Genomic DNA, 56843 nt, shown 5'->3' on the forward strand with positions numbered 1-56843 from the left:
GTCTTCTTGACCTCCTTCTGGGCCTTGTCGAGGCGGCTGACGGCCGCGTTGTCGAGGCCGGGGACGGCGGCGCGGGCGGCGTGCTCGTGCAGCAGCCCGGTCGTGTAGATGGCCTCGTCGATCGCGCGGTGGTCGATCGGGGCGACGCGCGTGTAGCGGTTGGGCGCCATCTCGACCAGGCCGATGTCGGCGAGCTTCATCAGCGCCTCCCGGATCGGGGTGCGCGAGACGCCGAGCCACGAGGTGAGCTTGTCGTCGAGCAGGGTCTCGCCCGGCTCGAGCGTGCCGTCCAGGATGCCGTCGTAGAGACGGTTGTAGACGACGTCGCGCAGCAGCTGGCGCTCGACGGGGGCGGAGTCCTTCACGGGCAGCGGCATCAGGCGATCTTCCCTTCGGTGGCGGCGAACTCGTCGACCACGGTCGCGAGGCCGGTGCCCCAGTAGTCGTCGACGGCACGCGCGGCGCCTGCGGCGTCACCGTCGATGGCGGCCGTCACGAGCGACGTCAGCGCGGGGACGCCCGCGGCGAACGCGTCGCCGGACGGGGCGGCGACGAGGGCGCGGCGCACCTCCGGCAGGTGCCGCTTGAAGAGACGGGCGATGGTGCGGTTGTCGAGGCGGCGGACGAAGACGTCGATGAAGCCGTCCACGAGCACGTGGTCGCGCTCCAGGGCGGTCCCCTTCTCCGCGGCGGCCGCGCGCTCCGGGAGGCCGCGGAGCGTCTCCTTGTCGGCGTCGGTGAGGAGCGGCGTGGCGTCGCGGACGACTCCGCGCAGCAGGGTGCCGACCGTGTCGATCAGGCCGCGGAGGCGGACGGGGTCGATGGGGGTCACGCGGGTGCGCTTCTGCGGCATGATCTCGACCAGGCCCATGGTGGCGAGCTGGTTGAGGGCCTCGCGGACGGGGGTGCGGGAGACGCCCACCCACCGCTCGATCTCGGCGTCGTAGAGCTGTTCGCCGGGCGTGAGGTCTCCCTCGACGATCGCGTCGAGGAGACGGAGGAAGACTTCATCTCGGATGAGCCGTCTGGGGCTGACGGCCTCGGTTACGGGTACAGGCATACTTGAATATTACATCCGCTCAGCCTGGATACAATGCCGGGATTCAGAAGCGCTGGCCCAGTGCCTTCGCCTTGAGCGCGTCGAACTCGTTGGCGCTGATCACACCGCGGTCGAGCAGCTCCTTCGCCTGTGCGATGTCGCTCGACGGGCTGGAGGAGGCGACCGGGTGGAGGCCGTAGTCGTCGTCCTCCGGCACGGTCTGCCGTCGCTCGGCATTGCGCTCGGCCATCCCGCGACCGCGCGCGATCAGGTACACCAGCGCGGTGAGCCAGGGCAGGAACACCAGGAAGATGATCCAGAGCGCCTTCCACCAGCCGTTGAGCGTCTGGTCGCGGAAGAGGTCCGCCAGGATCCCGAACAGCACGAACAGATAGGCGACGAAGGCGAACGACCAGAAGATCAGCCAGAGCACATCCCAGAAATTGTTCATCCGTGACTCCCATCCCGTGGCGCTCACCGTAGCGGGCGGATCGGTCGGTGGCTAGACGCGGCGGGGCGCAGTGCCGGAGTTAGGCTGACCGCATGCCGCCGCCGCAGACGCCACCGCACCTCTGGCGGGGGCGCTCGGCCGGCGGGTGGATCGCGCTGATCGCCGGATTCGTCGTCGGCATCCCGCTGACCCTCGTGTCCGGCGTCGTGCTGCTCGCACTGGCGGTCGCGGCAGCGGTGGTGGCGCTCGTCGTGCGCCTGATCGGTCTGGCCGCGGCGTGGGTCTGGTTCGTCGTGCAGCGCTCGCGCCGCATCCCGTACCCGTTCCCCTCGCCTCCGCCCGTGCGCCGCCGGGCCCGACGCGTCGCGCTGAGCGGTCTCTATCTCTCCCTCGTCCCTCGCACGGTCGATGGGATCGCCCGACTGGCGGGCTGGCTGCTCGCGCCGCTCGCCCTCGGCGTGAGTGTCGCGGGCCTCGCGCTCCCGCGCTGGCGCGCCCGGCCGTACGTCGCCGTGTTCCGGTTGCCCGACCTGCTGCGGAAGGTCGTCGGCCTGGGGAGGCGGCGCGGCCTCCTGCGCGACGGGCACGACGCCCGGCTGCTCGGCTACGACGAGTTCCTCGCGGCCGCCTTCCCCCTGCTGCACGACTTCCTGCGGTGGTGGGCCGACCCGGCGGCGCCCGAACCCTACCGTCCGCCCGCGTCGCTCGGAGACGCGGCGACGGCGGCGGCGGAGGCGGCGCGGCTCGGCCTGCGTCTCGGGCCTCCCGTCGACCCTCTGGGTCAGCCCGGGCTCGCCGCCGGCGCGATGCGACGCCGCGCCGTGCGGTCGCTGCGGGAGGTCTTCCTCAGCCAGCGCGAGATCGACGACCTCTGCGATCCCGACCTCGACGACCGTGCCGACGTCGCGGTGATCCGCGTGATCCACCGCGCGGACGCGATGGGCCTGCGGCACTGGATCGTGCAGCTCCCGAGCACCAAGTCGTGGCACCCGCGGGCGGGCGCGGCGCCGAACGACCTCACCGCCGACCTCGTCATCGGCGCGGAGCGGCAGGCGACGATCACGCGCGCGGCGATCGCGACCATGCGCGCAGCGGGGATCGCGCGAGGGGAACCGGTGCTGCTCACCGGCTTCAGCCTCGGCGGGATGGTCGCCGCCCAGATCGCGCTCGCCGCGGCGGCCGACGGCTTCACGGTGACCCATCTCGTGGTCGGAGGGTCGCCTCTCGGGCGCTTCCCGCATCCTGCCGGCGTCCGAACGCTCGCGCTCGAGCACGTGCTCGACATCGTGCCGCGCATCGACGGTCGCGAGAACGCCGTCGACGCCGGTCCGGACGGCCTGCTCACAGTGAAGGCGGCGCCCCCGCTCTCCGTCGGGTTCCGCCTCGGCGCGCTGCACCAGTCCACCGCCTACGCCGACACGGCCGGGATCGTGGAGGCACGGCCACCGGACGAACGCGTCGCCGCCTTCCTCGCCGAGCTGGCGCCCTTCCTCGGTGCCGGACAGCACGTGGACGACCGGGCCGCCCAGCGCGCCGGCGACCTGCCGCCGCGCGCGTCCGTGCCGATCTACCTGCGCAACACGGTGGAGGAGGGGATCACCCGGCAGAGCCTGCGGCAGACGGTGCGACGCATCTCCGGGGTCATCGCCGTCGACGTCTACCAGTCGCGCTCAGGATTCGCGACGACGGTGATCTGGAACGCCGACATCCTCGCGACCGCGCTCGGCCCCTGGCTCTCGAACCGCAGTCGCGCCGCCGTCTACCGCGGCCTCCTCTCACTGCTCGGGCGGCGCGGTGCCGTCGGGGTCCACCTGCGGGTGCAGGCCAAGCGGACGCCGGGCATCACCTGGGAGGCGACGCTGCAGCGCATGGCCGACGGCCGCTGGCGCGAGACGATCGACATCACCGTCGACGACCGCGCCGACCCTGCGGAGGTCGCCCGGCTGTTCCCCGGCGGGACGCAGCCGGTGGTCCTGGTGCACCCGCCGCGGGCCTTCGGCTCCATCGCGGTCATGGCGCAGCCGGGCTGACCTCCCTACGATGGAGCCCACGCCGATCGAGGAGGACGCGGATGGGACGCGAGAGCTACTGGAGCACCGACCCGGACGACCTGTTGCGGGCCGGACCCGGCTTCCGCCTGTCGGAGCGCGACCCGGGCGGCAAGCCCGCGTTCGACGGCGACAAGCGCGACGGCGAGAAGGCGCTCGCCGAGGGCGCCGGGATCCTCGCGGACCTCCAGGAGCGGCTCTACGCGGCGGGCACCCAGGGCGACCAGCGACGGGTCCTGCTCGTGCTGCAGGCGATGGACACCGCGGGCAAGGGCGGCATCGTCTCCCACGTCGTCGGTGCGATGAACCCGGGCGGCGTCCGCTACACGGGTTTCAAGAAGCCGACGCCGGAGGAGCTCGCGCACGACTTCCTCTGGCGCATCGAGAAGGCGGCGCCCGCCGCCGGGCAGGTCGGCGTCTTCGACCGCTCCCACTACGAGGACGTGCTGATCGGCCGCGTGCGACAGCTCGCGCCGGCCGACGAGATCGAGCGGCGGTACCGCGCGATCAACGACTTCGAGCGCGAGCTGACCGAGACCGGAACGACCATCGTCAAGGTCATGCTGCACCTCGGCAAGGACGAGCAGAAGAAGCGCCTCGCGGACCGGCTCGACCGCGAGGACAAGCGCTGGAAGTTCACGACCAACGACGTCGACGAGCGGATGCTGTGGGACGACTACCAGGAGGCCTTTCAGCTCGTGTTCGAACGCACCTCCACCGACATCGCGCCCTGGTTCGTGGTGCCCGCCGACCGCAAGTGGTACGCCCGGATCGCCGTGCAGCACCTCCTGATCGACGCCCTGGAGCGGATGGAGCTCGGCTGGCCCGTGCCCTCCTACGACGTGGAGGAGCAGCGCAACCGGCTGGCGGCGACCTGAGGCCCGCGTCGCCGGTCTCAGGGGATCGGGATCGGGCTCGGGCGGGGGCCCGGCCTCAGCCGAAGGCCTCCACGATCGGGCGGAACTTCATCGTCGTCTCGGCGAGCTCGCGCTCGGGATCGGAGTCGGCGACGATGCCCGCGCCCGCGTAGGCGGTCAGATCGCCGTCGGGGGCGATCTGCGCGCAGCGGAGGGCGATCGCCCACTCGCCGTCGCCGTCGCCGCCGACCCAGCCGACCGGCCCGGCGTAGCGGCCGCGGTCGAAGGGCTCGAGCTCGCGGATGACCGCGAGGGCGTCCTGCCGCGGGGTGCCCGCGACGGCCGCCGTGGGGTGGAGGGCGTCGGCCAGATCGAGCGAGCTCGCGCCGTCGCTGAGGGTGCCTGCGACGTCGGTCGCCAGGTGCCAGAGGTTCGGGAGCTTGAGGGTGAAGGGGAGGTCGCTGGCGTCCAGGTCGGCGCTGTGCGGGCGCAGGGCCTCCAGCACGCTGGCGACCGCGAACCGGTGCTCCTCCTGGTCCTTGGTGCTGCTCGCCAGGGTGACCGCGGCGTCGTGGTCGGCGACCGCGTCCGCCCCGCGCGAGATCGTCCCGGCGAGGACGCGCGCCGTGACGGTGCCGTGGTGCACCCGCACCAGCGTCTCGGGGGAGGAGCCGACGAGACCGTCGACGGCGAACGTCCAGCACTCCGGGTAGCCGAGGGCCAGCTCGACGAGCGCGCGACGGAGGTCGGACTCGAGCGGCAGGTGCCCGGCGAGGTCGCGTGCGAGGACGGTCTTGGAGAGGTCGTGCTCCCGGATGCGCGCAACGGCGGCGGAGACCGCGGCGCGGTAGCCGTCCTTGCCGAGCGTGCCGGGGAGGAGGGCCAGCCGGTACTCGTCGCCGAGCGGGGTCCGCGGCGGAAGGGCGGCGGTGCCAGAGGTCGCGGTGGCGTCCACGCCGTTCGCGTCGACCGGCCGGATGCGGGTGATCCAGCTGCGGCCGTCGCGGCGGCCGAGGATGATCTCGGGGACGATCAGCGTGCTGGTCGCTGCGCTCTCGTCCGCGAACGCGAAGGTGCCGAAGGCGACCAGGCCGGTGCCGGGAGTGCGCACGGAGTCGGCGATCGTCGCGGCGGCGACGGTCTCGCGCCACGCGGCGGAGGCGTCGGCGATGCGGTCGGGGCCGGAGAACTCGAGCCGGAGCGCCTCGCCGATGCCGGCGATCCCCTCGCCCTTCCGCAGCCACAGGAGAGGGGTGCGGGCATCGATGTAGGGGATGAGCTGGCGTACGTCGTCGAGGGGTGTCGTCTCGACCGAGAGCGCCGTCACGTCCGTCGCCTGTCGCGTGGTCGCTGGTGCTGTCACCGCTACAGACTACGCCCGGCACGCTGGGCGTCCGATGCGCGCCCCCTGCGCATTGACCGCGCATTCGCCGCGCAGGCGCCGTCCATCCCGCCCCGGGAATGCACGGGATCACGGCGCAGCCTAAGCTGGTGGGGTGAGTAAGGCCGACCTCGACAAAAAGCCCGCCCAGGTCGCCGCCATGTTCGATGAGGTGTCGACCCACTACGACCGGACCAACACGGTCCTGTCGGTGGGCAACGCATCCCTCTGGCGTGTGGCGACGACGCGTGCCGTCGGACCGCGCGCCGGCGAACGGATCCTCGACGTCGCGGCCGGGACCGGCACGTCGAGCGCATCCCTCGCCCGCAACGGCGCAAGCGTCGTCGCCGCGGACTTCTCCGAGGGGATGATCGAGGTCGGGCGCCGCCGCCAGGCCGACAACCCCTACGTCACCTTCGTGCAGGCCGACGCGATGAAGCTGCCCTTCGACGACGACTCGTTCGACGCCGTCACGATCTCCTTCGGCCTCCGCAACATCGTCGACCCGCGCACGGCGCTCGCCGAGTTCTACCGCGTCACCAAGCCCGGCGGCCGCGTCGTGATCTGCGAGTTCTCCCACCCCCCGGTCGCGCTCATCCGCGCCGGATACAGCGCCTACCTCAAGTACGGCATGCCCGTGCTCGCCAAGCTCGCGAGCTCGAATCCGGCCGCCTACGAGTACCTCATGGACTCCATCCAGGCGTGGCCGGCCCAGCCGGAACTCGCCGGATGGCTGCGCGAGGCCGGCTACGAGTCGGTCGCCTGGCGCAACCTGACCGCCGGCATCGTGGCCCTGCACCGCGGCCGCAAGCCCCTGGAGGCGGCGCCCGCGAAGGCGGCGAAGCCGGTGGCTGCGGAGAAGCCTGCTGCTGCGGAGAAGCCTGCTGCTGCGGGGAAGCCTGCTGCACCGGAGAAGCCTGCCGCTGAGGCGGCGAAGCCAGCTGCCGCCGCGAAGCCAGCTGCCGCCGCGAAGCCGGCGACTGCCACTTCGAAGCCCGCTGCTGCCAAGCCCGCTGCTGCCAAGCCCGCTGCTGCCAAGCCCGCTGCCGCGAAGCCGGCCGACGCCGCCAAGCCCGCCGCTGCCAGGGCTGCCGCCGCGAAGCCCGCGTCCGCGTCCGCGCCCGCAAAGAAGGCCGCTCCGGCTGCGAAGAAGCCCGCGACCACCGCGAAGCCCGCGACCGCCGCGAAGCCTGTCGCCACCGCGAAGCCTGCCGGCGCCGCGAAGCCCGCGGCCACCGCGAAGCCTGCCGGCGCCGCGAAGCCCGCGACCACCGCGAAGCCCGCCGCCGCGGCGACGCCCGCCACCAAGAAGCCTGCTCCGGCGAAGCCGGCAGCCGACGGAACGTCCTCGACACCGTCCATCCCATCTGAGGGGGAGTAGTGCCACGAAGTGTTCCCGGAGTGCGCCGTCCTGCGTCGGTGTCCAGCCAGGTCGGCCTGACCGAGCGGATCTTCTCCCGCGGTGAGGATCGCGCCCTCGCGGCCGCCGTCGACGACGGGCTGGTGCAGATCGAGGACGGTCTGCGCGACCAGATGCAGTTCGCCGACGAGCTCGCGGACGTCACGGCCCGCTACCTGCTCGAGGCCGGCGGCAAGCGCGTGCGCCCGATGCTGACCCTGCTCGCGGCGCAGCTCGGCCGGGGGACCACGCCCCAGGTGCTGCAGGCCGCCCAGGCGGTCGAGATCACCCACCTCGCGTCGCTCTATCACGACGACGTCATGGACGACTCGCAGATGCGCCGCGGCGTCCCGAGCGCGCAGTTCGTCTGGGGCAACTCGGTCGCGGTGCTGACCGGCGACCTGCTCTTCGCCCGTGCGAGCAAGCTCGTCTCCGCCCTGGGCGAGCGTGCCATCCAGCTGCAGGCGGACACGTTCGAGCGGCTCTGCCTCGGCCAGCTGCACGAGACCATCGGGCCGCGCGACGGCGAGGACCCGATCGCCCACTACCTCACGGTGCTCGAGGACAAGACGGGCTCGCTGATCGCCGTCGCCGCTCAGATGGGCGTGGTCTTCTCGGGTGCGGACGAGAGCTACGAGCAGCCGGTCGTGACGTTCGGCGAGAAGATCGGCGTCGCGTTCCAGATCATCGACGACGTGATCGACCTCTCGGCCAAGGGCGTCGAGGAGACCGGCAAGACCCCGGGCAACGACCTGCGCGCCGGCGTCGCGACCCTCCCCGTGCTGCGCCTGCGCGAGCGCGCGGCGACCGACCCCTCCGCCGCCGAGCTGCTCGAGCGGCTCGAGCGCGACGTGATCGGCACCGCCGACGAAGGCCCCGTCACCCCGCAGGCGACCGCCGCGATCGCGGCCCTGCGCGAGCACGAGGTCACCCACCAGACCCTGGAGGAGGCCCACCGGTGGGCGCGCGAGGCCGTCGAGGCGCTCGCCCCCCTGCCCGACGGTCCCGTCAAGAAGGCGCTCGTCCGGTTCGCGGACACGATCGTCGAACGCTCCAGCTGAACACGAAGGATACGACGCATGACCAAACTCCGACTGGCCATCGTGGGCGCCGGGCCCGCCGGCATCTACGCCGCGGACATCCTGCTCAAAGCGGAACGCGGCTTCGACGTGTCCATCGACCTCTTCGAGCAGCTGCCCGCGCCGTACGGCCTGGTGCGCTACGGCGTCGCGCCTGACCACCCCCGCATCAAGGGCATCATCACGGCGCTGCGGGATGTGCTCGACCGCGGCGACATCCGCATCTTCGGCAACGTGAACTTCGGCACCGACATCACGCTGGACGACCTGAAGCGCCACTACAACGCCGTCATCTTCTCGACCGGCGCCATCCGCGACGCCGACCTCGACATCCCGGGCATCGACCTGAAGGGCTCGTACGGGGCCGCCGAGTTCGTGAGCTGGTTCGACGGCCACCCCGACGTGCCGCGCACGTGGCCGCTGGAAGCCGAGTCCGTCGCCGTCATCGGCAACGGCAACGTCGCGCTCGACGTGTCGCGCATCCTCGCGAAGCACGCCGAGGACCTGCTGCCCACCGAGATCCCGGACAACGTCTACGAGATCCTGCAGAACTCGCCCGTGACCGACGTGCACGTCTTCGGGCGCCGCGGCCCGGCGCAGGTGAAGTTCACCCCGCTGGAGCTGCGCGAGCTCGGCGAGCTGCGCGACGTCGACATGATCGTCTACGACGAGGACTTCGACTACGACGAGCAGTCGAAGGACGCCATCGCCAGCAACAAGCAGGTCATGGTGATCGACCGGGTGCTGCAGCAGTGGCGCCAGCGCGAGGTGGGCGCGGCCTCCCGTCGCCTGCACCTGCACTTCTACGCCAAGCCGCTCGAAGTGCTCTCGGACGAGGACGGCCGCGTGCGCGCCATCCGCTACGAGCGCACTGAGCCCGACGGCGAGGGCGGGGTGCGCGGCACCGGCGAGATCCGCGAGGTCGAGATCCAGGCGCTCTACCGCGCCGTCGGCTACTTCGGCTCCCCGCTGCCCGAGATCCCCTTCGACGCGAAGCACGGCGTCATCCCGAACCACGAGGGCCAGGTGCTGCGCGGCGACGACAACGAGCGCATGTACGGCGTCTACGCCACCGGGTGGATCAAGCGCGGCCCCGTCGGGCTCATCGGACACACCAAGTCGGACGCGATGGAGACGATCAAGCATGTGATCAACGATCAGGGCAATTGGTGGTCCCCCACCGACCCTGACGAGGAATCCGTGGATAACCTCCTGCGCGAGCGAGGTGTGGAGTACACCGACCTCGACGGCTGGCACAACCTCGACGAGCACGAGCAGGCCCTCGGCGCCGAGCGCGGACGCGCCCGCATCAAGGTCGTGCCGCGCGACGAGATGGTGCGCGTCTCCAATCGCACGTCGGTCTCGGCCTCCTCGGACGACTGAGCACCGGCGCCCGCGGTAGCGACTGCGGCGCCGCGGGACTTCTGCGGCGCGGCGACCGGGGGCAGTCGTCCCGGGACGGCGCAGTCGCACCGCGCACATGCCGGGTGTACCGGTCCGTCGCGCGACCTGGCACGCTGGGGGGATGACGCGAGAGCACGACTGGCAGCCGGACGTGCTCGGCGAGCCGTTCGAGCAGCTCACGCTCCCGCTCCGCCCTGACAACGAGGGCGAGGTCGTCGCGACCCTGGTGCGGTACGTCCCCGCTCCGCGGCTCGCCGATCTGCGCCCGCACCGCCCGGCCGCCGAGGCGGACGTGCTCTACGTGCACGGCTGGTCCGACTACTTCTTCCAGAAGGAGCTCGCGCAGTTCTGGCACGATCGCGGCGCGCGGTTCTTCGCCCTCGACCTGCGGAAGTACGGCCGCAGTCTGCGGGAGGGGCAGACTCCGGGATTCGTGGACGACCTGGCGACCTACGACGAGGACATCGAGGCTGCGCTCACGGTGCTGGGGCACGGTGAGGGGTCGACCTCCCACCGGAAGCTCATCCTGCTGGGCCACTCGACCGGCGGCCTGACGCTCAGCCTGTGGACGAACCGGCACCCGGGGCGCGCGCACGCGCTCGTGCTCAACAGCCCGTGGCTGGAGTTCCAGGCGGGCGGTCCGGGACGCGCCGCCCTCGCGCCGCTGATCGACCTCCACGCGCGGCTCGATCCCAAGGCGGCGCTGCCGAACGTCGACCTCGGCTACTACACGCGCTCCGTCTCGAAGACGATGGACGGCGAGTGGGACTACGACCTGGCCTGGCGCCCGGTGCGCGGCTTCACCGTCCACCCGGCATGGCTGACCGCGATCCTGGCCGGTCACGCCCGCGTCGCGGCCGGCCTGTCCCTGGACGTGCCGGTGCTCACGCTGCTGTCGGCGCGGTCGGCCCTGCTGCCGTACTGGACGCCCGAGATGATGAGCAGCGACATCGTGCTCGTCGTGCAGGACATCGCGAAGCGGGCGCTCGGACTCGCGCCGACCGTCACCGTCTCACGCATCGACGGCGCCCTGCACGACGTGTTCCTGTCGCGGGAGCAGCCGCGGGGCGTCGCCTACGCGGAGATGGAGCGCTGGATCCGGGGATACGTCAGCGGAAGTTGACGAACTGGAGGGCGACATCGAGGTCGGCGCCCTTGAGCAGCGCCATCGTGGCCTGCAGGTCGTCGCGGCTCTTCGAGGAGACGCGGAGCTCGTCGCCCTGGATCTGCGCCTTGACCGACTTCGGGGCCTCGTCGCGGATGAGCTTGGAGATCTTCTTCGCGGCGTCCTGCTCGATGCCGTTCTTGAGCCCGATCTCGATCCGGAACTCCTTGCCCGAGGCGTACGCGTCGCCGGCGTCGAGCGACTTGAGGGTGATGCCGCGCTTGATCATCTTGGACTCGACGACCTCGAGGACGGCCTTCACGCGCTCCTCGGTGTTGGCCTTGAGCAGGATCTTCTCGCCGCTCCACTCGACCGAGGCGCCGACGTTCTTGAAGTCGTAGCGCTGCTCGACCTCCTTGCGCGCCTGGTTGACGGCGTTGTCCGCCTCCATCTTGTCGACCTTGCTGACGACGTCGAACGTGGAGTCTGCCACGATAACCATCCGATCTTTCGAGAGTTGCTGACCAGCCCGTCCAGTCTACGAGCTAGAGCTGCCCGGTGACCCAGATCACGAACAGGCTGGTGCCGGCGACGAGCGTCGACAGGGTGAGGCCGAGCAGCAGGGGTCGCCAGCCGGCGCGGCGGATGGCGGCGAGGTCGGTGGAGAGGCCGATGCCGGCGAGGGCGACCGAGACGAGGAAGACGCTCGCGGTCACGAGCCCGTCGTGCACGCCGGCGGGGATCGGAATGAACGTGTTCGCGATGGCGACCAGCAGGAAGCCGACCAGGAACCACGGCACCAGCCCCAGCGCGCGGCGGGCGGTCATCGGCGCGCCCGCGCTCGTCCGGCGGTTCTCGGCGATGGCGAGCCCGATGCTGATCGGGATGATCATCAGCGTCCGCACGAGCTTGACCACCACCGCGAATCCGAGCGCCGAGGTCGCGAAGAGGCTCGCGGCCGCGACGACCGAGCTGGTGTCGTTGACCGCGGTCCCGGCGAACAGGCCGAAGGTGTGGGGGTCCATCCCGAGCGCGTGGCCCAGGTAAGGGAAGACGACGACCGCGATGGCGTTGAAGAGGAAGATCGTCGAGACCGCGTAGGCGATCTCGGCGCTGGTCGCGCCGATGATGGGCGAGACCGCGGCGATGGCGGAGGCGCCGCAGATGCCGGTGCCGACGCCGATCAGGGTGCGCTCCCTGGTCGGGATGCGCAGCGCGCGGCCGATCAGCCACGCCGCGAGCAGGCACACGACGAGCGAGCTCAGCATGACCGGGAGGGACTGCACCCCGACGACGAGGATGCTGGAGAGGGAGAGCTGCACGCCGAGCAGCACCACGGCCAGCTGCAGCACGAACTTGCCGGAGTAGCCGACGCCCGGCGCGAACCGTCCCGTCGGCTTGCGGATGACCGCCACGACGACGCCGATCAGCAGCGCGGGGAGCGCGCTCCCCAGCGCCGGCACGAGCCGTGCGATGCCCGTCGCGACGAGGGCGATCACCACCGTGATGCCCACGCCGGGTGCGACGTCGACCCCGCGGGTGACGAGACGGGCCGGGAGGGTGCGCACGGGGGAGATGTTCATTCCACCGAGCATCTCCCGGCCGGCCCCGCCTCGGCTACCGACGCGCGGTTGTGGCGCTGCAACCGCCGGTTGTGACCGGACGGCCGGGCGCCACGGTGTCAGCCCTGGCGGCCCTTGAAGCGCGGGTTGAGCTTGTTGATGACGAACACTTTCCCGCGGCGCCGGACGACCTGCGCGCCGGGCTGGTCCTTCAGCGACTTGAGGGATGAGCGGACCTTCATGGCGACCTCCTATTGAGAATGGTTATCGTTAACTATACGCTCGACCCACGGGGGAGAGGATGAGGAGACCAGCCGTGCCACAGATCGACGTGATCGCCGTCGTCGGCCCGCGCGCCCCCGAGCGCGTGCGCTGCGCCAAACGGCTCGCCGAGCGCAGCGGACGCGCCTTCATCCCCGCGACCCGGCTCGCGCCGGCGGTCGACCCGATCGAGGAGGCGCTGGACCTCGTGCCGTGGACGACGCCGTCGGGAGGCGCGGTCGTCGAGTTCCCCGCCGCTACCTCTGTCATCGACCTCATCGGCGCCCTCACCGACCCGTTCGCTCCGACCCGGCTGCTCGCCGTCGTCTGCGTCGTCGACGCCGAGCACCTGGCCGCCGACCTCGCCGACGAGGAGTACGTCACCCGGGCCGTCGGCGGAGGGGAGGTCGAGCACACGGCGCGAGCGTGGCTGACGGTCACCCAGCTGGAGCACGCGACCACGATCGTCCTCGCCAACGCGGATCGCGTGCCCGCCGCGCAGCGCGACGCGCTCCTCGGCCTCCTGGGCGTGATCGCACCCTCCGCGCGCCTCCACCCGGCGGACGCGGATTCGCCCGTCGCCGTCCCTCTCGACACCGGTGTGATGGGAGCGGCGCAGGGGAGGGCCGGGTGGACCCGGGCGCTGAGCGGGGACGCGATCCGCCCCGTCGGCGGAGGCGTGTCGGCGTTCCGCTACGAGAACCTGCGGCCGCTGCACCCGTGGCGACTGCACCTGCTGCTCGACGACCGGTTCGCGTCCGGCGAGTTCGGGATGATCGTGCGGTCGGCCGGGTTCTGCCGGCTCGCCAGCCGGCCCGGCGTCGTCGCGCAGTGGGAGCAGGTCGGCGGGATGTTCGACCTGGTGCCCGTCGCGGACGCCGTCCGGCCGGACGACGAGGACGAACTGCTGGCGGTCGGCCAGGACCTGTTCGTGGCAGGCCTCGGCCTCCACCGCGCGGCGCTCACGGCGGCCCTGGACGAGGTTGCGCTCAGCGACGACGAACTGCTCGCCGGGGTCGCTGCGTGGCGCACGTATCCCGACCCGTTCCCGGACTGGCTGGTGCCCGGAGGCAGCGACCGGTGACCGGCGACGGGCCCGGCGCGATCAGGAGATCGTGACCGCCGTGCCGTAGGCGCAGACCTCGACGCCGGCCTGGCCGTAGTCGTTGGTCTCGAAGCGGAAGGCGAGCACGGCGTCGGCGCCCTTCGCCTGCGCCTCGTCGGCGAGACGGCCGAGCGCCTCGGTGCGCGCGTCGTGCAGCAGGCTGGTGATGCCCTTGAGCTCACCGCCCGCGAGCGACTTGAAGCTCGCACCGAGGTTCGAACCGAGGTTGCGCGAGCGCACGGTGAGGCCGAACACCTCGCCGAGGACGTTCGTCACGGTGCGTCCGGGGATGTCGTTGGTCGTCACGATCAGCATGGACCGACCATCCCACACCGCCGGCCGCGCCTCCAGCCTCCGCTACGGCGCACACGACCGTGCATCGTCGGTGGTTACGCGGTCTCTCTCAACTCTGCGTAGTACGTCACGTGGCAGCCGTCACCGGAGCACTCCACGCACACGGTGATCTCCTCACCGTGCTGGGCGGGGTCGGCTCCGGTCCCGTCGCACCGTTCGCAAATCTCCAAGGTCCTCATGCCGACGATTCTGCGCCCGGCCACCGACATCCGTGGAAGCGACGGCGGGGTGTCGCCGATCGGATCCGTCTCGCGGAGGACCTCCGGGGTGGTACGACGGTCCGACGACAGCGGGCGCGCCGCCGCGTAGCGTCTTTGCATGCGCATCGTCTACGACCCGGAACTGGATGTGGCGCACCTCCTGTTCGACGAGGGCGCGGCCGTCGCACCCGTGCGAGGCGAGGTCTCGGGCGTCCCGGCGGGCGGCTACGTCGACGCCGAGTACGACGCGGAGGGGCGCCTGGTCGGCCTCGAGGTGCTCGGCGCCCAGCGCGTGCTGCCGCCGGAGGTGCTCGCCGGCGCGGAACCGGCCTGAGCGGGCGCTCGCTCCCCTCCGCAGCGTTCTGCTCTGAGCAGAATCTCCGCATCGCCCTGGTCCGGATCCGGGCGTCGCGGCTTAGGCTTGCGCCATGCTTCTGCGGCACGCTCTCGGGTCCGTGCTCCGCCGGATACGGACGGAGCAGGGGACGACGCTGCGCCAGCTCTCCGAGACTTCGCGGGTGAGCATCCCGTACCTCTCCGAGATCGAGCGGGGCCGCAAGGAGGCGTCGTCCGAGATCCTCGCGGCGCTGTGCCGCGTGCTGGAGGTGCCGGAGGGCGAGCTGCTGACCCGCGTCGCCGCCGAGTTCGCGGGCGCGCAGGCCGCATCGCCCGCCGCCGCCTCCGCGGCCCAGGTCCTGAGCCTCGTGCCCGAGCGGGAGGCGGCGGGGCCGGCCGCGACCTCCATCGCCGCCGCACCCGAGCCCGTCCCCGCGACCGAGTCGGCCCCCGCCGCGCTCCTGCTCGTCGCCTGAGCGTCAGGCGCGCAGCGCGCCGGTCGTGCCGACCACGGCATCCACGAACCCGTAGTCGAGCGCCTCGTCCGCGGTGAACCAGCGGTCGCGGTCGCCGTCCTCGACGATCTGCTCGACCGTCCGGCCCGTCTGCTCGCTCGTCAGCTGCGCCATCCTCCGCTTGAAGTGGAGGATCTGGTTGGCCTGGGTCTGGATGTCGGCGCTGGTGCCGCCGAAGCCGCCGTGCGGCTGGTGCATCACCACGGACGCGTTCGGCAGGGCGTAGCGCTTGCCCTTCGCGCCCGAGGAGAGCAGGAACTGCCCCATGGAGGCGGCGAAGCCCAGCGCCACGGTGGCGACGTCGGCGCGCACGAAGTTCATCGTGTCGTAGACGGCGAACCCCGCGGTGATCGAGCCGCCGGGGGAGTTGATGTAGAGGTAGATGTCCTTGTCCGAGGCGATGGAGTCCAGCAGCAGGAGCCGGGCGCAGACCTCGTTGGCGGTCTCGTCGGTCACCTCGCTGCCGAGGAAGACGATGCGTTCTTCCAGCAGGCGCTGGACCGGGGAGTTCATGTCGGTGTCCATGGGCCCCATCCTGAGCGCGGGTCGACGGCCCTGTCATCGACTTCTGCCGGTCGCGAATTCGCCGCCGGCAGACGCCGCGCGGGCGCTGATTTCGCGACGGGGCGCGCGACCAGTATTCTTATGTGGCGCCTTCGGTCAGCAGCTGACTGGTGGTCGGGAGCGCGAATGGCGAGTTACCCTAGCGGCCAAAGGGATCTGACTGTAAATCAGACGGCGTAGCCTTCGGGGGTTCGAATCCCTCACTCGCCACCGCGAACAACCCCCGGTCTTCCATGACCGGGGGTTTCGTCGTTTCCGGGCCTGCACATTCGGCACGAATCGCGGCGCGTGGGAGGGTGGGGCCATGACCTCTTCCGCTGAGCTCCGAGACATCGCCGTGTCCATCGCGAAGCGCGCTGCGACGCTCGCCCAGCAGCGCCGGCGCGACGGGGTGGAGATCGCCGCGTCCAAGTTGTCCGTGTCGGACATCGTGACGCGGGCCGACCGGGAGGCGGAGGACCTGATCCGCGGGGCGCTCGCCGCAGCGCGACCGGCGGACGGCTTCTTCGGCGAGGAGTCGGGCGGCGACACCGGGACGAGCGGCCTCACCTGGGTGGTCGACCCGATCGACGGGACGGTCAACTATGCGTACGGCATCCCGGACTACGCGGTGAGCATCGCCGTCGTGGAGGGCGACCCCGATCCGACCACGTGGCGCACGCTGGCGGGCGCGGTGGTCAACCCGGAGGCCGGCGACGTGTTCGCGGCGGCCGCCGGCCTGGGTTCCACCCGCAACGGCCAGGCGCTGCGCGTGAACGACGGCGTGGAGCCGCCCCTCGCCCTGGTGGGGACCGGTTTCGGGTACGACGCCGGAGTGCGCCGACGGCAGGCGGAGTTCGTGGCCCGGCTGATCGGCGAGGTGCGGGACATCCGCCGCATCGGCTCCGCCGCGCTCGACCTGTGCGGCCTGGCCGCGGGTCGGCTCGACGCGTACTACGAGCGCGGGCTGAACCCCTGGGACCACGCGGCCGGCGCCCTCGTCGCGCGGGAGGCCGGCGCGCGCGTCGGCGGCCTCGACGGCGGGCCGGAGGACGGGAGGCTGCTGCTCGCGGCCGCGCCCGGCCTGTACGCGGCGCTCGAGCCGATGGTGCAGGAGTTCTTCGGCGCCTGGGAGTGAGGCCGAGGCGCCCGGAGTGGCGCCATGGTTACCGATTTGTTACTTTTGGTCGAGTGCGCCCCACAACCGACCACAGCGCCGGCCGTTCCGAGCCGGACGCGCCGGTGACCCGCCGGGCCGCTCGGGAGGCGCGCGAGGCCGAGACCCGCTCGATCCGGAGACTGCGCCGCAACCGTGCGGCCGTGACGAAGGCGACGTCGTCCGCCCAGGCCACGGGCCCGGGGCGTGCCAGCCGCGGTGTCAGCCTCATCGCGATGTTCGCGGTGCTCGGCATCGGCGTCGCCACCTCCCTTCCGGCGATGGCGCTCCTCACCGAGGAGCAGGTGCGCGCGAAGACCGTCGCGGCGGCGTTCCCCGACGCGGGAGCGAACGGAGCGGCGGTGGACGTGCAGGCGCTGGACCGTGTGGAGTCCGACCAGACCGCCGTCGTCGACCGTGAGAGCCCCGAGGTGACCGCCGCAGAGCAGCTCGCGGCCGTGCGCTCGATGCGCATCGCGAACACGTTCACGAACAACCCGCGCGGCGCCATCCAATGGCCGTTCCCCGTCGGCGTGCCGATCTCGTCGTGGTTCGGGCCGCGCGAGGCGCCCACGGCCGGGGCCTCCACCAACCACCTGGGTGTCGACTTCACCCCGGGCGAGGGCGTGCCCATCCAGATCATCGCCGACGGCGTGGTGCGGGAGGTCGTGCTCGGCGACAACGGCGGCTGCGGCGTCAATGTCACGATCGACCACATGATCAACGGTGCGCTGGTGAGCAGCAAGTACTGCCACATGCAGCGCGGCTCGGTCCAGGTGCAGACCGGACAGGCCGTCAAGGTCGCCGACATCGTCGGCAAGGTGGGCAACACCGGCGTCTCGACCGGTGCGCACCTCCACCTGGAGATCCGGCTCAACGGAACCGAGCCGGTCGACCCCTACGCGTGGCTGAAGGCCAACGCGTCCTGAGCCGACCGGCCCGCGGCCGAGACGGTGACCGCCGCTGCGGTCAGACCAGCCAGGCGGTCGTGTCGCGCGGGAGGCTGCGGCCCGCGAGCTCGCCGCTCGCCAGGACGACGTCGCCCGCCGGCAGCTCCACGGGCTGCTCGCCGAAGTTGGCCACCACCGTGACGCCGCCGGAGCGGAACGCGAGGGTGTCCGGGCCGAGGTCGAACCAGTCCAGCTCGCCGAACGCCAGGTCGTGCGCGCGGCGGGCGGCCAGAGCCTCCTGGTACATCGTCAGCGTCGAGCCGGGCACGCCCTCCTGCGAGGAGCGCGTGTAGGTCGCCCACGACGCGGGCTGGGGCAGCCAGCTCTTCGCGGACGGCCCGAAGCCGTACGACGGGTCGGTGCCCTCCCACGGGATCGGCACACGGCAGCCGTCGCGGCCGTAGCGCTCGCCCTTGGTGCGGAACCACGTCGGGTCCTGGCGCGCCTCGTCGGGCAGGTCGATGGCCTCGGGGAGGCCGAGCTCCTCGCCCTGGTAGAGGTAGGCCGAGCCGGGCAGTGCGAGCATGAGCGCGGTCGCGGCGCGGGCGCGGTGCAGGGCGAACGCGGGGTCGGGGAGGCCGGTCGTCTTCGGGCCGATGCCGTGACCCTGGAGGTTCTCGCCCGTCAGTGCGAGGCGCGTCGCGTGCCGCACGACGTCGTGGTTCGACAGCACCCAGGTGCTGGGAGCGCCGACGCTGCCGAAGACGGAGATCGACCGGTCGATCACGGCGCGCAGCGCGTCCGCCTCCCACGGGGTCTCGAGGTAGCCGAAGTTGAAGGTCTGCTGCATCTCGTCCGGGCGCACCCAGCGGGCCAGCTTCTCGAGCGGCTCCACCCAGGCCTCGCCGCAGAGCACGCGGTCGCCCTCGTACTCCTCGAGCACCCGGTGCCAGTCGCGGTAGATCTCGTGGACGCCGTCCTGCGCGAAGTACGGCGGCGTCGGCGGCTCGTCCCCGGCGTGGCCCTCGATGCCGGGTTCGAGCGCCACCGATCCGGCGCCGCCGCCCATGCTGCCCGCGTGCGCCGGCGGGGTGTAGTCGGGGAGGCCGGCCTCCTTGATCATGCCGTGGGCGACATCCACGCGGAAGCCGTCGACCCCGCGGTCGAGCCAGAAGCGCAGGATGTCGCGGAACTGCTCACGGACCCACGGGTTGGTCCAATCGAAATCGGGCTGCGACTTGTCGAACAGGTGCAGGTACCACTGGCCCGGCGCGCCGTCGGCCTCGTCGACGCGGGTCCAGGCGGCGCCGCCGAAGATCGACTCCCAGTTGTTCGGGGGCAGCTCGCCGTGCTCGCCCTTTCCGTCGCGGAAGAGGTAGCGCGCGCGCTCGGGGCTGCCGGGACCGGCCGCCAGGGCCTCCTGGAACCAGCGGTGATCGCTCGACGAGTGGTTGGGCACGATGTCGATGATCACGCGCAGGCCGAGCCCGTGCGCCGTCGAGAGCATGGCGTCGAAGTCGTCCAGGGTGCCGAAGCGGCGGTCCACGTCGCAGTAGTCGGCGACATCGTAGCCGGCGTCGCGCTGCGGCGACGTCTGGAACGGGGACAGCCAGACGGCGTCGACGCCGAGGTCGCGCAGGGCGGTGAGGCGGTGCGTGATGCCGGGGAGGTCGCCCATCCCGTCGCCGTCCGCGTCGGCGAACGAGCGGGGATACACCTGGTAGATGACGGCGGAGCGCCACCACTCGCGGCCGGGGGAGCTGGGCGCGAGGGCGGAGGAGTCGGGGGTCTCGGCGGTGATGAGGGTCACCTCTCGTTCGGGCTGCCGGCGGACAGCGCTGGATGTGCGGGGTCTGGTGGCGCCGTGCTGGAGCGCACGACGAGGTCGACGGCGACGGGCACCGTGACGGGCTTCTCGCCGTCGGCGGCGGGAGGACGCGGTGCGGTCCCTGCGGCCTCTGCGGTCGCTGCGGTCGCCGCGGCCACTGCGGCCGCCGTCGTTGCGCGCGACCCGGGGCGGCGCCGCCCGCGCTCGACGCTGCGCAGCAACAGCTCGACGGCCTCCTCGCCCTGGAGCTCGGGGTGCTGGGAGACGGTCGTCAGGCCGAAGAACTCGGCGAGCGGATGGTCGTCCACGCCGATCACGGAGAGATCGCCCGGGACGGAGAGGCCGAGTTCGCGCGCGGCGAGGATGCAGCCGATGGCCATCTCGTCGGACGCGGCGAAGATCGCGGTCGGCCGGTCGGCGGGGTCGGCGAGCAGCTCCATCGCGGCCCCGTGGCCGCCGGGGATGGTGAAGTCGGCGCCGCGGTTGCGGTCCAGGTCGGGCGCGTGGCCGGCGTCGAGCAGGGCCGCCTCGAAGCCGATCCGCCGCTTCGTGGGGGTGTGGAACTCGAGGTCCCACTCCTCGCTGCCGCCGATGTAGGCGATGCGCCGGTGGCCGAGGGCGATGAGGTGGTCGGTGGCGAGCCGGCCGACGGCGACGTCGTCGATCGTGATCGCGCTCGCGCCGGGCAGCGGGCCGCCGACGCCCGCGATCGGCTTGCCGAGCGAGAGCAGCCGGCCGACCTCGTCCTCGTCGAGGGCGAGCGCGACGGCGATCACCGCATCCACCCGGTTGCGCAGGAGGTGGTGGTCGAAGACGCGCCGGCGCTCGCCGTCGTCGCCGCTGAGGTTGTAGAGCGTGAGGTCGTAGCCGCGGCGCAGCAGGGCGCGCTCGGCGCCCTCGATGACCGAGGTGAAGAACCAGCGGTTGAGGTGCGGGACCACGATGCCGATGTTGCGCGTGCGGCCGGACGCGAGGCTGGAGGCGTCGGAGGAGACGACGTAGCCGAGCGAGGCCGCCACCTCGGCGACGCGGGTGCGGGTGCGGTCCGAGACGGAGCCGTTGCCGCTGAGCGCGCGCGAGACCGTCGCGGTCGAGACGCCGGCGAGGCGGGCGACGTCGTCGATGCCGGGCATCGCATCCCTTCCGCGGTTCCGTGGGGTCGCGACCTGGCGCGCGACCGGTCGGCCGGTGACCGACAGCACGAGTCTAGTGGCGGAGCCTGTCGCGAATGCAAGCGCTTCCAGTGAGGGGGCTGGACGCTGTCGCCGGTTGCGGCGTCAGCTGCGCCAGTGCGACGGACGGCTGAGCCCGGCCGGGAGCAGCGTGCTCGCGTCGCCGGTCGCCGCGTTCACCTGGGTCTGCGTGACGAAGAGGGCGTCGCGCAGGTCGGCGCCGTGCACCCGCGCGTCGCGCAGGTCGGCGCCGAGCAGCTCGGCGAACGAGAGGTCGGCGTCGCGGAGGTCGGCCGCGATGAGCAGGGCGCCGCGCAGTTCGGCGGCGCGCAGGTCCGCACCGCGGAGGTCGGCGCCCAGGAGGTCGGCGCCGGGGCGCAGGCGGGTCGCGGCGACGCGCGGTTTGCGGGCGGCGGCCTTCTGGTCGCGACGGAGGCCGGAGGAGCGGGTCGCCGCCTCCCGGGTCAGGCGGGCGGCCTCCCGGAGCAGGTCGGCGGCCGGGGCCCGAAGCGCGTCGACGTCGAGGGCGCGGATGCGATCCGCGGTATCGTCGGCGGCGGCGCGCACGGCCTGCTCTGCGGCGCGGAGGCGGGGGTGGAGGCGGTCGGCGGCGGGCAGGCGCAGCGCCTCCCGCAGGTACCAGAGGAGTTCGTGCAGCTGGCGGACGATCGGGAAGACCGCGAACATCCCGTCGCGCGTGGCACCGCCGTCGTGCCAGGTCGCGCCGCCGAAGGTGTGCTGCGTGACGTGCTGGCCGGCGCCGAAGCAGTCGAACACCGTGCAGCCCTTGAAGCCGCGGTCGCGCAGCTGCGGGTGGATGCGGCAGAGGAAGCCGTCGTCGAGGTTGACGCACGGGTCGCCGGCCGCCTTGTCGAACGCGAAGTCGGCCGACTTCGCGAACGCCAGCGCCACGCAGCACAGGCCCGCGCAGTTCGCGCAGTCGGCCGCGAGCGAGGGAAGCGAGGGGAGGGCGGCGACGTCCATCCCTCCAGCGTACGGCTCTCCACAGCGCGGGGCCGCGCGTAACCTTTCCACATCTTCAGCGCCTCCCGGAATTTCGCCCGGCCCGCCGCGTTACCGTCAAAGGACCGACACGCACACGAAACCGGAGACATCTCAATGACCGCACCCCGTCGCACCATCGGCAGCTCCGACCTCGAGGTCTTCCCCCTCTCGCTGGGTGGGAACGTCTTCGGCTGGACCGCCGATCGGGACACCTCCTTCGACGTGCTCGACGCGTACACCGCCGCGGGCGGCAACTTCGTCGACACCGCCGACGGCTACTCCGCGTGGGTGCCGGGCAACACGGGAGGCGACTCCGAGCGCATCCTGGGCCAGTGGTTCGACGCCCGCGGCAACCGCGACGACGTCGTGCTCGCGACGAAGGTCAGCCAGCACCCCGACTTCAAGGGGCTCGCGGCCGACAACATCCGCCGTGCCGCCGACGCCTCGCTCGAGCGCCTCGGCAGCGAGTACATCGACCTCTACTACGCGCACTTCGACGACGAGACCGTCCCGTTGGAGGAGACCGTCGCCGCTCTGTCGGGCCTCGTCGACGCGGGCAAGGTCCGCTACATCGGCATCTCGAACTACAGCCCCGAGCGCATCGAGGAGTGGTTCCGCATCACCGAGGCCGAGGGCCTCCACCGCGCCGTCGCCCTGCAGCCGCACTACAACCTGGTGGAGCGCTCCTACGAGCAGAAGTTCCGTCCGATCGCGGAGCGCGAGAACCTCGGCGTCTTCCCGTACTTCGCGCTCGCCGCGGGCTTCCTCACCGGCAAGTACCGCGACGGCGTGACCGTCGACAGCGCCCGCGCCGCCGGCGCCGCCAAGTACCTCGACGAGACCGGTCGCGCCGTCCTGAGCGCTCTCGACGAGGTCGCGGCCGCGCACGACGCCTCGGTCGCGTCGGTCTCGCTCGCCTGGCTCGCCGCCCAGCCGACCGTCACCGCGCCGATCGCCAGCGCCCGCACGCTCGACCAGCTCCCGGACCTCCTCGCGTCCGTCTCGCTGGAGCTCACCCCCGCAGAGCTGGACGCCCTCGACGGCGCCTCGGAGGCAGCGCGGGCCGCCTGACCGGCCCGCGCGCAGTCGCGTCCAGGTGGTCGGAAGCACCCTCGCGGTGATGGTATCCTCGTACGGTTGCCAAAATCGTTCGGGCCTTCCGGCCAGGACCGGCTTCGCCCCCTTAGCTCATTGGTAGAGCACTTCCTTGGTAAGGAAGAGGTAGTGGGTCCGATTCCCACAGGGGGCTCCGTCTCCCCGATATTCGGTGGAGGCCGCGGCGGGGTAGCTCAGGTGGTTAGAGCACACGGCTCATAATCGTGGTGTCGCGGGTTCGAGTCCCGCCCTCGCTACAGAATTCGAAGAACACGGGGAACGGCGGCTGATAATCAGCCGCCGTTTTCTTGTTGTCGCGCGTCTTGTTGTCGGGCGTCTCATCGTCGAGCGTCTCGTCGTCGGGCTGTGACATCGAGCGGCCATGGGCCTTGACTCTCACACCGTGTCAGGCTGGAGCGTGGCCTCCATCATGTACACCATCGGGGAATTCGCGGCGATCGGGAGAATCAGCGTGCGGATGCTGCGGCACTACGACGCGATCGGCCTGCTGCCGCCGGCGCACGTCGACGAGCACAACGGGTACCGCTTCTATTCGGACGTGCAGCTTGCGAGCCTGCTCCTGATCGTCGAGCTGCGACAGCTCGGGATCGGCCTGGACGCCATCGCCGCCGTGCTCGCCTCCACGGACCCGCGGCCGGCCCTTACGGCAACGCTGCGGCAACGGCGGGCCGAGCTGGTGGCGGGAATCGCCCAGGACCGCGACCGGCTCGATCGGCTCGAGCGGCGCCTCAACATCCTGGAAGGAACGGAAACCATGTCCACACTCGTCGAGTACCGCCCTCTCGAGGCCGTCACCGTCTACGCCGTCAGCGGCACCGCGCCCGGGATGGGGCCCGAACTCGTGGGGCCGATCGTCGGGCCGCTCATCGGCTCACTGGACCGGGCTCTGGAGGCGGCGGGGCGTCCGATCCTCGCGCCGTCGACGTTCTGGTACGAGTCGCGGGACGATGAGCGGCTCGAGGTCAACATCTCCTATCCGGCGGAGACACCTCCCCAGCCAGGCGAGGGTTACGACGTCGTCGAGCTGGCGGCCGTGCCCCTGGCCGCGACAATGATGCACCACGGCGACATGTCCGGCATCGGCGATTCGTGGATGGAGCTCATCGAGAGCCTCGTCGCCGACGGCTACCGCGTCGTCGGCCCCACCCGCGAGGTGTACGTGCGCGCCACCGGCCACATCCCGGGCCCCGACTGGCTGACCGAACTCCAGGCGCCCGTCGAGCGGGCGTCCTGATCTCAGACCGTTCCGCGCGGCCCGTCCGGCGACGGACCGCGCGGAACGGGAACGGCTCCGTCGCCCACGACCATCGAGATCGTCCGCGTGACCGGCCCCTCATCCAAACGCAGGGGCCGGTCCCAGGCGAGAGCCGAGCCCACGCCCGGGTAGTCCGTGACGCGGACGAACCAGGGGTCGTCGGACTCGGGAGGCGCCGCGAAGCGCACGCTCGCCGGGCCGTCGGAGAAGTCCGCCGACCAGCGCAGCCAGGGCGCGCGGGAGCCGTTCACGGCGTCTTCGCCGGTCGCGTCCGGAGTGGTGACCTCCACGTTCCGGCAGGGGGCGAACCGCCAGAAGAAGCCTCCGTAGCCCGCGCCGGCGCGGCCGTGCGAGCCGGGGCTGCCCAGCTCGACAGGGCCGGCGGCCGCGGTGAGCGTGAAGCGCAGGTCGAGCCGCCACGACGCGGAGTCGATCTCTGCGACGGTCCATTCGCGGGTCTCGTTGACGAGCGCCGCTCCCTCAGGGTCGCACCACGTCAGCCGTTGCCGGAGGGAGGCCGCCCCGACGACGTCCTCCGCCGCCCGGCGGATGGTCCCGTGGGTGCGCCGCCAGCGGTATCCCTCGCCGTCGCGGTAGTCCGGGCCGCCCCAGAGGTTGGTGCCGCCGACGTCCGGCATGGCCACGCCGACGCCGAGATGCCAGACATGGTCGAGCGGGGACCGGTCGGTGAGCTGCACACCTGCGAGCGTACGGACGGGGTGGAGGAGCGGCCGAGGCGACAGGGAGGCTGCGACGGCGGCTCCTGACCGGGGTGCGGCGACGGGGCGGCCGGCGACGCGGAGCGCATCGTCAGGGGGCGCATCCTGCACCGCCCACGGCAGCCCGAGCTCCGTGAAGGTGGCCTCGGCCGCGCAGGCGCGGAGCACCGCCTCCTCGATGCCGCGGACCACGATGCGCCCGTCGTCGCCGGGCCCGAGCCGGTCGACGAAGCGCTCCGGGATGGGGCGGGGCGCGGGGCCGGTGCGCACGGCCTCGAGCACGCTCATGTAGGCCTCGGTGCCGTCGAGCGGGCTGAGCAGTTCGCCCCGGCCCTGGCGGACGTCGAGGAGGTTCTCGAGCAGGTCGGTGCGGTCGAAGCGCTTGGTGCACACCGAGCCGGCGGCTTCGACGCGCATCTCGTCGGTGACATAGAAGAAGGTGGCGGTCGCCGTCGAGCCGTGCACGGTGACGGACGGTTCGGCCTCCTCGGGCCCGCACAGGGTGAGAGCGCAGGTGACGTCCGGCTCGGGCGCGGGGCGCCGCACCCGGACCACGGTGGTGTCGTCGCTCTCGGTCGGGTTCGCCCGGTGGAGGTCGACCTCCACGTGCTCGATGTCGGTCGCGCGTCGTGCGCCGGCGACGGTCAGGGCGGTGATGACCGCGTGCGAGAGGGCGTTGGTGGCGACGCCGTCGACGACGTCCACGCCGTCGAGCGTGCGACGGCCGGCCCAGGGCGAACGGGAGAAGTAGGCGCGGCTCCTGGTCCACAGCCCGGCGGCGGTGATGGCGCGCACGTCGCCGAACTCGCCGGCCTCCATCGCGGCGCGCAGCCACGGGATGGTGTGCGAGCCGAGGCTCTGGAAGCCGACCTGCACGCGCCGCCCGCGCTCGGCCGCGAGCGTGCGCAACCGGTCGAACTGCGCGAGGGAGGTCACGGGCGGCTTCTCGAGGTAGAGGTCGGCGCCGGAGTCCAGCACGGCCTCGGCCAGGCCGAAGTGGGTGTGCAGGGGAGTGGAGACGATGACGACGTCCAGGTCGCGCTCGGCGGCGAGCAGTGCGGCCGCGTCGGCGTACGTCCGGACGTCGTCCGGCAGCTCGCCGGGCTGCAGCGGCGAGGGCTCGGCCACGGCGACGAGCGTCGCGCGGCCGAGCCCCTGCAGGCGGGCGAGGTTGCGGCGATGGACGAGGCCGAAGCCGTGGGCTCCGATCAGGCCCACCCGGGTGCCGTCCGTGCTCACCATCCGCCACCCCGTCCCTTCGCGCCCCGGGCCCGTCGGCTCATGCGTGCCGGGTGCGGGTCTCATCCCGCGTCGGCCGCACCTGCTTCGTGGGCGTCGTCTCGAGCTCTTCGAGGTCCAGTTTGGCGGTCTCGCGGGAGCGCCACGCGGCGAACGCGGAGATCAGCGAGAAGAGCAGGGTGAAGGCGCCGATGACCAGCGGGACGCTCGCGCTCCCGGGAGGGGCGATCGCCGCGAAGACCGCGGGCAGGAAGCCGGTGATGAACAGCGCGAGGTTCTGCGAGACGGCGAAGCCGGTGACCCGGGTGCGGGTCGGGAACAGCTCCTGGAAGTAGCTCGCGAAGGTCGCGTTCCACAGTTGATAGAGGATGCCGAAGATCAGGATGGCGAGCACGACGGTGAGCGGCACGTTGTTCGCCTGCACCACGAACAGGTACGCGAACGACAGGACGCCGGCGCTCAGCGGTCCCCAGATCATCAGCGGGCGGCGCCCGATCCGGTCCGAGAGCCTCCCGAAGAACGGGATGAGGATGATCGCGACGATGTTGGCCACGACCGGGATCCACAGGTACACCGAGGGCGACATCCCCACGCCGTACGCGGGCTGCGTCGCGTACGCGGTGCCGAACACGACGACGGTCACGCCGATCACGTTCGCGAGGCCCATGCACACCGCGCGGAAGACCGTGCCGCCGTTCTCGCGGAACAGCTGGGCGACCGGGACGCGCGGCACCCGCTGCTCCTGCTGCTCGCGGCGGAAGGAGGGCGTCTCCTCGACCCGCGCGCGGATGATGAGACCGGCCACGATGACCACGACGCTCAGCAGGAACGGCACCCGCCAGCCCCACGCCACGAACTGGTCGTGGGAGAGGAAGGTCGAGAGCGGGATGAAGCTCGCCGAGGCCAGGATGCTGCCCGCCTGCGTGCCCTGCAGGCTGAAACTGGTGAGGAAGCCCCGCTTGCCCTCGGGCGCGTGCTCGACGATCATCGCGCTCGCACCGCCGAGCTCGCCGGCGACGGCGAAGCCCTGGATCAGCCGCAGCACCACCAGCAGGATCGGGGCGAGCACGCCGACCTGCGCGTAGGTGGGCAGCAGGCCGACGAGCAGGGTGCAGATGCCCATGACCATCATCGCGAAGACGAGGATGCGCTTGCGGCCGTACTTGTCGCCGAAGTTGCCGAGCACGAACGCGCCGAGCGGGCGCGCTACGTAACCGACACCGTAGGTGGCGAGCGAGGCGATCAGCGCGACCGCCGGGCTCTCGCTCGGGAAGAACACCTGCGGGAAGACCAGTGCGGCCGCCGCCGCGTAGATCGAGAAGTCGTAGTACTCGAGCGCGCTCCCGACCCAGCCGCTCATGGCCGCGCGGCGCGGCATGCGTCGGGCTTCGAGCGAGGTGGCGTCTTCGGACATCCTTGTCTCCTGTCAACGTTGACGATGCGATGGTAGACGCGGTAAGCGCTTTCCATTCGGTTCAGGTCGATGGTAGACGTGAATCGTTTCAACGTCAAGTGCCCTTTATGCAACCGAAGGGTTGCGCTTCTCGACTGATGATGCAACCATTGGGTTGCAGGAGGACGATCCCGCCCTCCCAGATCGAAGGAGCCGAGATGGCAACCGAGAACCCGGCGGCAGTCGCCGACACCGAAGAGCTCACCGTCCGCCGCACCATTCGCATCGCCGCACCGCGGGAGAAGGTGTGGGCCGCGGTGACCGAGCCCGCGCACATCTCGCGATGGTTCGCGGCGACCGTGCTCGACCCGCAGGGGGACGGCATGATCACCTTCGAGGGGTACGGCGCGGTCCCGCTGCGTGTCGCCGCGATCGACCCGCAGGACACCGTCACGTACCTCTGGAACAACGACGACAACCTCGGCCGGCACCCGGCGGAGGTCGACGAGGCCAGCGCCACGAGGTTCACCTTCACGCTGGCCGACGACCAGCACGGCACCCGGCTGACCGTGGTCGAGTCGGGCTTCGGGGCCACCTCCGACCCCGCCGCGAACGTGCAGTCGCACCGGCAGGGCTGGACCGACGAGCTCGACAAGCTGGTCGCCCTCCTCGAGGACGGCGTCGAACTGGCCGGCGCGCGCGCGTGAGCGTGCCGACCCTGGTCCCCGTGTTCGCGGCGCTCGGCGACGACACGCGCTGGAGCATCCTGAGCGCGCTCGCGGAGGGTGAGGCCTCCGCGAGCGCGCTCGAAGCGGTGCTGCCGGTCTCGCGCCAGGCGATCGCCAAGCACCTGGCCGTGCTGCAGGAGGTCGGGCTCGTCGAGTCCGTGCGCGTCGGCCGCGAGGTGCGGTTCCGGGTGCTCGGCGCGGAGCTCAGCGCCACGGCCAGACGCCTCGACGCCATCGGCACGGCCTGGGAGCGTCGCCTCGCCGAGATCAAGCGCATCGCGGAAGAGCTGTGACGCGCGGATACCGGCCGATTCCCGCGAATCCCTAGGTCGATCGCCGTTCGCGTGTCAGACTGAGCGCAAGAGGCATGGTAGACAAGTCTGTCTGGTTCCAGGGCCTTTCAAGCGGAGCGGGGCCTCATGCCCATGTCCACCACCTACCGGAACGCCGCTCTCGGCGGCGCCGTCCTCGCGGCCCTGATCCTGTTCGCCGGGGCGCAGAGCGCCGATGCGGCCACGACGATCGACGGGCCCGTCGGCCTCGGGACCGCGGCGTCGTACGGTGCGCTGGGAGCCAGCGCATTGACGAACACGGGGCCCACCGTGGTCACCGGCGACATCGGCGTCTCGCCCGGATCGTCGGTCACCGGTTTCACCGGCGCCCCGGACGGGACGTTCACCGGGTCCTTGCACCAGACCGACGCCGCGGCCGCTCAGGCCCAGAGCGACGTGACCACCGCCTTCAACGCGGCGGCCGGCCTCACCCCGACCACGTCGGGCCTCAGCGAGCTGAACGGCCTCTCGCTCGTCCCCGGCGTCTACTCCGGCGGCGCGCTCGCCCTGGCGGACAACGGCGTGCTGACGCTGGCGGGCAGCGCCGACTCCGTCTGGGTCTTCCAGGCCGCGAGCAGCCTCACGATCGGCTCGGCGACCCAGATCATCGTCACGGGCGGGGCGAACGCGTGCAACGTGTTCTGGGAGATCGGCAGCTCGGCGTCGCTGGGCACGGGCGCCCAGTTCGAGGGGACGATCCTGGCCAAGGAGTCCATCACCGCGACGACGGGCGCCACCATCGTCGGGCGGCTGCTGGCCAATACGGCCGCCGTGACGCTCGACACCAACACGATCACCGTTCCCACCGGCTGCACGCCGCCCGGGACGGTCAGCACGAGCCCCACCATCACGTCGGGAGCGCCCACCGACGCGACCGCGGGCACGCCGTACTCCTTCCCGGTGACGGCGACCGGCAGCCCGGCGCCGACCTACACGGTGACCAGCGGGAGCCTCCCCGCCGGTCTCACCCTGAACGGCACGACCGGTGTCATCTCGGGCACGCCCACCACCCCCGGCTCGGCCACGTTCACCATCACGGCGACGAACGGGACGGGGCCGGACAGCTCGGCGAGCTACACGATCGTGACGGCCGCCACGGCGACCGCGATCTCCCCGGGCTCGCCCACGAGCGGTGCCCCCGCCCTGGCGGACACGGGAGCCGACTTGACCGGACCCCTTCTCCTGGCGGCGCTGCTCGCCACGGGCGGAGTCGTGCTCGTCGTGCGCGCTCGCCGTCCCGCACCCCGTCGCCACTAGCGCTCCGGCGTCACTAGCGCTCCGGTGTCACTAGCGCTCCGGCGTCACTAGCGCTCCGGCGTCACCGGTCTCGGGCAGAATGGCGGCATGTCGATGACGAGTGGTGCCCTGGTCCTGGCCGGCGGCGGTGTGGCGGGAATCGCGTGGGAGACCGGCGTGCTGCTGGGTCTCCAGGATGCGGAGCCGGCTTTCGCCGACAGCCTCCTCTCCGCCGAGACGACGTTCATCGGGACGTCCGCGGGCTCGACGGTCGCTGCCCAGCTGGCGGGCGGCACGGCTCTGAGCGCGCTGTTCGAGCGACAGATCGCGGAGGAGACGGCGGAGATAGATCCGAAGGTCGACATGCAGAAGCTCCTGGCGATCTTCGGCGGCGCGATGACGGACGTCTCCTCCCCGGAGGAGGCGCGTCGTCGGATCGGCGCGGTCGCGCTCGCCGCCCGGACGGTGCCGCCGGAGGCGCGCCTCGCGGCCGTCGACGCGCGGCTCCCCGTCAAGGCGTGGGGCGCGCATCCGCTCCTGATCCCCGCCGTCGACACGGCGACCGGCGACCTGCGGGTCTTCGACCGCGCCTCCGGCGTCAGCCTCGTGGATGCGGTCGCGGCGAGCTGCGCCGTGCCGGGCGTGTGGCCGCCGGTCGAGATCGACGGGACGCTCTACATGGACGGCGGGACGCGCACCGCGGCGAACGCCGACCTGGCCGCGGGAGCCGAGCGTGTGCTGATCCTCGTGCCGGGGCCGGAGGAGTCCCCGATGGGTGCCGCCCTCCCCGCGGCGGAGCTGGCGGCGCTCGAGCCAGCACGCGTCCACGCGCTCTTCGCGGACGACGCGTCGCTCGAGGCGATCGGCGTCAACCCGCTGGACCCGTCCACCCGGCCGGCCTCCGCGAGAGCCGGGCGGGAGCTCGGCCGGCGCGTGGCGTCCCAGGTCGCCGCGTTCTGGGGCTGAGCGCCGCGCGGCCATCCATCCGCCGCAACACGCCACGCAAGCACATGCGGAGACGGCGTGTTGTGACGACTAGCCGACGGGAGCCGTCCGGATCCTGACCTCGCGCTCCATGCGCTTCTCGTGCCGCTGCCGGCCCTTGATCGCCTCGGCCTCGCGGCTCTTCGGCGGCGCGTTGGTCACCAGCTGATCGAGCATCCGCCGGGTGGCCTGGGCGATCTCGTCGATCGCCTGGTCGAACGCCGGGGTGTTCGCGCGCGACGGATGCGTGGACCCGCTCACCTTGCGGACGAACTGGAGGGCGGCCTCCCGCACCTCGTCGTCGGTCGTGGGCGGCTCGAAGTTATGAAGGCAGCGGATGTTGCGGCACATGCGCCGACGATAGTCCCGTTCGCCGTCGAACGCATCGGGCCTATACCCGCCGCCCGCGCCCGGCTTAGAGTGTCGCCGAGATCGACCGCCCGCTCAAACAGAGAGTCGAGGACGACACCGTGACCACCGGCGACGACGTGCAGCGCAGCTCCCTCCCGATCCCCGACCTGGCCTACACCGGCACGGTCACCTACGACGCGACGGATCCGGATACGCACTATCCGCCGATCACGCCGGTCCGGCCTCCCGCGGGCGCACCCAACGTGCTGGTCGTGCTGATCGACGACACCGGGTTCGGAGCGTCGAGCGCGTTCGGCGGCCCGGTGCAGACGCCCAACTTCGAGCGCGTCGCCGCCGCCGGGCTCAAGTACACGCGCTTCCACACGACGGCGTTGTGCTCGCCGACGCGCGCCGCCCTGCTGAGCGGCCGCAACCACCACTCGGTGGGGATGGGCGGGATCACCGAGATCGCGACCTCCGCCCCCGGGTACAGCTCGCTGCGCCCGAACGACTGCGCGCCGCTCGCCGAGACCCTCAAGCTGAACGGCTACAACACGGCGCAGTTCGGCAAGTGCCACGAGGTGCCGGTGTGGCAGGCGAGCGCGGTCGGGCCGTTCGACCACTGGCCGCATCCCGGAGGCGGGTTCGAGTACTTCTACGGCTTCATCGGCGGCGAGACCAACCAGTGGTACCCGGCCATCTACGAGAACACGTCGCCGGTCGAGCCGTGGGGGACGCCCGAGGAGGGCTACCACTTCATGGGCGACATGACCGACAAGGCCATCGCCTGGACCCAGCAGCAGAAGTCCCTCGCGCCGGACGTGCCGTTCTTCACCTACTTCGCCCCCGGTGCGACGCACGCGCCGCACCACGTCCCGGCCGAATGGGCCGACGCGTACACGGGGAAGTTCGACCAGGGCTGGGACGCCGTGCGCGAGGAGACCTTCGCCCGGCAGCTCGAGCTCGGCGTCATCCCGAAGGACGCGGTGCTCACCGAGCGCAGCAAGGGCATCCCCGCCTGGGACGAGATGAGCGACCTCATCAAGCCCGCACTGGCGCGGCAGATGGAGGTGTACGCCGGGTTCCTCGCGTACGCCGACCACCACGTCGGCCGGCTGCTCGACGCCTACGAGGAGCTCGGCATCCTGGACGACACCCTCGTCTACGTCATCATCGGCGACAACGGCGCCTCCGCCGAGGGCTCGATGCACGGGACGACCAACGAGGGCTTCACGATCAACCACATGAACGACATCGAGACCGAGCAGTACGTCGCCGACCACATCGCCGACATCGGCACCCCGAGCTCGTACAACCACTACGCCGTGGGCTGGGCGCACGCGATGGACACGCCCTACCAGTGGACGAAGCAGGTGGCGAGCCACTGGGGCGGCACCCGCAACGGCACGATCGTCAGCTGGCCGAACGGCGGGGTCGAGCAGGGCGGCATCCGGCACCAGTTCTCGCACGTCATCGACGTGGCGCCGACGGTGCTGGAGGCGGCGGGCATCCCGGAGCCTTCGACCGTGAACGGAGTGACGCAGCGACCGTACGAGGGCACGCCGATGAACTACACGTTCGACGGCGCGGGCGCCGAGGCGGACGAGCGCCACGAGACCCAGTACTTCGAGATGGTCGGCAACCGCGCGATCTACCACAAGGGCTGGACCGCGGTCGCGAAGCACAAGGACCCCTGGCTCAGCTCCGACCACGGTCTCGACGACGACGTGTGGGAGCTCTACAACGTCGAGCAGGACTGGACCCAGTCGCACGACCTCGCCGCCGAGGAGCCGGAGCGCCTGGCGCACCTGCAACGGCTGTTCCTGATCCAGGCCGCCCGCTACAACGTGCTGCCACTCGACATCCGCACGGCCGAGCGGTTCAACCCCGATCTCGCCGGCCGGCCGCAGCTGCAGGTGGGCACCTCGCAGAAGTTCTACCCGGGCATGCGGCGGCTCAGCGAGAACACGACGATCAACATCAAGAACAAGTCGTGGACGGTCACCGCCCAGGCGACCGTGCCCGACGCGGGCGCCGAGGGCGTGATCATCGCGCAGGGCGGCGCCTACGGCGGCTGGTCCTTCTACACGACCGGCGGCAGGCTGGCCTTCGCGTACAACCTCCTCGGCATCACCGTCGACATCGTGCGCTCCGACACGGCCGTCCCGACGGGTGCGCAGGAACTGCGCGCGCACTTCGCCTACGACGGCGGAGGCATCGGCAAAGGCGGCACCGTCACCCTCTTCGCCTGCGATCAGCAGATCGGGGAGGGCCGCGTCGAGCGCACCATCCCGTTCCAGTTCACCTTCGACGAGACCGTCGACGTGGGACGCGACCTCGCCTCCCCGGTCTCGACCGACTACGCCGCGACCGGGAACGCCTTCACCGGGACGATCGACTGGGTGCGCATCGACCTCGGCGACGACGACCACTCCCACCTGATCGAGGACCAGCACAAGATGGACGTGGCGATGCTCAAGCAGTGAGCCGGGTGGGAGTGAGACGGGTCTAGATGGCGGCGCTGAGATGAAGCAGGGTGGATGACATGCGCCGGTTCTCACAGACGGCCGCGACGAGTGCGGTCATCCTCACAGCCCTGGTCGTCACGGGCCTCGTCTCCACGGCTCCCGCCTCGGCGGCGGTCCCGTCACCGGGCCCGGGAGAGGCGGTCGTGACCGTCCGCGTCGGCGGCGACCGCGTCGACGACGCGACGGTCGCCGGGCTCCCCGGTGTGACGCTGGGGCTGTTCGCAGGCCAGGCGGACACCACCCCGACGGCGACCTGCGTGTCGGACGCCGACGGCGATTGCAGCTTCGTGGTGACCGGTGCCCTGATCGGCACGTCGCCCTGGGTGGGCGAGGTCTCGGCGCCGGCGGGATGGTTCACGAACGACAGCCTGCGCACGGGGCCGGGCAGCGGCAGTGGCTCGATCGACACCCCCTACCGCTTCCAGACGCCGGCGCTCGCCGCGGGCGGCACGTACCGGTCGACCTCCGACTTCATGTTCAGCTCCTCCAACTCGCTGAACACCCGCTCGAACGGGGTGTGGCAGCAGTCGCGGGCGAACCCTCCGCTGCCCGTGCAGTGCGGGATGGACGTCGCGCTCGTGCTCGACCTGTCGGCGTCCGTCGGCTCGAACCTCCCGACGCTGAAGAGCGCGGCCGACTCCTTCGCCGACGCGTTCGTCGGCACGCCGTCGCGGATGGCCGTGTACAGCTTCTCGGCGCAGTCGCCGAGCATCGAGGACGGCAGCGGCGCCGTCGACGAGAACCGGCCCGCGCTGCAGTCGGTCTCCACCCAGGCCGGAGCGGACGCCTTCAAGGCGACGTACGCGGGGTGGGGGCTCGGCGCCGGGACGAACTGGGACGCCGCGCTCCAGCGGGTCGCGGAGTCGGGCGTCCACTACGACGCCGTCATCGTGCTGACCGACGGCAACCCCACCCGCTGGGGCGGCGGAGCGGTGCACGGCGACGGCGCGAACACGCACTTCACCGACGTCGAAGCCGCCGTCTTCTCCGCGAACGCCATCAAAGCTCAGGGGACGCGGGTGGTCTCCTTCGGCGTGGGCAGCGGCGTGAGCGGCATCACGAGCCTCAACCTGGCCGCGATCTCCGGCCCGGTGCCGTTTGACCCCGCGAGCTACAACGTCTCGACCGCGGACTATTTCCAGATCCCCGACTTCTCGGGAGCCGGGGACGAGCTGCGGAACCTGGCGCTCTCGAACTGCTCCGGGGCGCTCACCGTCGTCAAGCAGATCGTCCCGGCGACCACGACGGGTGACGACATCACGGGCGCGGTGCCCGCCGGGGCGGGCTGGCGGTTCGACGCGTCGGCGACGACCGCTCAGGCGACGGTCGACCCGGGGTCCGCGACCACGACGGACGACGGGACCGGCGCCGTCGCCTTCGAGGTCGGCTACCCGCCGGCGGCGACCGACGCCACCGTCGCCGTGGCCGAAGTGCAGCAGGCCGGCTACACGCTCGTGCAACAGGCGGGGGCGAACGCCGTGTGCACCGATCTCACGACGGGCGACCCGGTCGCGGTCGGCGCGGGCGGCGCGCTCGGCTTCACCGTCGGCGTCGCCGCCGATCAGGCCGTGAGCTGCGCCGTGTACAACCGCGCCCCGGCGCCCGCGGCGACGGTCCAGGTCGACAAGGCCTGGGTGGTGGATGGCACCTCGTATGCGAACGGCGCCCAGCCCGCTGGCTTGTCGGCGGCGCTCGCCGTGTCTCCTCCGGGGGGAGGCGCTCCGGTGGCGCAGCCCTTCGGCTCGGTCGTGGCCGGCTACCAGGTGGGCGGCGCGGTGACCGTCGCCGAGACCACCGCCCTCGGCGCGACCGGATGCTCGCTCGTGAGCAGTCGCGTCACCGAGGCGGACGGCGCGTCGGTCGACGCGGCGCTGCCCTACTCCGCGACGCTCGCAGTGGCCGCCTCGCACTACACGATCACGAATGTGGTCACCTGCCCGACGGCGCCCACCACGCCACCGGTCCCGACCCAACCGGCGGTGTCCACCGGAACGCTGGCGGACACGGGCTCGGGTCCCGGCGGCGGCTGGGGCGCCGCAGCGGCCGTGCTCGCGCTGCTGGCGGGCACCGCGCTGGTCGGCGTCCGCGCCCGTCGGCACGTGCGCCGCGACTGAGCCGGGCATCCACTCGTCGGCCTGACAGAGAGAGGCGGCCACCCCGGAATCCGGGGCGGCCGCCTCCACGGTCAGATCAGGCCGGGAGGGACCACTGCTGGGTCCAGAGGCCGTTGCAGTCGTAGATCTGCAGCTTCGTCCCGTCGGTGGTGACGCCCTGGGGGTCGTCCAGGCAGCGGCCCGACTGCGGATTCAGGAGGGAGCCGTTGGCCTGGTGCACCCACTTTGGGCGCCAGAGCCGTTGCACTCCCACAGCTGCACCTTGGTGAAGTTGGCGGTGCCCTGCGCGTCCACGTCGAGGCACTTGCCGAACGCGCGCAGCGTGCCGTCGGGCGAGACCGCCCAGTCCTGCCCGGAGGCGACGCCGCACGTCCAGAGCTGGGCGCGGTTGCCGTTGGCAGCGGTGTTGGTGTCGACGTCGAGGCACTTCCCGCCGGGGCCGGTGATCGCCCCGGTCGGACCGGGGAGGGTGCCGACGCCGAACCGCAACTCGCACTGGTTGCCCTGGCCGAGCCAGGTGGCGGCGAAGTACAGGTACGACGTGCCGTTGCTCAGTGGGATGGCGGGCGTCGAGTAGCCGGGGCACGACGGGACGCCGGAGGCGTAGCCGCCGGTGGGGGAGACGGTCACCGGGGTGGCCGCCTCCGTCCAGTCGCCCGCGCCGAGCTGCGTGTTCGCGAACAGGACGGTGCCCGACTCGGCGAGCACGGTCTTGTTGCCGGTCGGGCCCGCGACCACCCGCTGGCCGGAGAGCAAAAGGGTGCCGTTCGGTCCGCCTCCCGCCGCCCAGGAGATGTACGGGGTGTGAAGCAACTGGCGGTCGTCGGACGTGTGCACCAGCGTGCCCTTGTCGCCCGCGGCGCCCCAGCCGAGGCCGTCCGAGCTGAACTTGATGTAGACCTCGCAGGCGTGGTCGGCGTTCGTCGCGTCGCGGCACAGCTCGTAGCTCATGACGAATCGGCCGTCGGGGAGCTTCGCGAAGGTCTGCATGCCCGGTCGCGCCAGGTTGTCGGCCGGGAAGACGACGTCGTCGGTCATCGTCGAGCTCCAGCTCGCCCCGCCGTTGGTCGACGTGTAATGGCCGATCTTCTGGTTGTTCGTGGCGCTGTCCGCCGGACGCTCGTCCGAGATGAAGCACGCCAGGGTGTTGTTGTTCGCCACCACGAACGAGGGCTCCCAGATGCCGTGGCCCCAGGAGTTCGGCAGCCCGGAGGTCTGGGTGCAGTTCGAGAGGAACTGCCAGCTCGCGCCGCCGTTCGTGCTCTTGAACACCTCCACCTTCTGGGCGGTGTAGTCGCCGACGTGCCAGGCGGTGCCCGCGGCGAGGATGTCGCCCGCGTTCAGCCCGGGGATGGTGCGCGGCACCTCGAAGAGCGTGGGCGCCTCGATGTCCCAGCCCGGCGTGTTGGAGCTGATCGTCGAGATCTGCGACCAGCTCCCGCCGCCGTTCGTGCTGCGGTAGATCGGCAGGGTGCCCGGGGCGTTGTGACCGCCCTTGGCGAAGGTGGCGAGCACGGTGTCGGCCGGGGTGCCGTCGTGCTCGAGCGCGATGGCGCGCGGATAGCCGGCGGTCCCGTTGGGGAACGTCGCGAGGTTCGGCGAGTAGAGCACGGATCCCGGTTGTGCCGCCTCGGCCGGCGGTGCCGCCGTCGGCGCGAGCGTGAGCACCGTCGCGGCCGCGAGGGCCGTGACGGCGAGCAGCGACAGCCGTCGCCCTCGACGCATGATGCGTTCCATGAAGAGTCCTCTCTGGTGAGGCGTCCGCGGCTTTGCGGACGTTGCAAACGACCCTGGCAGGCATTTGCCATCGTTGCAAGAGGCGAAATGGAGGACCGAGGTGCGCTCGGGACGTGCCGGCCGGTCTCAGCCGGCGGACGTGGTGCTCTCGCGCACGACCAGGCGGTGCGGGGCGACGACCTCTTCCGCGGGCAGCTCCGGCTCGTCGATCCGGGCGACGATCCGGCGCACGGCTTCGCGCGCGATGAAGGGGGTGTCGAGGGAGACGGTGCTCAGGGAGGGGCGGGCGAATCGCCCCTCCTCCACGTCGTCGATGCCGATGACGGCGACATCCTCAGGGACGCGCAGGCCGGCGTCGAACACCGCGCGCATGGCGCCGATCGCGAGCAGATCGGAGAAGCAGAAGATTGCGTCGGGCCGCTGGTCGAGCTCGAGGAGCGCCTGTGCCGCCGCGTAGCCGTCGGGGCGGCTGTAGTGGGCGGCGGTCCGCACGAGGTCCGGCTCGTACGGGAGGCCCGCCTCCACCAGGGCGTCGGCGTACCCGGATGCGCGCTGCAGGGGAGTGGCGTACTCCTCGGCGGGCTGCGAGCCGATGGCGGCGATGCGGCTGCGGCCGGTCGCGACCAGGTGCGCGACGGCATCCTTCGCCGCCTGCACGTTGTCGATCGCGACGTGGTCGTAGCGGCCGTCGAAGTCGTGCTCGCCGAGCAGTACCAGCGGCATGCGGGTGGCGCCGTGCATGTCGAGCAGCTCCGCCTGCGTGACGAGCGGGCTGAAGAGCAGACCGTCGAACAGCATCGTGCGGTCGTCGCCGAGCAGCAGCTGCCGCTCGCGCTCGTGGTCGTGGCCGGTCTGGTCGATCATCACGCGGTAGCCGACCTCCGCCGCGGCGTCGATGATGTCCCTCGCCAGCTCGCTGAAGTACGGGACGTCGATCTCGGGGACGACGAGCGCGAGCATCCCGGTGCGTCCGGTGCGCAGTGTGCGAGCGACCGGATTCGGGCGGTAGTCGAGCTCCTCGATGGCGGCGAGGACGCGGGCCCGCATCTGCTCGCTGACGTGCTCGTAATCGCTCACCACGTTCGAGACGGTCCTCACGGAGACCTGGGCGAGCTGGGCGACGTCACGGAGCGTTGCTGGCATGGATTCATCGTAGCGTTTGCAACGTACGCAAACGAGCGTTACAGTTTGCATACGTTGGCAAAACACGAGGGAGTGTCCCCATGAACCACCACCCGAAACGGCGAGCGCGCGGCCTGGCCGTCGCCGGCGCGCTCGTCGCGACCGCATTGACCCTGACCGCCTGCGGCCCGGACATCGGCAGCGGCGGCTCCGCCACGGCGTCCGACCGGCTGCAGGCGCCGACCAGCGATCAGCCCGAGGGCGAGATCACGATCTGGGACCGGTCCGGCGACCTGTACAAGGTCTTCGACGGCGTCATCGCGGACTTCAACAAGAAGTACCCGAAGATCACGGTCCACCACGAGGCCGTCGACATCAACGCCAAGCTCCAGAACACGCTCATCACCGGAACCGACGTGCCCGACGGCGTGTTCCTCGACGACGCGATGGTCAGCGGCTACGCCGACCACCTCTGGGACCTCAGCGACGTGCTGAAGCCCTACCTGAAGGACATCGCCCCGCAGAAGGTCGACGCGAACACGGTCGACGGCGGGATCTACGGGGTGCCGTACGACCTCAACCCCGGCCTCCTCTACTACAACGCGAAGGCACTGGAGTCGGTCGGCATCGACGCGTCGACCATCAAGACGTACGACGACCTGCTCGCCGCGGCCCGCGCCTACCAGAAGGCCAAGCCGGGCTCGCACCCCATCCACCTCGAGCAGGGCGGGTTCCTCGGGCAGCTGCAGCTGGAGATGTTCGCCAGCCAGCTCGGCACGTCCCTCGCGGACGCGAAGGGAAAGCTGCGGCTCGACAGCCCGGAGTACAAGCAGATCCTCACCTACCTCGACACCGTGCAGAAGGAGGGGCTCGGCACCCGCGCCGAGTACCTCGGCCAGAGCGACATCGCCGAGATGGAGGCCGGCAACGAGGTCTTCTACCCGTGGGCCATCTGGTTCAGCTTCGCGCCGCAGCAGCTGCTCAAGGACACCGGCGGCGACTGGCGCGCGATGGAGCTGCCCGCCTGGAAGGACGGCGGCGCACGCAGTGGCGCGATGGGCGGATCATCGTTCGTGCTGCCCAAGGACGGCAAGAACTCCCAGCTGGCGTGGCTGTTCTACAAGTTCCTGATGTACGACGAGGCCGGCTACTCGGCGGTGTGGGGCCCGAGCAGCACCTACCCGGAGGGGCTGAACACGTCCATCCCGGCCTACCTGCCCGCGGCCGATCCGTCGAAGCCGCTGTTCAAGCCCGTGCCCGCGCTCGGCGACCAGGACCTCTGGAAGGTCGCCACCGAGGCCGGCAAGCAGATCCCCGCCGGAACGGCCATCCCGTCCTGGTGGAACGCGTCGACCGACTACCTCGGCACCGACCTGCAGAAGATGTACGACGGCGACCTCACCCCCGACCAGGTGATCAAGGACGCCGGCTCGTCCATCCAGACCAACCTCATCGACCGGCAGTGAGCACCACGACACCATGACGACGACAGTCCTCCCCTCCGCGGCCCGGCCGCGCGCCCGCCGCGGCGGCACCCGGATGCGACGGCGCATCGCGCCCTACCTCTTCGTGCTCCCGTTCGTGGCGATCTTCCTCGCCTTCAGCGTCTATCCGCTGATCTTCACGGCGCGACTGAGCTTCACGAACTGGCACGGGGCCGGCGCCGCGGAGTGGGTGGGCTGGGACAACTACACGTATCTGCTCGGGAGCCCCGCCTTCTGGAGCTCGCTCGGCAACTCGGCGGTGCTCTGGCTGCTGATCGTGCCGATCCAGATCGTGCTCGCGGTGATCGTCGCCGTGCTGCTCGACTCGGCGAAGCTGCGGCTGCGCGGGATGTACCGGGTCGCGTTCATCGTCCCCTTCGTCACCCCGCTCGTGGCGGTGGCGCAGATCTGGGTCGTGCTGTTCGACCAGGACCACGGAGCGGTGAACGCGCTCCTCGGCCTGGTCGGCATCCCGGACGTCGGCTGGCTCACGACGAGCGCGTGGGCCAAGCCGACGCTCGCCCTGCTGTTCCTCTGGAAGACCACCGGGTTCATCGTGATCATCCTGCTGTCGGGGCTGCAGTCCATCGACCGCTCGATGTACGAGGCGGCGGACCTCGACGGCGCCTCGCCCATCCGGCAGCTGTGGAGCATCACCGTGCCGCTGCTGCGCCGCACGATCATGTTCGCGGTCGTGCTGCAGACCCTGGCGGTGTTCCAGATGTTCGCGGAGCCGTTCGTCGTGACGCAGGGCGGCCCGTACAACTCGACCACCACGGCCGGGTACTACCTCTACAACCACATCACCCGGGCGGACCTCGGCACGGGGGCGGCGAACTCGTTCCTGCTCGTCATCCTCGTGATGATCCTGTCGCTGTTCTTCGTCCGCATGCTCCGAGCGAAGGACTGACGCCATGACGACGACCCCCACCGTCCTCGACGGCCCGTCCGGCGCCGCACCGGCCGCGCCGTCGCCCGCCGACCGGATCCCGCCGGCACCGCGGAAGCGGCGCACCCGCCCACGGATCGGCACGCAGGCCTTCCTGCTCGTCCTGATGGTCGCCTTCCTCGCGCCGGTGGTCTGGGCGATCGTGTCGGCCTTCAAACCGGCCAACGACATCATCCGCGACCCGCTCGGCTTCGACCCGGGATCGTTCACCCTGGACAACTTCACGGCGATGTTCCACGACGTGCCGATCGCGCACGGGTTCCTCAACACGGCGATCGTGCTGGTGGTCAAGGGTGCGATCACGCTCTTCTTCGCCCCACTGGCCGCCTACGCGTTCGCGAAGTACGACTTCATCGGCAAGAACCTCATCTTCGGCGCGGTGCTCATCACCCTCATGCTCCCGACGATCGTGCTGATCATCCCGCTGCTGCTGGAGATGAAGACGTTCGGCTGGGTGAACACGTACCAGGCGCTCATCCTGCCGGGCTCGGTCGACGCCTTCGCGATCTTCTGGATGCGGCAGGTCATCAGCGCCGTGCCCGACGAGCTGCTCGACGCGGCCCGCGTCGACGGCTGCGGCGAGTTCGGGATCTTCTGGCGCGTGGTCGTCCCGGTCATCCGGCCCGGACTGGCCGGGCTCGCCGTGCTGACCATCATGAACATCTACAACGACTTCGTCTGGCCGGTGGTCGCGGCGAGCTCCGACCGCATGGCCACCCTGCAGGTCGTGCTCTCCACGCTCGCGCAGAACATCACCGGCAACCGGATCGGCGCCGACTACGCCACGGTCACCGGCGAACTGCTCGCCGCGAGCTCCCTCGCCCTGATCCCTCTGCTGGTGCTCTTCATCGTGCTCCAGCGTCACTTCATCAACGGCATCCTCGCCGGCAGCGTGAAAGGCTGAACATGACACTCTCCCCGACCGATTCCCTCGTCACCGCGCCCCCGGCGACGTCGGATCAGCCCCGCCCCGAGTACCCGAGGCCCGACCTCGACCGCTCGCAGCGCTGGCTGAACCTCAACGGCCGCTGGGACTTCGACGGCGCCGACGCGCCGGGCAGCATCCTCGTGCCGTTCGCGTGGGAGACGGCCGCGTCGGGCGTGCAGCGCACCTGGCTCGAGCGCGCCGTCTACCGTCGCAGCGTCACCGTGCCAGCGGACTGGACCGGCTCGCGCGTCGTGCTGAGCTTCGGCGCCGTGCACCATCACGCCGTCGTCCGCATCGACGGCAGCCTCGTCGGCGAGCACACCGGCGGCTACGAGTCGTTCGAGTTCGACGTGACCGCGTTCCTGGTGCCGGGCATCCCGTCGGAGCTCTCCGTGGAGGTCGACGCCCCGGCCGACAAGCGCGCCATCGCGCACGGCAAGCAGCGCTCCATCCCGCGCGACGACTACGACGGCGTCTCGTTCACGCCGACCTCCGGCATCTGGCAGACGGTCTGGCTGGAGGCACGCGGACGCACCTACGCCCGTACCGTCACTCTGCGGGGAGACAGCCTGACCGGCATCGACCTGGTCGTCGAGACCGCCGGCGACTCCGCGGCCGGCGCCGTCGTGCACGCCCGGGTGCTCGAGACGGGCGAGTCCGTCGAGCTGCACGCGGACGCCTCCGGCCGCGCCGCCGGTCGGATCGACCTGGCGGAGCCCCGGCTGTGGTCGCCCGCGCATCCCGAGCTGTACCGCGTGGAGGTGCGCGTCGGCGATGAGGGGGACGATGACGGCATCGACACCGTCGTCGCGACGACCGGGCTGCGCCGCATCGAGACGCGCGGCGAGCAGCTGTTCCTCAACGGGGAGCGCTTCTTCATGCGCGGCGTGCTCGACCAGGGCTACTGGCCCGAGACGGGTCTGACCGCGCCGGATGCCGCCGCCCTGGTGAAGGACGTCGCGCTCGCCCGCGAGCTCGGCTACACCCTGGTGCGCAAGCACCTGAAGTTCGAGGAGCCGCTCTGGCTGCACGAGGCGGACCGCACCGGGATGCTCGTCTGGGCCGAGCCCGCATGCCCCAGCCGGTTCTCCGAGGAGGCCGCCGCCGCGTTCGAGGCGCAGCTTCCCGCGATGGTCGAGCGCGACGGCAACCACCCGTCGATCGTGATCTGGGGCCTCTACAACGAGGAGTGGGGGCTGGACTGGGACATCCCGGGCAGCACCTCCCGTGCCACGGCCGCCGAGCGCGCCTACGACCTGCTGCGGGCGCTCGACGACACCCGGCCGATCGTCGAGAACTCGGGCTGGTCGCACGTGCGCTCCGACCTCGTCGACTGGCACTACTACGAGCCGGACATCGCCCGGTGGCGGGATGCCGTGGCCGCGATGGCCGACGGCTCGCAGGAGGCGTTCCCGGTGCGGCTCGGACCGGACTTCATCGTCGACAAGTCCTTCTACGCGTCGGACGACTTCCCGCGCACCGGGGTCCCCATCGTCAACAGCGAGTACGGCGAGGGCTTCACCAGCCTGGAGCGGGCCTGGCACCTCCGCTGGGAGACGCAGGAGCTGCGCCGCCACGACCGCTTCGCCGGCTACGTGTACACCGAGTTCGCCGACGTCGAGCACGAGGCCGCGGGGCTCCTCACCACCGATCGTCGCGCGAAGGACTGGGGCGGCTGCATCCCGGCCGACGTCAACGCCGACACGGTGATCGTGCTCGACCTCGTCCCGCTCCGCGCCGGTGCGGACATCGAGCCGTCGGCCTCGCCGCTCGACCTGGTCGCGCACGTGTCGCACCACGGCACCGACGCGCTGCGCACACAGCTGCACGCCGCCTGGCTGTCGGCCGGAGCGCCGGTGGACGGAGCCTCGGCATCGGCCGCGCAGCTGCGGCCCGACGCGTCGAGCACCGAGGTGGAGGTCGCCCCCTTCGAGCTCTCGGGGGAGCTGCGGATCACCGTCCCGGCGCACGAGGGCACCGGGCGCCTCCTGCTCTGGCTGACCGATCCGAGCGGCGCGACGGTGGGTCGCGCGTTCCTCGACGCGGCCCCCGTCGAGGAGCCGAACCGGCGGGGAGCGCGGACCGCGGAGTGAGGGGGTGGGGCGTGCCGAGTCGCGCACGCCCCACCACTCGCCGTGGCCGCCGTCATGAACCGCAATCCCGGCGGGCTCGCCGGCCGCGTCTCCGCTAGCGTCCGAGGCATGAGCGACTATTTCGACCGCGAAGCCGACAAGACGTACACCCGGGTCTACAAGAAGGAGACGCCGGACATCCTGAAGGCGTTCGTCGACTTCGACGAGGCCGTGTTCGCCTCCGAGGGCCGTGCCGTCCCGCTGAAGTTCCGCGAGCTCATCGCCGTCGCGGTCGGGATCACCACGCAGTGCGTCTACTGCATCGACGCGCACTCGAAGCGCGCCGTCGCCGCGGGCGCGACCGAGGAGGAGCTGGCGGAGGCCGCCTGGGTCGCGACCGCCATCCGCGCCGGCGGCGGCTTCGCCCACGGTCGCCTCGCGTTCAAGTTCGGCGAGGCGGAGCACTCGCACTGACCGGAGCGGGTGCCCGGCGCGCTTTCAGCGCGCGCCGAGCGGCGCGAAGAAGTTGACGAGGTTGCCGTCCGGGTCCGCGACGAGGAGCGACCGGTTGCCCCACGGCATGTCGGCGGGCGCCTGCACGATGCGGGTGCCGCCGTCGCGCAGGGTCTCGAAGGTGGCATCCACATCGTCCACGCGGAAGTCGAGGCACACCGAGTGGTTCGCGCCGGCGCGCATCCCGCTGTCGCCCATCGCGGCGGTGGTCTGCGTGCTCGCGATCGCCAGCTTGCCGGAGAGCGTGACCAACTCGGCGAAGAGCGGGTGGATGCGGTTCGCGGACAGGCCGGTCACCTGCTCGTAGAACGTGACGAGCGCGTCGACGTCGTCGGTGAAGATGCGGGTGGCGGCAAGATCCATGGGGTCGGAGTCCTTCTCATCGTGGGCCCCCGAGTCGGGACCCGCTCCCGACGCTAGGTCCGATTCCGGTCGGAAAGCGTCCGCAATCCGCTCACGCCTTCTTCTGCAGGTTCTCCGCGATCGCCGCAAGCGAGCCGTCGAGCGCCTCCTGCATCCCCGGGAACTCCGAGGTGGTGTGGATGGTGAGCTCGACGCCGTCGTCGGTCAGTTTGAGCGACCCGTGGTAGTCGTGCGGGCCGGGAGCCGACCAGGTCACCTCGCGGGCCGCGCGGTCCACGTCGAACTCGGCCTCGGAGGTGACGGTCTCGTCGGTGCCGTCCTGGTCGGCATCGACGTGGGCGGTGGTCTCCACCTTGCCGTCGGGAAGCTCGTGGGCCTCCGTCATGCGCGGGAAGTAGGCGGGCAGGTTCTCCGGGTCGGCGATGTAGTCGAAGTACTCGTCGGCGTCTCCGTCGAGCGGACGGGTCGCGGTGTAAGTGGGCATGCCGTGACGCTACGACCGGAAATCGGGTACCGGGAGGCGTTGACGCGGGGCGCTCGCGGGTGTCGCGGTGGGTGGGGGCAACGGCCGGCTGATGCTGGCTAGAGGCGTGCCGGCGCCGCTCGTCGCCTGTTCGCGGTGAGACGGATCGCGCAGTGCAGATACGCGGCAGCGATCACCAGGGACACGAGAGCACTCGCCCACACAGCCAGGGGCGGCTGCTCTGCCAGGACGGACAGGGAACCGATCGTCTGCACGAAGAACCAGGCCGAGAGGACGAAACCGGCCGGTGCATCGGCCGTCACGCGCCACCACGTTCGTGGGGCGTCGGACTCGTTCTCGCCACGAAACATCCGCGTGAGAACCAGCACCATGACCAGGATGATCGCGCTGCTCGCGACGACACCCCACCCGGCCCGCGCGATGGGCTCGACGGCGATGCCTGCGAGGACCGCCAGCGCGTACCCGATCAGGATCAGGATCGCTTTGGTCGCACCGTTGCGGACTCGCATGGGGTCAGCTCACGACCGCGTACTCGTAGTAGTTGCAGTAGGTGAAGCCGCAGTTGTAGAAGGTCGCCTTGACGCGCTTCTGTTGGTAATGGGCGCTGCTGACAGCGTCGCGAAGCCGCGCACCTCCTGGGCACAAGAGAGTGGTCATGTAGTTGAGTCCGGGGATGAGGTTACAGATCGCGCCCATCGTCTGGTAGGTGTTCCACATCCGCTCGACGTCCGCCCGCGAGTACGTGTATGTCGTCGTGACGACTGAGGGGTCGGCGACGACGGGGAAGGCGGATCCGGCGTCGAAATCGACAACCTGAGTCAACGTGCTGCCCGACGCCTCGTAGTGCGTGGGGATCGTGTTCCCTCGCGAATCTCTTGCCCATGGCGCGGCGATCTCCGCAACGAATGAACTGTCGGAGTTGGCAGCGGTCACCGACCCATCGGCGTTCACTCTCAGATTCGTGCCGCCGTTCAGCTCGATCGAGTACGTGTAGGAGTGCGGGGCCGATGCGTCCTCGATGACGGTGTTGATCCGCACGCCTCCATCATCGCCGATGACCGGAACCGTGGCGGACCCGTTGTGATTGTCGAACACCACTACGCCGGGAATCGCGGAATTCAGCGCCTCACTGGCCTGCTCCGCGAAAGGAAGAGCGATTCGCAGCCGACCTTCCTCGTCGCCGATCTGGACGCCGTCCTGGGCGTCGACGGGCACGGTCATAGCCACCCCGTCCACGTACGATGCCACGGACGTCGTCGGGGATGACGACGACCCCGCCACCCCGGCGAGCGTTTCTGGTGCCACCTGTCGGATGGCGGCGATAGCAGCCGAGATGCTCGACTCCGATGTGTCGACCGGTGCAAAAGCCGTGAGCATCCCGCCTACCGCGAACGCCCCGACCAGGAGGGTCAAGGTCTTCAGATGCCTGCGCATAGTCGGCCTCCTTGTTCACCTTTGAACAGAAGTCGCTCGATCGCCGACGGCCCCGTCGAGCGACTGCCGACAGCTTCATGCGATCCCTGTGTCCGGTCCGTTGGACCGGTGCCCAAAGCGTAGAGAGAGCGCCCGCTACCGGCTACAGCTCATGCCGGGATTACGTACACATAGTCGGAAACTTCAGCCTCCGAACACCCCAGCATCAGTAGCCCCCGTGCCGCACGGGTGGGCGCGCAAGGGAACGGCCCCCGCTCCGGAGAGCAGGGGCCGTTCCGTGCGTGCAGTGGCGCGCGCTCAGCCTCGGTCGCCGGCCGCCGCCGTGCGCGTGCGGCGACGGAGCAGCATCCCGGCGCCCGCGAGCAGCAGGGCCAGCGCCGCGATGATCGCCGACCCGCTGAGGTCGGAACCGGTGGAGGCGAGCGTGGAGGCGCCCGTGCCGCCGGTGGCCGCGACGGCGGTCACGTCGGTCGCTGCGGCGACGATCGTGAAGGGGGCCGAGGCGACCACGGTCCCGCCGATCGACGCCGTGATGGTGTGGGCGCCCGCAGCGACGTTCGGGACGGCGAAGGTGAAGCTCAGCGTCCCGTCCGGGCCGGCCGTCGCGCTGCCCAGGAGGACCGGTGTCGAGTTGAACACGAAGCTGACCGCGGTGCCGGGCGTGAGGTGCGCAGCCGTGACGGTGATCCGGTCGCCGACCGTCCCGGCGCCGACGGAGAGCGTCAGTGCGGGCGCCGGGGTGTTCACCGGCGGCACGCCCTGCTCGCCGAGCTTGAGGTCGCAGGAGACGCGGCCGCTGTAGAGCGCGTGGCCCTCGGTCGCGCTGCCGGGACCGGTGCCGTAGACGCCGTCGTCGGCCCAGACGGCCTCCTTGGTGCCGCCGACGCAGGTCGAGCTCGGCGCCAGGGCGAAGCCCTCCAGGTTGTCGACCGGCAGGCCGGCCGGCTTGCTGTAGGCGACGTCGGGGACGACGGCGCCGGTGGAGCTCACCTTGAGCACCGTCGAGACGACGCCGCAGGTGTTGTCGCACAGGGCCCAGATGCGCTGCGTGTCGGCGTCGAACGCCGCATCCATGACGTGTCCCATGCCCGTGTCGGCCACGGCGACGCGGTGGAAGGTGCTGTCGGAGTTGAGCGCGTAGGCGTAGAGCTTGCCGTCGTTCTCGAGGGCGGCGAAGTAGAGCCCGGTGCCGTGCTTCGGGTAGTCGGCGGGCCGGTAGGTCTTCCCGGTCGACTGGTCGACGAAGCCGTTGGCCGTCAGGTAGCGGTCGGGCACGAAGGTGACGCCCTCGAAGCCGAGGTTCGCCTCGGTCTTGCTGCCCGCGTGCAGCTCCGGGAACTCGGCCGTCAGGTTCCACTGCTGCGTCGCGACGAGCTGTGTTCCCGGCTGGGTCGGGTCGATGCGCAGGATGGAGTTGAGCGGGATGGTGTTGGCGGCGTTGTTGCGCTCGGTGGTGACGTAGAGCGCGCCGTCGGGGCCGACCGTCAGACCTTCGGAGTCGGGCTGGTTGGTCGCGGTGTCGGTGCTGCCCGGGAAGAAGATCTGCTTGCCCGCGCCCCAGCCGTTCGTCGTGTCGGCGACCCACAGGCCGTCCTGCTTCACCATCCGGAACACCCAGCTCTTGTTCTTGACGCTGTAGAGCACGTTCGCGTTCGTCGGGTCGAAGACGAGCCCGCTGACGTCGCGGCCCTCGGGACCGGTCGTCGTCGTCCACGCGCACTGCTTGTCCGAGACGGTGACGTCGGCGCTGCCCGGCCACGCGGCCGGGGTCAGGGCGGTGCCGGGAAGGGTGCCGGTGCCCGAGGGCGCCTCGGGCTGGCAGTCGAGGGTGGGGGTGCCGCCGGTGCCGCCGTCGGCGGGGTTTGTCAGCGGGTTCTTGCACGCGTCGGCGTTGGAGGCGCCGAAGCTCTTGTCCTTCACGGAGACGAAGGCGCCGGTGCCGTCCGGGCAGCGCGCGAACGCGCCCGCGCCGAAGTTGTTGCCCTCGTCGGTGCCCGCCTCGCCGGCCGTGTAGTCGACCGAGTCGACGAGCGTGCCGGCGGTGCCGTTCGCGCCGTCCGGAAGGTACAGCTTCACACTGTCGCCGCCGCTGCCGAGGCCCTTGGTGGAGGAGAAGTACACGTAGCCGTGGGCCGGGACGACCGTCGTCGCGGTGCCGTCGGCCAGCTTCGCCGAGAACGTGGTCGCCGCGCTCGCCGCGCCGCTGTCGATCTGCAGCCAACCCGCGATGCTCACGTCGGTGGAGCCGGTGTTGGCGAGCTCGATCGCGTCGCCGACCGGGGTGGCGCCGTTGTCGGACGAGACCTCGTTGATGCGGATGCTCGCCCAGTCGGGGGTCGTGCCTCCGTCGGCCGGGGCGAAGCGGCTCTTCCCCGGCGAGCCGATGTTGCCGGCCGTGGACGTCCAGGAACCCTCCGCGTCCCCGGTCGCGGCGAGCTGCCACTGCGACGCGTCGTTCGCACCGAGCGCGGCAGCGGTCTTCGGGATGCCGGCGACGCCCTGGGTGCGCGGACCCTTCACGGTGCCGGTGCCCTGGTCGTTGTAAGTCAGCCGGTCGACGAGGTTCGCGACCGGGTCGGACCCGTCGAAGATGTTGATCTCGTCGGCCCGGCCCAGCCCGGTGGTGTTGTCCGCCAGGACCTTCACGTCGGCGCCGAGGCCCCACTCGCTGCGGAACGCCGCATCCGACAGCTCGGTGACGACGGCGGACTGGCCCACCGCCAGCGTGCCGAGGCTGTCCAGCGGCACCGTGCCGGGCGTGCGGCTGTCGTCGTCGAACGACCAGCCGGCGAGGCTCACGGGAGCCGACCCGAGGTTGGTGATCTCGAAGAACTCGCCCGCACCGGTCAGCGGGTTGTACATCCACTCGGTGATGCGGACGGAAGGGGCGTCGGCGGCGCTCGCCGCGGCAGGGATCGCGATGGCGAGAGCGCCGGCGACGGCGGTCGCGGCGAGGGCCGCGACGGCACGGGAGAGGTGAGGTCTCATGGGACCGGACGCTATCGACGCGCGCAGTACGAAAGGCAAAGCACCGGTGAACGGAGAGAGAACGCCCGTGATTCGCGAGAGGTGAGTTGTTGCGGGTGACGCGGCGGCTCCACCCGCAACAACTCACCTCTCGCGGGAGGTTTTCCCAACGTCCGCGCGGCGATACCCTTCCCACGTGACAGAGGGCGAGGCGGGTCGGCGGGAGCGGGGAGCGGGCGCGCGCCTCGCGGCCTGGCTGCGCCGGCATGACCCGGGGTTCAACGCGCTGCGCCGCGCGGGCCGGGCGGCGATCGTCATGCCGCTGCTGTTCCTCCTGGGCGGGCGGGTGCTCGGGAGTCCGGATGTCGCGCTGTTCGGGGCGTTCGGCACGTTCGCGATGCTGCTGTTCGTCGACTTCGGCGGCCCGCTGCGCGAGCGGGTGCAGGCGCAGGTGGCGCTCGCCGTGGCGGGCGCGGTGCTCGTGTGTTTGGGCACGATCGCGTCGGATCCGGCGTGGCTGTCCGCCGCCGCGATGGCGGTGGTCGCCCTCGTGGTGCTGTTCGCGGGGTCGGTGAGCTCGGTGACCGCATCGGCCGGCACGTCCCTGCTGCTGGCGTTCATCCTCCCGGTCATGGTGCCCGGCACGATCGCGACCCTGGGCCCGCGACTGCTCGGGTGGGGGATCGCGGCGGTCGTCAGCATCGTGGCGATCACGGTGCTGTGGCCGGCGCCGACCCGGGAGCCGCTGCGCGGGCCGGCCGCCGACGCCTGCCGCGCCCTCGCCGCCCGGTTGCGGGCCGAGACGGCCTACCTGCTGAGCGGCGACGATCCGGACCTGCTGGCGGAGCGCGACCGCACGCGGGCGGTGGGGGATGACGCCGTCGCCTCGCTGCACGCGACCTTCCTCGCGACGCCGTACCGCCCGACGGGGCTCAGCACCCCGGCCCGGACGATCGTCCGCCTGGTGGACGAGCTCACCTGGCTGAACGCGGTCATCGCGCAGTTCGACCGGCTCGGCCAGGCGCCGTCGGGCGTGCCCGAGCCCATCCACGAGGCCGCGTGGACGGTGAAGAACGCCGCGGCCGACGTGCTCGACGAGAGCGCGATCGTGCTGGCGGAGCACGCGGGCGACCCGGCGGCACTGGAGGATGCCCTCCGGCGGCTCGCCGGCGCACGGGCGCAGGTGGAGGCGGCGATGCTGACCCATCCGCCGACCCGGCGCAGCGACACGGCAGGCCAGGGCGGGGGCGAGCGCGGCGACGAGGCCGGTGACGGCGGCTGGATGATCACCGCGCTCGACCCGGGATTCCGGGCCCAGGAGCTGGCCTACGCGGTCGCGACGGTGGCGGGCAACATCTCGCTCACGGCCCGCGCGGAGCGGCGCACGTGGTGGCAGCGGATGCTCGGCCGCCAGCCCGGCGACCTGCGCGGACCCGTGGTCGCCGCGGCCGAGCGAGCCAGCGGTTTCGTCGGGTGGAACTCGGTCTGGCTGCGCAACAGCATCCGCGGTGCGATCGGACTCGGCCTGGCGGTGCTGCTGGCCAAGCTGACCGGGGTGGAGCACGCGTTCTGGGTGGTGCTCGGCACGCTCTCGGTGCTCCGCTCGAACGCGCTGAGCACCGGCCAGACCGCGCTGCGAGGTGTGCTCGGGACGGTCGTGGGCGTGATCGTCGGCGCCGGCGCCCTGTTCGTGATCGGCGGCAACCCGGTCGTGCTCTGGATCGTGCTGCCGGTCGCGATCCTGATCGCGGGGGTCGCGCCGGCGGCGATCTCGTTCGCGGCGGGGCAGGCGGCCTTCACGATCGTGATCGTGCTCCTCTTCAACATCATCGCGCCGACGGGCTGGGTCGTGGGGCTCAGCCGCATCGAGGACGTCGCGCTGGGCTGCGCGGTCAGCCTGGTCGTCGGCCTGCTGTTCTGGCCGCGCGGCGCCTCCGCATCCCTCCGCAGCGCCCTCGCCGACGCCTACCGCGAGGGGCTGCGGTATCTGCGCACCGTGGTCGACGCGGGGGTCGGGGAGGGAGCGCGCCGGGACGAGCGCGAGACCACCCGGGTGCAGTCGCTGCGCGCGGCGGCCGCCTCGCGTCGCCTCGACGACGCGTTCCGCACCTACCTCGCCGAGCGCGGCACCAAGCGCCGGCCGCTCGCCGAGGTGTCGGCGTCGGTCACGGGGGTCGCCGGTGTGCGGCTCGCGGGCGACGCCATCCTGGAGCTCTGGGACGGGCAGGAGGTCGCCGGCGGCGGCACGGCCGAGGCGGGCCGGGTGCTCGATGCATCGGTCGCGCGCCTCGAACGCTGGTACGGCGAGCTGGCGACGCAGCTGGCCGCGCGGGAGCCCCTCCCGCAGCCGGCGCCGAAGGATCCGTCCGCACCCGCGCGCCTCGCGGACGCGGTGGCCGACGACCTCGAGTCGGGATCCGCCGACGCGATGGGCACCGCGGTGCGCGTCATCTGGACCGCGGACTACCTGGAGGTCGTCCGTCGCCTGCAGAGCGCGATCGTGCCGCAAGCCCGCGTGCTGCGCGACGACACTCCGCGCCGGGCGTCGGAACGGGCCTGACAGTGCCAGACTGTCGATGCACCCTCCCGCGTTTCGACAGCCCGTACAGTCGACGGGCTGGTCGCCCCGCCTAGCATCGCCGTGACCTGATCGAGGAGTGATAGCCATGAGCAGCATCGAACGTGACGTCGTCATCATCGGCGCTGGTGCGTCCGGCCTGACGGCCGCGACCGACCTGAAGAAGGCGGGCCTGACCGTCGCCGTCCTGGAGGCGCGCGACCGCGTCGGCGGCCGGCTGTGGACGGACGACATCGACGGGGCGACCCTCGAGATCGGCGGGCAGTGGGTGTCGCCGGACCAGGACGCCCTCATCGACACGCTGGCGGAGCTGGGCCTGGAGACCTACTCCCGCTACCGCGAGGGCATCAACGTCTACCTCGGCGAGGGCGGCGAGCGCCGCACCTTCGAGGGCGAGATCTTCCCGGTCGCGCCGACCACCGAGCGCGAGATCGTGAGCCTCATCGACCGGCTCGACGCGCTCGTCGCCGAGATCGACCCCGACCGGCCGTGGGACCACCCGCAGGCCAAGGAGCTCGACGAGATCTCGTTCCGCCGCTGGCTGGAGACGCAGACTGAGGACGAGGAGGCGCGGCGCAACATCGGCATGTTCATCGCCGGCGCCATGCTCACCAAGCCCGCCCACGCCTTCTCCGCGCTGCAGGCGCTGCTGATGGCCGCGAGCGCCGGCAGCTTCTCGCACCTCGTCGACGCCGACTTCATCCTGGACAAGCGCGTCAAGGGCGGCCTGCAGCAGGTTCCGATCCTGCTCGCCGAGCGCCTCGGCGACGACGTCTTCCTGAACGCACCGGTGCGCACGCTGCGCTGGAGCGACGAGGGCGTCACCGCGATCGCCGACGGCGTGGAGGTGCGCGCCCGCCGCGTCATCCTCGCCGTCCCGCCGGTGCTGATCAGCCGCATCTCGTACGAGCCGCCGCTCCCGCGCCGCCAGCAGCAGATGCACCAGCACCTGTCGATGGGCTTCGTGATCAAGGTGCACGCCGTCTACGAGACGCCGTTCTGGCGCGAGGACGGCCTCTCCGGCACGGCCTTCAGCCCGTACGAGCTCGTGCACGAGGCGTACGACAACAGCTACCACGGCGACCCGCGGGGCACGCTCGTCGGCTTCGTCTCGGACGAGGCGGCGGACGACGTCTTCCGTCAGTCGCCCGAGGAGCGCAAGGCGCGCATCCTCGAGTCCCTGTCGCACTACTACGGCGAGAAGGCCCTGAGCCCCGTCGTCTACTACGAGAGCGACTGGGGCAGCGAGGAGTGGACGCGCGGCGCCTACGCCGCCAGCTTCGACATGGGCGGCCTGGCCCGCTACGGCTCCGACCTGCGTGCGCCGGTCGGCCCGGTGCACTTCTCGTGCAGCGACATGGCCGGTCGCGGCTACCAGCACGTGGACGGCGCGATCCGCGTCGGGCACGAGACGGCGGACGCGATCATCGCGTCGCTCGCACCTGCAGGAGCCGCTTCGGCCTCCTGACCCCAGACGGCGTGCGGCCAGTCGTGGATGGCCGCACGCACCTTCTCCGTGCGGAGAGACGAACGGGCCGGCTCGGTGAGCCGGCCCGTTCCGTCGCTTCGGGAGGGTGTGCGCGGTGCGCGGAGCGCGGATCATCCGGTGGGATGACCCGGTCGCGCCTCGCGGCCGACGTGGCCGCCTCCTCCCGGAACCTACGTTGGGCTCATCACCCACCTACCGGAGGAGCTCACCCGTGCCCTGGATCGACGTCTCCGTCGCCGCCCTGCTGCTCGCCGCCCTGATCGTGGGCGTCGCCACCCGCCGGCGCCGCGCGCTCCCCGTCCTCGTGGTCGGATCGGCGGCGCTCCTGCTGCTCGTCGTCGCGTTCGTGCTGGAGGGTGCGCGGCCGCAGCTGATCGTCGAGGCGGTGGCCGCCGTCGTGGTGGCCGGCGTCGTGTTGTGGTCGCGCTCCGGGAGGACGCCCCGGCTCGCGGTCGCGGGCGCGACCCTCGTGGCGCTCGGCGTGGCCGGGACCGCCGGCGCCGCGTGGGCCCTCCCGCCGATGTCGGTGCCGACGCCGAGCGGGCCGCACGCGGTGGGCGTCGCCACCCACGTGTGGACGGATCCCTCCCGGGATGCGCACGGCGGGACCGCGCCCGGACAGGTGCGCTCCCTTCCCGTCACCGTCTGGTACCCGGCCGCCCACTCCGGCCCGGGCTCGGCGTACCTCCCGAACGCTGCGTCCGCGGCAGCGCTCACCGGTGCGCTGGCGCAGCAGTACGGGATGCCGCCGCTCCTCTTCGACAGCCTGAACCGCGCGCGGAGCACGGCGACCGAGAAGGCGTCGCCCGCGGACGGCTCCTTCCCCGTGGTCATCGCCTCGCCGGGGTTCAACAGCACCCGCTGGTTCTTCACCTCCTGGGCGGAGGAGCTCGCGAGCAACGGCATCGTCGTGATCGCGCTCGACCATCCGTACGACGCCGCGGCGACCGAGCTCGCCGACGGTTCCATCGCGTACGACGACCTGCGGACCACGGGCGACGACGCGGCCGACCAGGCCCTCGCCGACCAGTGGGCGGGAATCCGGGCCGCCGACATCCGCGCGGTCATCGACACGCTGGAGGGATCGGCCTCCGACGCCCCCGAGCTGGCGGCTGCCGACCGGACGAGGATCATCGCCGCGGGGCACTCCGCGGGCGGGGCGGCGGCGATCGAAGCCGCCCGGCTGGACCGCCGCATCACGGGGGTCGTCGACATCGACGGGATGCCGCGCTCGCCCGCGGGCACCCGGCTCGCCCAGCCGCTGCTCGCCGTCGTGGCGGGGGACATGCCCGCGAACCCGGACTACGAGCGGGCGCTGAGCAGCCTGCTCGCAGATCGCAACGGCGCCCGGGTCACGCTCGACGGCGTCGCCCACCTCGGCATGATCGACGCCGGGCGCCTGATCGGGCCGGTGCCGGGGCTCACCGGGGCGAACGGGCCGGAGGGGGCCCGCCTCGCGGCGGAGGCGACCCTCCTGCTGATGAAGGCCGTCGACACCGGCACGCCGATCGACACCCGGGCCCTCGGCGAGCTGGGTGCCGTCGGGAAGTAGCGGCGCGGGCTACACGGCGGGGTCTGCGGCGGCTCGGTCCGCGGCCGCGGTGTCCGTCACGGCGTCCTCCGTGGAGCCCTCCTCGGTGTCGCCCGCGCGATGCGAGCGGACGAAGCCGAACACGACGAACGCGGCGGCGATCGCGGTGAGGACGAGTCCGCCGAGGGTGGCGGCCCCCTGGAACTCCGCGACCTGCCGGCCGGTCCAGCCGGAGGCGGTGATGCTCCCGGTGAACAGGGCGGCGAGGATGGTGCCGGCGACCGCGATGCCGACGCCGTTCGCGACCTCCGTCGTGGTGTCGGTGAGTGCCGCGCCGATCGTGGTGCGGTTCTTCGGCAGGCCGCTCAGCACGTTGATCGCGGCGACGACGCCGATCATCCGGAGTCCCGCGGCGACGAGCGCGAGGGCGATCGCGACGAAGACGTAGCCGAGGCTGTTGAAGACCGCGTAGACGGCGAGCCCGGCGACGACGGCCGCGGCGCTCATCCACGCCGCGCGCCGGATGCCGACGCGCTCGACGAACGGGTTCACGAACGGGCCGAGCGCGAGGAGCACGACAACCTGGGGCAGCATCCCGAGCGCGGCCAGCGCCGGAGGCCAGCCCCACGCGAGCTGGAGCTGCAGGGTCACGAGGTAGCTCAGGCCCGCGGTCGCGAGGCCGGCCGCCGCCTTGAACGCCAGACCGCTGGAGACGAGCGGGCGCGCGAGGAGGCCGAGGTCGAGGAGGGGATGCCGGGCGGAGCGCTCCCGCAGGACGAACAGCGCCGCCGCGACGATGGCCGCCGCCGTCATCGCCCACGGCATCCACGATCCGGCGCCGTCGTCGACGAACATCGTCGGCGCGACCAGGGCGAAGACGATCGTCGCGGTGGCCAGCAGCGCGCCCGGGATGTCGAGCGGGTCGCGGTGCAGCTCGGCGGGGTCGTCCGCGGCGATGCCGGCCCGGATGCCGATGATCGCGAGCACCGCGATCGGCACGTTGATCAGCAGCAGCACCTGCCACGGGGCGACGGCCAGCACGAGACCGCCGACGGTCGGGCCGATCGCGAGGCCCACCAGGCCGACCGTCGAGATGAGCGTGATCGCGCGGACTCGCAGGCTCTCCTGGTCGAACAGTCGGAAGGCGAGCGCCATCGATCCGGGCGTGGTCATCGCGGCGGCGATGCCCATCACGGCGCGCACGGCGATCAGCTGCTCCGCCGTCGTGACGAAGGCCGTCGCCAGGCTCGCGATGGCGAGGAGCACCAGGCCGATGAGCATCACCCGGCGACGCCCGAACCGGTCGGCGATCGCGCCGAACAGGAGCATCAGGCCGCCGAAGACCACCGCGTAGCTGCCGGTCACCCACTGCAGCGCGGTCGTCGAGGAGTGCAGCTCGCGGCCGATCGTGGGCAGGGCGACGTTCAGGATGGAGTTGTCGAGCATCTCGAAGAGGAAGATCGCGGAGAGGCCGGCGAGGGCCATCCACGAGCCGCGGAGAGACGGA

General features: G+C 71.6%; 51 protein-coding genes and 3 tRNA genes (2 of these 54 running past the window's edge). 30 read left to right on the forward strand and 24 right to left on the reverse strand.

What is annotated here, in order from left to right; all coding sequences use genetic code 11:
• The 3 genes in view from BGO91_RS11065 to BGO91_RS11075 are tightly spaced (at most 43 nt apart) and all read right to left on the reverse strand, a layout consistent with a single transcriptional unit that may run on beyond the window.
• Positions 1-377: the 5' portion of a GntR family transcriptional regulator gene (locus BGO91_RS11065; RefSeq protein WP_290472816.1), read on the reverse strand. The gene continues 325 nt to the left of window position 1, outside the view; only the first 377 of its 702 coding nucleotides appear in the window; the start codon lies at positions 375-377; the stop codon falls past the left edge of the window.
• Positions 377-1060, reverse strand: a complete 684-nt coding sequence (locus BGO91_RS11070; protein ID WP_290472817.1) for a GntR family transcriptional regulator — start codon at positions 1058-1060, stop codon at positions 377-379. The genes BGO91_RS11065 and BGO91_RS11070 overlap by 1 nt, the downstream gene beginning before the upstream one ends.
• A 43-nt stretch (positions 1061-1103) precedes the next feature.
• A complete protein-coding gene (locus tag BGO91_RS11075) occupies positions 1104-1490 on the reverse strand; it encodes an SHOCT domain-containing protein (RefSeq protein WP_290472818.1) in 387 nt (128 codons plus the stop codon).
• A 92-nt stretch (positions 1491-1582) separates the two neighbouring features.
• Between BGO91_RS11075 and BGO91_RS11080 the strand changes: the two genes are divergently transcribed.
• Both BGO91_RS11080 and BGO91_RS11085 read left to right on the forward strand, forming a co-directional pair.
• Complete coding sequence (locus BGO91_RS11080; protein WP_290472819.1) at positions 1583-3520, forward strand: hypothetical protein; 1938 nt, start codon at positions 1583-1585, stop codon at positions 3518-3520.
• A 41-nt stretch (positions 3521-3561) separates the two neighbouring features.
• Positions 3562-4416 (forward strand): polyphosphate kinase 2 family protein, encoded by an 855-nt coding sequence (locus BGO91_RS11085; protein WP_290472820.1) that lies wholly within the window; start codon positions 3562-3564, stop codon positions 4414-4416.
• Between the two features lie 55 nt (positions 4417-4471).
• On the opposite strand, the gene BGO91_RS11090 is transcribed toward BGO91_RS11085, so the two are convergent.
• Positions 4472-5758, reverse strand: coding sequence for an isochorismate synthase MenF (locus BGO91_RS11090; protein WP_290472821.1), 1287 nt, complete (start codon positions 5756-5758; stop codon positions 4472-4474).
• Positions 5759-5891: 133 nt separating this feature from the next.
• Between BGO91_RS11090 and BGO91_RS11095 the strand changes: the two genes are divergently transcribed.
• From BGO91_RS11095 to BGO91_RS11110, 4 genes are all read left to right on the forward strand, one after another.
• A complete protein-coding gene (locus BGO91_RS11095; RefSeq protein ID WP_290472822.1) occupies positions 5892-7157 on the forward strand; it encodes a demethylmenaquinone methyltransferase in 1266 nt (421 codons plus the stop codon).
• Positions 7158-7177: 20 nt separating this feature from the next.
• Entirely contained in the window at positions 7178-8236 is a 1059-nt protein-coding gene (locus tag BGO91_RS11100; protein WP_290472823.1) for a polyprenyl synthetase family protein, read from the forward strand.
• A gap of 18 nt (positions 8237-8254) precedes the next feature.
• On the forward strand, positions 8255-9637 hold the full coding sequence (locus tag BGO91_RS11105; RefSeq protein ID WP_290472824.1) for an FAD-dependent oxidoreductase: 1383 nt from the start codon (positions 8255-8257) through the stop codon (positions 9635-9637).
• 142 nt (positions 9638-9779) lie between these two features.
• Positions 9780-10781, forward strand: a complete 1002-nt coding sequence (locus tag BGO91_RS11110) for an alpha/beta hydrolase (RefSeq protein ID WP_290472825.1) — start codon at positions 9780-9782, stop codon at positions 10779-10781.
• On the opposite strand, the gene BGO91_RS11115 is transcribed toward BGO91_RS11110, so the two are convergent.
• The 3 genes from BGO91_RS11115 to ykgO all read right to left on the reverse strand — a co-directional run bounded on the left by BGO91_RS11115 (position 10768) and on the right by ykgO (position 12567).
• Positions 10768-11256 (reverse strand): YajQ family cyclic di-GMP-binding protein, encoded by a 489-nt coding sequence (locus tag BGO91_RS11115; protein WP_290472826.1) that lies wholly within the window; start codon positions 11254-11256, stop codon positions 10768-10770. The two genes, BGO91_RS11110 and BGO91_RS11115, sit on opposite strands and share 14 nt — an antisense overlap.
• A 52-nt stretch (positions 11257-11308) precedes the next feature.
• Positions 11309-12346 carry a putative sulfate exporter family transporter gene (locus BGO91_RS11120; RefSeq protein WP_290472827.1) on the reverse strand — a complete coding sequence of 346 codons (1038 nt, stop codon included), beginning with the start codon at positions 12344-12346 and terminating at the stop codon, positions 11309-11311.
• Positions 12347-12444: 98 nt separating this feature from the next.
• Positions 12445-12567 carry a type B 50S ribosomal protein L36 gene (gene ykgO / locus BGO91_RS11125; RefSeq protein ID WP_290472828.1) on the reverse strand — a complete coding sequence of 41 codons (123 nt, stop codon included), beginning with the start codon at positions 12565-12567 and terminating at the stop codon, positions 12445-12447.
• Positions 12568-12641: 74 nt separating this feature from the next.
• Here ykgO and BGO91_RS11130 point away from each other — a divergent pair, with 74 nt between their 5' ends.
• A complete protein-coding gene (locus tag BGO91_RS11130; protein WP_290472829.1) occupies positions 12642-13670 on the forward strand; it encodes a GTP-binding protein in 1029 nt (342 codons plus the stop codon).
• Positions 13671-13691: 21 nt separating this feature from the next.
• Here the strand turns inward: BGO91_RS11130 and BGO91_RS11135 are convergent, their stop codons facing one another.
• Positions 13692-14006, reverse strand: a complete 315-nt coding sequence (locus BGO91_RS11135; RefSeq protein ID WP_290472830.1) for a YbjQ family protein — start codon at positions 14004-14006, stop codon at positions 13692-13694.
• Between the two features lie 357 nt (positions 14007-14363).
• Between BGO91_RS11135 and BGO91_RS11140 the strand changes: the two genes are divergently transcribed.
• Both BGO91_RS11140 and BGO91_RS11145 read left to right on the forward strand, forming a co-directional pair.
• Positions 14364-14579, forward strand: coding sequence for a DUF2283 domain-containing protein (locus BGO91_RS11140; RefSeq protein WP_290472831.1), 216 nt, complete (start codon positions 14364-14366; stop codon positions 14577-14579).
• A 94-nt stretch (positions 14580-14673) separates the two neighbouring features.
• Positions 14674-15057, forward strand: a complete 384-nt coding sequence (locus BGO91_RS11145; RefSeq protein ID WP_290472832.1) for a helix-turn-helix transcriptional regulator — start codon at positions 14674-14676, stop codon at positions 15055-15057.
• 3 nt (positions 15058-15060) lie between these two features.
• On the opposite strand, the gene BGO91_RS11150 is transcribed toward BGO91_RS11145, so the two are convergent.
• Positions 15061-15621 carry an ATP-dependent Clp protease proteolytic subunit gene (locus tag BGO91_RS11150; RefSeq protein ID WP_155829085.1) on the reverse strand — a complete coding sequence of 187 codons (561 nt, stop codon included), beginning with the start codon at positions 15619-15621 and terminating at the stop codon, positions 15061-15063.
• A gap of 167 nt (positions 15622-15788) precedes the next feature.
• Here BGO91_RS11150 and BGO91_RS11155 point away from each other — a divergent pair.
• The 3 genes from BGO91_RS11155 to BGO91_RS11165 all read left to right on the forward strand — a co-directional run bounded on the left by BGO91_RS11155 (position 15789) and on the right by BGO91_RS11165 (position 17724).
• Positions 15789-15870, forward strand: a tRNA-Tyr gene (locus tag BGO91_RS11155).
• A gap of 94 nt (positions 15871-15964) precedes the next feature.
• Positions 15965-16777, forward strand: a complete 813-nt coding sequence (locus tag BGO91_RS11160) for an inositol monophosphatase family protein (protein WP_290472833.1) — start codon at positions 15965-15967, stop codon at positions 16775-16777.
• Between the two features lie 53 nt (positions 16778-16830).
• Positions 16831-17724, forward strand: coding sequence for a M23 family metallopeptidase (locus tag BGO91_RS11165; protein WP_290472834.1), 894 nt, complete (start codon positions 16831-16833; stop codon positions 17722-17724).
• Positions 17725-17764: 40 nt separating this feature from the next.
• Here BGO91_RS11165 and BGO91_RS11170 read toward each other — a convergent pair whose 3' ends face one another.
• From BGO91_RS11170 to BGO91_RS11180, 3 genes are all read right to left on the reverse strand, one after another.
• Positions 17765-19486, reverse strand: coding sequence for a glycoside hydrolase family 13 protein (locus tag BGO91_RS11170; RefSeq protein ID WP_290473137.1), 1722 nt, complete (start codon positions 19484-19486; stop codon positions 17765-17767).
• A 5-nt stretch (positions 19487-19491) separates the two neighbouring features.
• Positions 19492-20646, reverse strand: a complete 1155-nt coding sequence (locus BGO91_RS11175) for a LacI family DNA-binding transcriptional regulator (protein ID WP_290472835.1) — start codon at positions 20644-20646, stop codon at positions 19492-19494.
• 144 nt (positions 20647-20790) lie between these two features.
• Positions 20791-21669, reverse strand: coding sequence for a pentapeptide repeat-containing protein (locus tag BGO91_RS11180; protein WP_290472836.1), 879 nt, complete (start codon positions 21667-21669; stop codon positions 20791-20793).
• 135 nt (positions 21670-21804) lie between these two features.
• Here BGO91_RS11180 and BGO91_RS11185 point away from each other — a divergent pair, with 135 nt between their 5' ends.
• The 4 genes from BGO91_RS11185 (at position 21805) to BGO91_RS11200 (ending at position 24040) form a co-directional block, all read left to right on the forward strand.
• A complete protein-coding gene (locus BGO91_RS11185) occupies positions 21805-22761 on the forward strand; it encodes an aldo/keto reductase (protein WP_290472837.1) in 957 nt (318 codons plus the stop codon).
• Between the two features lie 106 nt (positions 22762-22867).
• Positions 22868-22939, forward strand: a tRNA-Thr gene (locus tag BGO91_RS11190).
• A 29-nt stretch (positions 22940-22968) separates the two neighbouring features.
• A tRNA-Met gene (locus BGO91_RS11195) sits at positions 22969-23042 on the forward strand.
• Positions 23043-23188: 146 nt separating this feature from the next.
• On the forward strand, positions 23189-24040 hold the full coding sequence (locus BGO91_RS11200) for a MerR family transcriptional regulator (RefSeq protein ID WP_290472838.1): 852 nt from the start codon (positions 23189-23191) through the stop codon (positions 24038-24040).
• Positions 24041-24042: 2 nt separating this feature from the next.
• Here BGO91_RS11200 and BGO91_RS11205 read toward each other — a convergent pair whose 3' ends face one another.
• Together BGO91_RS11205 and BGO91_RS11210 are read right to left on the reverse strand one after the other, a co-directional pair.
• On the reverse strand, positions 24043-26022 hold the full coding sequence (locus BGO91_RS11205; RefSeq protein WP_290472839.1) for a DUF6807 family protein: 1980 nt from the start codon (positions 26020-26022) through the stop codon (positions 24043-24045).
• A 37-nt stretch (positions 26023-26059) separates the two neighbouring features.
• Positions 26060-27433 carry an MFS transporter gene (locus tag BGO91_RS11210; RefSeq protein ID WP_290472840.1) on the reverse strand — a complete coding sequence of 458 codons (1374 nt, stop codon included), beginning with the start codon at positions 27431-27433 and terminating at the stop codon, positions 26060-26062.
• A gap of 197 nt (positions 27434-27630) precedes the next feature.
• Between BGO91_RS11210 and BGO91_RS11215 the strand changes: the two genes are divergently transcribed.
• The 4 genes from BGO91_RS11215 to BGO91_RS11230 all read left to right on the forward strand — a co-directional run bounded on the left by BGO91_RS11215 (position 27631) and on the right by BGO91_RS11230 (position 30674).
• The gene (locus tag BGO91_RS11215; protein WP_290472841.1) at positions 27631-28119 is read left to right on the forward strand and encodes an SRPBCC domain-containing protein; all 489 of its coding nucleotides are present in this window, start codon (positions 27631-27633) and stop codon (positions 28117-28119) included.
• Positions 28116-28433 carry a metalloregulator ArsR/SmtB family transcription factor gene (locus BGO91_RS11220; protein WP_290472842.1) on the forward strand — a complete coding sequence of 106 codons (318 nt, stop codon included), beginning with the start codon at positions 28116-28118 and terminating at the stop codon, positions 28431-28433. Before BGO91_RS11215 ends, BGO91_RS11220 begins: the two co-directional genes overlap by 4 nt.
• A gap of 126 nt (positions 28434-28559) precedes the next feature.
• Entirely contained in the window at positions 28560-29729 is a 1170-nt protein-coding gene (locus BGO91_RS11225; RefSeq protein ID WP_290472843.1) for an ice-binding family protein, read from the forward strand.
• A gap of 87 nt (positions 29730-29816) precedes the next feature.
• A complete protein-coding gene (locus tag BGO91_RS11230; RefSeq protein ID WP_290472844.1) occupies positions 29817-30674 on the forward strand; it encodes a patatin-like phospholipase family protein in 858 nt (285 codons plus the stop codon).
• Positions 30675-30743: 69 nt separating this feature from the next.
• Here BGO91_RS11230 and BGO91_RS11235 read toward each other — a convergent pair whose 3' ends face one another.
• The gene (locus BGO91_RS11235; RefSeq protein WP_290472845.1) at positions 30744-31043 is read right to left on the reverse strand and encodes a DUF2277 domain-containing protein; all 300 of its coding nucleotides are present in this window, start codon (positions 31041-31043) and stop codon (positions 30744-30746) included.
• A 119-nt stretch (positions 31044-31162) separates the two neighbouring features.
• On the opposite strand from BGO91_RS11235, the gene BGO91_RS11240 reads away from it, so the two are divergent.
• Both BGO91_RS11240 and BGO91_RS11245 read left to right on the forward strand, forming a co-directional pair.
• Positions 31163-33529, forward strand: coding sequence for an arylsulfatase (locus BGO91_RS11240; RefSeq protein ID WP_290472846.1), 2367 nt, complete (start codon positions 31163-31165; stop codon positions 33527-33529).
• 59 nt (positions 33530-33588) lie between these two features.
• Complete coding sequence (locus tag BGO91_RS11245; RefSeq protein ID WP_290472847.1) at positions 33589-35685, forward strand: vWA domain-containing protein; 2097 nt, start codon at positions 33589-33591, stop codon at positions 35683-35685.
• Between the two features lie 76 nt (positions 35686-35761).
• Here the strand turns inward: BGO91_RS11245 and BGO91_RS11250 are convergent, their stop codons facing one another.
• The 3 genes from BGO91_RS11250 to BGO91_RS11260 form a co-directional block, all read right to left on the reverse strand.
• Entirely contained in the window at positions 35762-35905 is a 144-nt protein-coding gene (locus BGO91_RS11250; protein ID WP_290472848.1) for a ricin-type beta-trefoil lectin domain protein, read from the reverse strand.
• Entirely contained in the window at positions 35878-37422 is a 1545-nt protein-coding gene (locus BGO91_RS11255) for a ricin-type beta-trefoil lectin domain protein (RefSeq protein ID WP_290472849.1), read from the reverse strand. Before BGO91_RS11255 ends, BGO91_RS11250 begins: the two co-directional genes overlap by 28 nt.
• A 126-nt stretch (positions 37423-37548) precedes the next feature.
• Positions 37549-38565 (reverse strand): LacI family DNA-binding transcriptional regulator, encoded by a 1017-nt coding sequence (locus tag BGO91_RS11260; protein ID WP_290472850.1) that lies wholly within the window; start codon positions 38563-38565, stop codon positions 37549-37551.
• A gap of 80 nt (positions 38566-38645) precedes the next feature.
• Here BGO91_RS11260 and BGO91_RS11265 point away from each other — a divergent pair, with 80 nt between their 5' ends.
• From BGO91_RS11265 to BGO91_RS11285, 5 genes are all read left to right on the forward strand, one after another.
• The gene (locus BGO91_RS11265) at positions 38646-40010 is read left to right on the forward strand and encodes an extracellular solute-binding protein (RefSeq protein WP_290472851.1); all 1365 of its coding nucleotides are present in this window, start codon (positions 38646-38648) and stop codon (positions 40008-40010) included.
• 13 nt (positions 40011-40023) lie between these two features.
• Positions 40024-40938, forward strand: coding sequence for a carbohydrate ABC transporter permease (locus BGO91_RS11270; protein ID WP_290472852.1), 915 nt, complete (start codon positions 40024-40026; stop codon positions 40936-40938).
• Positions 40939-40942: 4 nt separating this feature from the next.
• On the forward strand, positions 40943-41881 hold the full coding sequence (locus BGO91_RS11275) for a carbohydrate ABC transporter permease (protein ID WP_290472853.1): 939 nt from the start codon (positions 40943-40945) through the stop codon (positions 41879-41881).
• A gap of 2 nt (positions 41882-41883) precedes the next feature.
• Positions 41884-43998: a glycoside hydrolase family 2 protein gene (locus tag BGO91_RS11280; protein WP_290472854.1), complete on the forward strand. Its 2115-nt coding sequence runs from the start codon at positions 41884-41886 to the stop codon at positions 43996-43998.
• Between the two features lie 108 nt (positions 43999-44106).
• Positions 44107-44451 (forward strand): carboxymuconolactone decarboxylase family protein, encoded by a 345-nt coding sequence (locus tag BGO91_RS11285; protein ID WP_290472855.1) that lies wholly within the window; start codon positions 44107-44109, stop codon positions 44449-44451.
• Between the two features lie 24 nt (positions 44452-44475).
• On the opposite strand, the gene BGO91_RS11290 is transcribed toward BGO91_RS11285, so the two are convergent.
• The 5 genes from BGO91_RS11290 to BGO91_RS11310 all read right to left on the reverse strand — a co-directional run bounded on the left by BGO91_RS11290 (position 44476) and on the right by BGO91_RS11310 (position 49759).
• Positions 44476-44853, reverse strand: coding sequence for a VOC family protein (locus tag BGO91_RS11290; RefSeq protein WP_290472856.1), 378 nt, complete (start codon positions 44851-44853; stop codon positions 44476-44478).
• A gap of 91 nt (positions 44854-44944) precedes the next feature.
• The gene (locus tag BGO91_RS11295; RefSeq protein ID WP_290472857.1) at positions 44945-45337 is read right to left on the reverse strand and encodes an SRPBCC family protein; all 393 of its coding nucleotides are present in this window, start codon (positions 45335-45337) and stop codon (positions 44945-44947) included.
• A gap of 98 nt (positions 45338-45435) precedes the next feature.
• Positions 45436-45846 carry a hypothetical protein gene (locus BGO91_RS11300; RefSeq protein WP_290472858.1) on the reverse strand — a complete coding sequence of 137 codons (411 nt, stop codon included), beginning with the start codon at positions 45844-45846 and terminating at the stop codon, positions 45436-45438.
• Positions 45847-45850: 4 nt separating this feature from the next.
• A complete protein-coding gene (locus tag BGO91_RS11305; protein ID WP_290472859.1) occupies positions 45851-46771 on the reverse strand; it encodes a hypothetical protein in 921 nt (306 codons plus the stop codon).
• 297 nt (positions 46772-47068) lie between these two features.
• Positions 47069-49759 (reverse strand): lamin tail domain-containing protein, encoded by a 2691-nt coding sequence (locus tag BGO91_RS11310; RefSeq protein WP_290472860.1) that lies wholly within the window; start codon positions 49757-49759, stop codon positions 47069-47071.
• Between the two features lie 175 nt (positions 49760-49934).
• On the opposite strand from BGO91_RS11310, the gene BGO91_RS11315 reads away from it, so the two are divergent.
• From BGO91_RS11315 to BGO91_RS11325, 3 genes are all read left to right on the forward strand, one after another.
• Complete coding sequence (locus tag BGO91_RS11315; protein WP_290472861.1) at positions 49935-52298, forward strand: FUSC family protein; 2364 nt, start codon at positions 49935-49937, stop codon at positions 52296-52298.
• A gap of 106 nt (positions 52299-52404) precedes the next feature.
• On the forward strand, positions 52405-53784 hold the full coding sequence (locus BGO91_RS11320; protein ID WP_290472862.1) for an NAD(P)/FAD-dependent oxidoreductase: 1380 nt from the start codon (positions 52405-52407) through the stop codon (positions 53782-53784).
• A gap of 232 nt (positions 53785-54016) precedes the next feature.
• Positions 54017-55357, forward strand: coding sequence for an alpha/beta fold hydrolase (locus tag BGO91_RS11325; protein WP_290472863.1), 1341 nt, complete (start codon positions 54017-54019; stop codon positions 55355-55357).
• Between the two features lie 9 nt (positions 55358-55366).
• On the opposite strand, the gene BGO91_RS11330 is transcribed toward BGO91_RS11325, so the two are convergent.
• On the reverse strand, positions 55367-56843 hold the 3' portion of the coding sequence (locus BGO91_RS11330; protein WP_366925296.1) for an MFS transporter. It continues 23 nt past the right edge of the window; 1477 of the gene's 1500 nt are visible here — the last part of the coding sequence; its start codon lies beyond the right edge, outside the window; its stop codon occupies positions 55367-55369.

The organism is Leifsonia sp. 71-9 (genome assembly GCF_001898805.1).
GTDB lineage: Bacteria > Actinomycetota > Actinomycetes > Actinomycetales > Microbacteriaceae > Leifsonia.

Excerpts from the sequence above, each read along its gene's own strand:
- BGO91_RS11070 (WP_290472817.1), bottom strand. The coding sequence starts at position 1,060 with ATGCCTGTACCCGTAACCGAGGCCGTCAGCCCCAGACGGCTCATCCGA.
- BGO91_RS11075 (WP_290472818.1), bottom strand. The coding sequence starts at position 1,490 with ATGAACAATTTCTGGGATGTGCTCTGGCTGATCTTCTGGTCGTTCGCC.
- BGO91_RS11080 (WP_290472819.1), top strand. The coding sequence starts at position 1,583 with ATGCCGCCGCCGCAGACGCCACCGCACCTCTGGCGGGGGCGCTCGGCC.
- BGO91_RS11085 (WP_290472820.1), top strand. The coding sequence starts at position 3,562 with ATGGGACGCGAGAGCTACTGGAGCACCGACCCGGACGACCTGTTGCGG.
- BGO91_RS11105 (WP_290472824.1), top strand. The coding sequence starts at position 8,255 with ATGACCAAACTCCGACTGGCCATCGTGGGCGCCGGGCCCGCCGGCATC.
- BGO91_RS11110 (WP_290472825.1), top strand. The coding sequence starts at position 9,780 with ATGACGCGAGAGCACGACTGGCAGCCGGACGTGCTCGGCGAGCCGTTC.
- BGO91_RS11120 (WP_290472827.1), bottom strand. The coding sequence starts at position 12,346 with ATGAACATCTCCCCCGTGCGCACCCTCCCGGCCCGTCTCGTCACCCGC.
- ykgO (WP_290472828.1), bottom strand. The coding sequence starts at position 12,567 with ATGAAGGTCCGCTCATCCCTCAAGTCGCTGAAGGACCAGCCCGGCGCG.
- BGO91_RS11135 (WP_290472830.1), bottom strand. The coding sequence starts at position 14,006 with ATGCTGATCGTGACGACCAACGACATCCCCGGACGCACCGTGACGAAC.
- BGO91_RS11140 (WP_290472831.1), top strand. The coding sequence starts at position 14,364 with ATGCGCATCGTCTACGACCCGGAACTGGATGTGGCGCACCTCCTGTTC.
- BGO91_RS11145 (WP_290472832.1), top strand. The coding sequence starts at position 14,674 with ATGCTTCTGCGGCACGCTCTCGGGTCCGTGCTCCGCCGGATACGGACG.
- BGO91_RS11150 (WP_155829085.1), bottom strand. The coding sequence starts at position 15,621 with ATGGACACCGACATGAACTCCCCGGTCCAGCGCCTGCTGGAAGAACGC.
- BGO91_RS11160 (WP_290472833.1), top strand. The coding sequence starts at position 15,965 with ATGACCTCTTCCGCTGAGCTCCGAGACATCGCCGTGTCCATCGCGAAG.
- BGO91_RS11175 (WP_290472835.1), bottom strand. The coding sequence starts at position 20,646 with ATGCCCGGCATCGACGACGTCGCCCGCCTCGCCGGCGTCTCGACCGCG.
- BGO91_RS11180 (WP_290472836.1), bottom strand. The coding sequence starts at position 21,669 with ATGGACGTCGCCGCCCTCCCCTCGCTTCCCTCGCTCGCGGCCGACTGC.
- BGO91_RS11185 (WP_290472837.1), top strand. The coding sequence starts at position 21,805 with ATGACCGCACCCCGTCGCACCATCGGCAGCTCCGACCTCGAGGTCTTC.
- BGO91_RS11205 (WP_290472839.1), bottom strand. The coding sequence starts at position 26,022 with ATGGTGAGCACGGACGGCACCCGGGTGGGCCTGATCGGAGCCCACGGC.
- BGO91_RS11210 (WP_290472840.1), bottom strand. The coding sequence starts at position 27,433 with ATGTCCGAAGACGCCACCTCGCTCGAAGCCCGACGCATGCCGCGCCGC.
- BGO91_RS11215 (WP_290472841.1), top strand. The coding sequence starts at position 27,631 with ATGGCAACCGAGAACCCGGCGGCAGTCGCCGACACCGAAGAGCTCACC.
- BGO91_RS11225 (WP_290472843.1), top strand. The coding sequence starts at position 28,560 with ATGCCCATGTCCACCACCTACCGGAACGCCGCTCTCGGCGGCGCCGTC.
- BGO91_RS11230 (WP_290472844.1), top strand. The coding sequence starts at position 29,817 with ATGTCGATGACGAGTGGTGCCCTGGTCCTGGCCGGCGGCGGTGTGGCG.
- BGO91_RS11235 (WP_290472845.1), bottom strand. The coding sequence starts at position 31,043 with ATGTGCCGCAACATCCGCTGCCTTCATAACTTCGAGCCGCCCACGACC.
- BGO91_RS11245 (WP_290472847.1), top strand. The coding sequence starts at position 33,589 with ATGCGCCGGTTCTCACAGACGGCCGCGACGAGTGCGGTCATCCTCACA.
- BGO91_RS11255 (WP_290472849.1), bottom strand. The coding sequence starts at position 37,422 with ATGGAACGCATCATGCGTCGAGGGCGACGGCTGTCGCTGCTCGCCGTC.
- BGO91_RS11260 (WP_290472850.1), bottom strand. The coding sequence starts at position 38,565 with ATGCCAGCAACGCTCCGTGACGTCGCCCAGCTCGCCCAGGTCTCCGTG.
- BGO91_RS11265 (WP_290472851.1), top strand. The coding sequence starts at position 38,646 with ATGAACCACCACCCGAAACGGCGAGCGCGCGGCCTGGCCGTCGCCGGC.
- BGO91_RS11270 (WP_290472852.1), top strand. The coding sequence starts at position 40,024 with ATGACGACGACAGTCCTCCCCTCCGCGGCCCGGCCGCGCGCCCGCCGC.
- BGO91_RS11275 (WP_290472853.1), top strand. The coding sequence starts at position 40,943 with ATGACGACGACCCCCACCGTCCTCGACGGCCCGTCCGGCGCCGCACCG.
- BGO91_RS11280 (WP_290472854.1), top strand. The coding sequence starts at position 41,884 with ATGACACTCTCCCCGACCGATTCCCTCGTCACCGCGCCCCCGGCGACG.
- BGO91_RS11285 (WP_290472855.1), top strand. The coding sequence starts at position 44,107 with ATGAGCGACTATTTCGACCGCGAAGCCGACAAGACGTACACCCGGGTC.
- BGO91_RS11290 (WP_290472856.1), bottom strand. The coding sequence starts at position 44,853 with ATGGATCTTGCCGCCACCCGCATCTTCACCGACGACGTCGACGCGCTC.
- BGO91_RS11295 (WP_290472857.1), bottom strand. The coding sequence starts at position 45,337 with ATGCCCACTTACACCGCGACCCGTCCGCTCGACGGAGACGCCGACGAG.
- BGO91_RS11300 (WP_290472858.1), bottom strand. The coding sequence starts at position 45,846 with ATGCGAGTCCGCAACGGTGCGACCAAAGCGATCCTGATCCTGATCGGG.
- BGO91_RS11305 (WP_290472859.1), bottom strand. The coding sequence starts at position 46,771 with ATGCGCAGGCATCTGAAGACCTTGACCCTCCTGGTCGGGGCGTTCGCG.
- BGO91_RS11310 (WP_290472860.1), bottom strand. The coding sequence starts at position 49,759 with ATGAGACCTCACCTCTCCCGTGCCGTCGCGGCCCTCGCCGCGACCGCC.
- BGO91_RS11320 (WP_290472862.1), top strand. The coding sequence starts at position 52,405 with ATGAGCAGCATCGAACGTGACGTCGTCATCATCGGCGCTGGTGCGTCC.